The sequence below is a fragment of the Rossellomorea pakistanensis genome, from assembly GCF_016908495.1.
Taxonomy (GTDB): Bacteria; Bacillota; Bacilli; order Bacillales; family Bacillaceae_B; genus Rossellomorea; species Rossellomorea pakistanensis.
In genome coordinates this window covers 1556240-1607229 of sequence record NZ_JAFBDZ010000001.1, presented here as the reverse complement: position 1 = coordinate 1607229, position 50990 = coordinate 1556240, and the positions used below count along the sequence as shown (strand labels likewise).

Genomic DNA, 50990 nt, shown 5'->3' with positions numbered 1-50990 from the left:
CCCAGCTACCTCTGACAATTTTGTAATGCGAAACCCCTCCTTTGCCCATAGTCGAACTTCTTCTAAGACCATTAAGGCCGGTATTGGGTTTTTTTTAATAAATTCCGAAGCATTGCGACTTCAAGTTCTTTTTCGCCAAGTAGTTTCATGGCATGTTCATATTTAGCTTTTAGTTCTTCTTTAGTAGGTTCCGTAGAAAGGATGACTGAAGTGGGATCCTCCATTTGTTCCCGTACTTCATCCTCATACTCCTTGATCCACTTCGTCAAAGTGGTACGGGAGATTCCTGCGTGACGAGCTATAGACGAGTAGTTGCCGCTCTCAAGGGCCATTCGGACATAGTTTCTTTTGACTTCTTCCAGGGCCTCAATTTTCTTCTTTGGCATAGAGAATATCCCTCCCTAATTCCTGAATTTGTTTGGTTCTAGTGTACTGTTTCACCACAAAAGTGTCCAAAAGAATTAGGGGGTCGTAGAGTTTTTATGCATAAAATTAGATGCACGTGCATAAAATCAAAAAGTTGTGCATTTTGACATTAAGTCAAGGAAAATAACGGCTCTCCTTATGCATGGATTGAACTAGAATGAGTAACAGTACGAATTCTAAAGAAAAAACAAAGAATTAATGACAATTTCACCTGAAATTATCGCAAAAGAACAACATATTCATCAGGGTAATTCTTTTTTATGTAGTATAGGAGGAAAATATGCTGTCCGAATAGAGGGGAATCCTGAAAACAAACAATGGGAACGTTATTTATCTTATTTCTAAAATTAAAATGATCTGTCTAATAGTAAAAATATTGACTTATCAGACATCCCCTCTGTTAATTATCCCCATCCTTTTTATTGATAGAGCCCTGATGTGTAAACAGCTGTAATCGTTTTGGCGATTTCCTCGACAGATGCCGTTTGTTCTCCTCGAACGATTTCCCATAAATACATTTCATTTGCAAAAAACCATCCGCGTGCCGCTAGTTCATAGTTCAGGTCTTCCTTAGCAAGGCCGTTTTGATAAGAATAAAGAATGTCTTTAGAAATTCGTTGTATAAATTTTTCGCGAATCTCTTTCCATTTAGAGGATGCCGATGTGGAGAAACCGATGGCTTGTTCAAAAACCCGCATAATGCTGCGTTCTTTCTCCGCTAATTTTAAGAAAGAATAAGCTTGTTTTTCAATAATTTCTTTTGCTTCGTCTTTTGAATGAGGAGAAAAGGATGCTTCTGCTATTTGGTGGAATTTGTGCATGACATCTTCCATTAAAACAATTAAGATGGCATCCTTATTTTTAAAATGAACATAGGCTGTTCCATAGCCTGTATTCGCCTTTTTAATAATCTGGGATATTGTTGCTTTTTGAAAACCGTATTCGACAAATATGTCACGTCCAGCTGATAGAAGCTTTTCTCTCGTTTCAATGGACCGTAATTGTCTTGTTGACGGTTGATCACCTGCTTTTTTCATTTCAATCCATCCTTTTTCATCAAAGTAACATAATAGGTGTGTTCATTTTACTTTACCAATGATTCTCTATTTATAATCTAATATACCATACTCTTAAAACTGATATAATGTCATTGACATGATATCAGTTTTAAGAGTATAGTGAAATTAGCAATGATAAACAAGTATTGGAGGAGTTCCTATGATGAGTGAATATAAGTTTGACCCCTCTTATGAATATGCATGTCAAATGGATAAACAGGATAATCTAGCATCATTTCGTAAGGAATTTTATATTAATGAGGACACGATTTATCTCGATGGAAATTCACTTGGATTATTGTCTAAACGAGCGGAAATGACATTGGCGGAATTACTTGAATCCTGGAAGCGATACGGTATTGATGGATGGACAGAGGGGAAATACCCTTGGTATGACTTGTCTGAACGATTAGGAGGAATGATTAGCCCATTGATAGGGGGGGCCCCTGAAGAAGTAATCGTAACCGGTTCTACAACAACTAATCTTCATCAGATGGTCGCCACCTTTTATAATCCAACAGGAAAAAAGACGAAGATTCTTGCCGATGAACTAACATTCCCTTCCGATATTTACGCACTGCAAAGTCAAATTAGATTAAAAGGGTATGATCCTGATAGCCATTTAATCCAAGTAAAAAGTCGTGATGGGCGAAGTGTTGAAGAAGACGATATTATCGAAGCTATGACAGATGAAATAGCATTGATTGTGTTACCTAGTGTTCTCTACCGGAGTGGACAAATTCTTGATATGAAGCGGTTAACTACAGAAGCTCATAATCGTGGAATTGTAATCGGCTTCGATCTCTGTCATTCAATAGGAGCTATTTCTCATGATTTGACTGAGTGGGGTGTTGATTTTGCAGTATGGTGTAATTATAAATATTTAAATAGCGGACCTGGCGGTGTTGGTGGTATCTATGTCAATAAACAGCATTTTGGACGATTACCTGGGCTTGCAGGATGGTTTAGTTCTCGGAAAGATAAACAATTTGATATGGAGCATACATTAACGCCTGCAGATAATGCAGGGGCTTATCAAATTGGAACTCCACATGTATTAAGTATAGCTCCTTTAATAGGTTCCCTTGAAATTTTCTCTGAAGCTGGTATCGATGAGCTTAGAAAAAAATCATTGAATATCACACGATATATGATGGACCTGATCTCGCATGAACTAGACGGAATGGGCTTTACAATCGGAAATCCGATTGATGACAGCAGGCGGGGAGGTCATATTTATTTAGAGCATGCAGAAGCAGCACGCATTTGCAAAGCTTTAAAAGTAAATGGGGTAATTCCAGATTTCCGTTCACCAAACGGCATCCGTCTAGCACCAGTTGCCCTTTACAATACGTATGAAGAGGTATGGAAATCGATTCAAATTTTGAAAAAGATCATGAAAGAAGAGCAATATAAAAAGTTTGAGAATAAGCGTGGAGTAGTTGCTTAATCATGGAATGTTTGACTTAGATCAACTTCAAAGAATGAAAGGCAGTACAAAAAACCGCTAAAAAGGCGGTTTTTTTGTTTTGCTGTAGCATTTAAGGAATAGCCTTTTTCATAAATATTTTATGACGCTTCAATATAACTTTGACATTTACTTCTGACTAATCGTTATTAGAGCTGGGGGAGACATGATCACTGAAATGCCTTCCGCGACATTTTCTTCAAATATAACCTGAACTTTATTTTTCTCGGCAGTCACTTGTAACTGTTCACCGTACTTAGCCATACATTCTTGATTCGAAGAAACTACGTTGCAGCCTTTTTTTAAAGAATATTCAATATAAGTACGTGCAAGTTCAATTTCACCTATCGCTTCAATCATTACCTCAGGCTTTTTATTAATAAGCTCTTCAAAGTCTCTTGACACTATAACCCCTTTTTGCACAGATAAAATATGCCTATCATTTTTTATAATGATTCCTAAAATGGAGATGGTTCTATCGTTTAATAACTCAATATGCTCTTTTTCCTGGACCATTTCTTCCAATGCTCTTAACCCTGTTGACCCTAATCCTAAAAGCCCAACTTTCAATGAACTCAACTTACATATCCCCTTCCTATAGAGAGCACATTCCGCTTTGTAGTAATGATCTTAATTCAGACTAAAATGATAGTTCCCTTGAGATGGTGACCTGTGACCACTTATCAACGGTAGACTGCTCAACTCAAGAAGTTAAAGCTCTGTTTAAAATAGACTTTTTTCGGAAGAGTGAGTTGATGCCATATTATTATTAATTTGAACTTCCGTTTAACATTAAGCACAAAAAGTTTTAAGCAATTGGCTATCTGAGAGTTTCAAAAGCAGCCTAAAATAAAAGCAGCCCCTCTACCATGAGATAGAGAGGCTGCATACCGTATATGTCTCTTATCTCGCAAAGTAATACTTTGCAGGATTTAGCACCTTTTCAAACGATTGTTTGAAGGTTGCCGGGCTTCGCAGGGCCATTCCCTCCGCCTCTCTTGATAAGAACTATTCATTTTTTTTATATTGTAGCAGACAGAAATGGAATTAACAACTGAAAATTGTAAAAATTAAGTCAGGAAATTTACATGAATGAACTTTTGGATAAATGATCTTTTATTTTTAAAAAGCGCTTGGGAAAACTCCCAAGCGTTTTTTTATTTTAATGGTCCACCTTTTGTTTCAATCATTTCAGGAACATTGGAGAACTTGCGGAAGTTTTCACGGAACTTACCTGCTAATTCTTTTGCTTTAGTATCAAATGCTTCGTCATTAGCCCATGTTTTACGTGGTTGAAGGACTTCATCCGGAACGCCTGGAACATGAACTGGGATATTAAGACCAAAGATTTCATCTGTCAGTGTTTCTACGTTTGTTAGTTCACCTTCAAGGGCAGCTTGCACCATTGCACGAGTATAGGATAGTTTCATTCTATTACCAACACCGTATTCGCCACCAGTCCACCCTGTATTAACTAAGAATACTTGAGCATTGTGCTCATCAATTTTCTTTCCTAGCATTTCAGCATAAACGGTTGCTGGTAGTGGTAGGAAAGGAGAACCGAAACATGTTGAGAATGTCGCTTGTGGTGATGTTACTCCACGCTCTGTTCCAGCCAATTTAGATGTATACCCACTTAAGAAGTGATACATTGCTTGTTCTTTCGTTAATTTGCTGATAGGAGGTAGTACTCCAAAAGCGTCTGCTGTTAAGAAGACAATTGTATTAGGGTGCCCAGCAACACTTGGGTCTACAATATTATCGATTGCTTGAAGTGGGTAAGCTGCACGTGTATTTTCCGTTAAGCTATTATCTTCATAATCTGCTTCTCTTGTTTCACTATTCAACATTACATTTTCCAATACGGATCCGAAACGGATGGCATCAAAAATTTGTGGTTCCTTCTCACGAGTTAAGCCGATCGTCTTCGCATAGCAACCACCCTCGATATTAAATACTCCATTTGGAGACCAGCCATGCTCATCGTCACCGATTAAACGACGGTTTGGATCAGCTGACAAAGTGGTTTTACCTGTACCCGAAAGTCCGAAGAATAAAGCGACATCGCCTTCTTGCCCAACATTAGCAGAACAGTGCATAGAAAGTATATCAGCTTCAGGTAGCATGAAGTTCATTACAGAGAAAATCGATTTTTTCATTTCTCCTGCATATTCAGTTCCACCAATTAATACTGTTCTTCTCTCAAAGGAAACGATAATAAATGTTTCAGAATTCGTGCCATCAACTGCAGGGTCTGCTTTAAAATTTGGAGCGGAAATAACAGTGAATCCTGGGTTATGATCAAGTAATTCCTCATTATTAGGTCGAATGAATAATTGATGAGCAAAAAGGTTATGCCAAGCATATTCGTTGATTACTTGGATAGGCATGCGGTATTTTTGATCTGCACCTGCAAAACCTTTAAATACAAAAATCTCTTCTTTTTCTTTTAAGTAATTAATCACTTTAGTATATAATTTATCAAAAGCATCAACAGAAATCGGTTGATTAACAGATCCCCATTCAATCTTATCTTTCGTGGATGTTTCTTCTACTATAAATTTATCTTTCGGTGATCGACCTGTGTATTTTCCAGTTTCCGCACGCACAGCACCAGATGATGTTAGAACTCCTTCATTCCGATTGAGTACTTTCTCTACTAACTGAGGAACAGAAAGTTGAATTTGTGTATTTTCATTGTTAAGTAATTCTTTTAGTTCACTAGACATGCTCACTGAATTCATGTACGATAACCTTCCTTTTTCTATATTTGAAAGCGCTATGTTTTCTCAAGAAATAGTATAACACATTAAAATGATTAGTCTATACTATTAAATTATTTTTATGAGAATGTTTGATTTTTGTCACAAAATTGATTGTTAAACCTATCTTTTAATCGAAATTGTACCTTATATATAGGGAAAAACAAAATCATATAAAAAAATAGGGAAGGTTGTTTGTGAAATTGTAAATAATGGTGAAAAGCTGCTGCTGAAAAACGGTTGACACTCCTGACCCCTTACGTTATGATTGAACCTTGAAACGGATACTCTTATCCCGAGCTGGTGGAGGGACAGACCCTATGAAACCCAGCAACCTGCTTACTGTGGAAAATGCGGCAAGATGATTGGCCTTTATTTTTCAAGCGAAGGTGCTAAACTGAGGCAAGGTGTAATGCCTTGAACGATAAGAGTGAAAGGCGCGACTATGAATCAAAACCTTTCCTCTCTAAACAGGGAAGGTTTTTTTATTTGTGTTCGCCCTGACCCACTTGGTTCTTTAACGCTGATAAAATCTCAGTGTTTATTTCATACTACTAAGGGAAATGAGTACCGTGAATAGAACTTTTATTCCTAGGAGGAACATTGATGTCAAATAAACGTCGTCTTTTCACTTCAGAGTCTGTTACAGAAGGTCATCCTGACAAGATTTGTGACCAAATTTCTGACTCTATTTTAGATGCTATTCTAAAAAATGATCCAAATGCTCGTGTAGCTTGTGAAACTTCTGTTACTACGGGTCTTGTATTAGTTGCAGGAGAAATCACAACCAATACCTATGTAGATATCCCAAAAATTGTTCGCGAAACCATTCGTGAAATTGGCTATACACGTGCAAAATATGGTTTTGATGCTGAAACATGTGCGGTATTAACTTCTATTGATGAGCAATCAGCTGATATCGCTGCAGGTGTTGATCAGGCACTTGAAGCACGTGAAGGGCAAATGTCCGACGAAGAAATCGAAGCGATCGGTGCAGGTGACCAAGGATTAATGTTTGGATTTGCTTGTAACGAAACGAAAGAGCTTATGCCTTTACCGATTTCATTATCCCATAAAATTTCTCGCCGTCTAACAGAAGTACGTAAAGAAGAAATTCTTCCATACCTTCGTCCAGATGGTAAAACACAAGTAACGGTTGAATATGATGAAAATGATAAACCTGTTCGTATCGATACAATTGTTATTTCTACACAGCATCACCCAGAAATCAGTCTTGAACAAATTCAACGTAATTTAAAAGAACATGTGATTGACCCAGTGGTTCCTAAAGAACTAATTGATGAGAAAACGAAATACTTTATTAACCCAACAGGACGTTTTGTTATCGGTGGACCACAAGGGGATGCTGGTTTAACAGGCCGTAAGATTATCGTCGACACGTATGGCGGCTATGCTCGTCATGGCGGCGGTGCATTCTCTGGTAAAGATGCTACTAAAGTTGACCGTTCAGCAGCATATGCAGCTCGTTATGTAGCGAAAAATATCGTTGCTGCAGAACTTGCTGAGAAATGTGAAGTACAGCTTGCATATGCTATTGGTGTAGCACAGCCAGTATCGATTTCTATCGATACATTTGGAACAGGAAAGGTTTCTGAAGATGTATTAATAGAAGTAGTACGAAACAACTTTGACCTACGTCCAGCTGGCATTATCAAGATGCTTGATTTACGTCGTCCAATTTATAAACAAACGGCTGCATATGGACACTTTGGTCGTAATGATCTAGATCTTCCTTGGGAACGTACAGATAAAGCAGCAGTTCTTAAAGAACAAGCTGAGAAAAACTAATAGAAAAAAAGCTATCCGAGTGTGGACTGACGTTTTGAGTCAGCCCCCACTGAGCGGATAGCTTTTTTTTATAGACATATTAATAAGTAAGGGGTCTGTAAGATTGCTATAAATGCAATTACTATGATTTTCATGCAAAAGTGATCCGGTTTCGTGTAATTAATTTGATTTTTGTGCAATCATGATTTAGTTTCGTGCAATTTGACCTGTACGGGTATGATTACATGTTGTTTATTATGAACTAGCTCGCTGTTTCAGAGTCAACCTGAATTATTTCTGCGCAAGAATGAATGGTTTATGAGCCAAAAGAGTCCATTTATGAGTTGGGACTCCAAATTTATGAGCCATCTCTCCGTTTATGAGTTAGGACTCCAGGTTAATGAGCCAAGCTTGCCGATTATGAGTCACCCAAGTCATTCTTGCGCAGAAAGTGTGTGAATTATGTGTCATTATGAGCCCAACCACTAGTTTATAACGCTAATTAACCTTATATTATTCAAAGTACCCAACTATAGATGCACCACTGCCAAATTCATAAAACAATACATTTATAAGCCATCATACATCCATTAAAGCAGTTTATAAATTTGGAGCAAAAGTGAAATCTTATTTAATTCCTGACGACTTAAAAAGACGAATTAGTAAACAATAAGATGAGTAAATGGCTTATGTTAAGGGTAAAAGTCTATAGAAGTCTTTATTTAATGGGGTTTAATTGTTTATAGTATTGTCCTTTTTCAGCATACTCTCTTGAAATCCGCTTCATTTCGCTAATGTCATGGTCATTTACTTCTCGAATCACTTTTACAGGTCGTCCGAAAGCTAATGTATTCGGAGGAATGACTTTGCCTTGAGGCACTAGGCTGCCAGCTCCAATAAAGGCACCTTCGCCGATTTCTGCATTGTCTAAAATAGTAGAACCCATTCCGATTAGTGCATTCTTTCTTATCTTACAGCTATGTAGGATGCCCCCGTGACCAATCGTTACTTCGTCTTCAATTAGTAGTGTGTTATTGGGACTTTGATGTAGAATGGAATTATCTTGAATGTTCACTTTTTTGCCAATTTTGGTTGGTGCGACATCACCCCTGATTACAGTGTTAAACCAAATGCTTGATTCTTCGCCAATTTCTACATCACCTGAAATCGTTACAAAATCTGCAATATAAGCGCTTGGGGCAATTTGAGGTATTTTTCCTTTATATTCATATATCATATTTTTTCCCCCTTTAGAGATTTACCGCTATAATAAATCATATCAAACCGTATTATAGGATAGAAAGTATTTTAAGGAGGTTTAGCCATGTGGAAATGGGAAACAGATCAAGAAGCGAAAGCAGTAATTGTTATCGTTCATGGAGCAATGGAACATCACGGTCGTTATGGTTGGCTCATTGAAATGTGGCGTTCATCGGGCTATCATGTGATTATGGGAGACCTGCCTGGACAAGGGATGACATCTAGAAGTCAAAGAGGTCATATTGATTCATTCGATGAATATATCACAGAAGTAAAGGATTGGGTTCAAGCAGCCTATCAATTTGAATTACCTGTCTTTGTGATCGGACACAGTATGGGAGGACTTGTTACTGTGAGAATGCTTCAAGAGTCCCATATTAATGTTGCAGGTGTAGTGTTATCCTCACCATGTCTTGGTTTAGTCAAGCCGCCATCAAAAGCAGTCGAACTTTTATCGTATGGGCTAAATAAAATAGCTCCTATGGTTAAATTTCCATCAGGGTTGACGGTAGATATGGCTACAAGGAATGCAGATGTAAGAGAGATTGACAGCAATGATTCTCTTTATATTACCAAAGTATCAGTAAGATGGTATCGAGAGCTTATACAAGCTACGAAATTAGCCTTTGTTAATCTTGAAAAAATGCCGGATATCCCTCTTCTTGTTATGCAGGCTGGGGACGACCGAATCGTTAATAAAGTCATGGTGAAGAAATGGTTTAACGAACTGACTTTATCAGAAATGCACTACAAAGAATGGCCTAAATGTTATCATGAACTTTTTAATGAACCTGAACGCGATGATGTTTTCGAATATGCGAAATCATTTGTCGAAAGTAGAATGAAAGCGATTGGATATATTGTTTGAAGTTGAGGTGAAAGTCTAGTTATGTCTGTACCGACACATCCCTTTTCGTTAATGAATCAAGTATATAGAAAAGTATTTCCTATTGTTCATAGAGAATTAGCGTATTGGAAACAAAGGGCAGAACAAATTCCGAATAGAGAATTAAGAAAGCAAGCATTATCAAGTATTGAACATAAAGCCTTTCATTGTGAAGGAGGAAGTATCTTATCTCTACTTTCACTTTCCAAAAAAGACCAAGCTATCCGGTTTATCGTTGCCTATCAAACCATTAGTGATTATCTGGACAATCTATGTGACAGGAGCACATCACTTGATCCTGCTGACTTTTCTGCCCTTCATGAAGCAATGACAGACTCTTTGACAATTGGTGCAGAAACAAGAAATTATTATCGGTTGAGAGAAGATCAAGATGATGGCGGGTATTTATCAGATCTTGTGGGAACATGTCAATCAGTCTTAGGTGAGCTTGAAACCTATGAACATATCAAGTCATATCTATTAGAGCTTTGCCAATATTATAGTGATCTTCAAATACATAAGCATGTGCATGTAGATGAACGGATTGATCGATTAAAAAATTGGTACCAAAAGCATAAAGAAGGATTACCAGCAATGGATTGGTATGAATTTTCGGCATGTTCAGGCTCTACATTAGGAATTTTTTGTTTAGTTTCTTATGCCTTTAGAGACGATTTTCATCATAGTTATGCAAATATTATACGTGAAGGTTACTTCCCTTATATTCAGGGGCTCCATATCCTTCTCGATTACTTTATTGACCAAGAAGAAGATTTAGATGGCGGAGATTTAAACTTTTGCTTCTATTATGAAAGTGATGAGCAAATGAAGAAAAGGCTTTTTCACTTTTTAGAAAAAGCTGATGAATATACAGAAAAGCTTCCACACGCGAACTTTCATCGCCTAATCAATAAAGGGTTATTAGGTGTATACCTATCAGATGAGAAAGCTTGGAAGCAAAAAAAGGTGCACCAATTTAGTAAGCAGTTCATTGACCAAGCAGGCTGGGTGACAAAATTCTTCTACTTTAATGGGAAAATTTATCGAAAATGGCAGAAACGGAAGAGATCTTCTTAAAAAACCTATCTGTATAACAAGTATAAAAGGTCGATGAGAGTCATTTTGTTAATTGAATGTACCTCTCGATCTTTTTTTAGGCTTTTTTCTAAAAGATTGTTATTAAAAAACAACAATCTTTTAGAAAAAGCCTTTTTTTATTACATCTAAAAGTAATATTTATAGTAGTTTACACCTATTTAATAGTAGGTTTTAGGTCCTATTTATCATTTTATGTCAGAATAGAGGGATTTTTCTGAAAAGTACAGAATTACTAGCTTTGTAATCTTATTACTTAATAATGAAGGGGGAAATACGATTGAAAGCTAGTAAAGTATTATCAATGGCAATGGTTGCTGCTTTAACTGTAGGAGCCTTTGCAGTACCAACGTCAAGCAGTTCAGTACAACCAAATGTTTCGACAAATTCGGTATCGAAAGAAACTCATTCACATGGAAATGGACCTTTTGATTTAGCGATTGCAAACGAGGAAAAATTGATTGAGATGTTAAAAGAAAGCGGTAAGATCGCTAAAGACGCAAGTGGTGCTGAAGCAGAGAAAGTTTTGAAAAGCTTCTTGCATGAAAAAGCTGAAAGTGCGAGTAAGCTTGCAGAAGAAGAAGGAGAGCTTCATGATGAAAAAGAGAAGCTACAAAAACAGTTTAAAGAGAACCTGAAAAAAGGTAATGGCATTACAAATGGAAATGGTAAGAAAAAAGGTCATACAAAGAAAGATAAGCCTGAAAATGTTAAAGAAGAACAATATAATGGTGATGTGCGTGAAGACAAGGTATTAGTATTACTTGTTGAATTCCCAGACTTCCCTCACAATTCAATTAACCCTGAAGATACAGATATGTATTATGAAGATTACGTTAAAGAACATTATCAAGATATGGTGTTTGGTGAAAATGGTTACGTCGGGCCAAACGGAGAAAATATCATTTCAATGAAGCAGTATTATGAACAGCAATCAGGTGGTTCGTATACTGTTGATGGTGAAGTAGCGGGCTGGTATATGGCTAAAAATCCTGCTGCCTATTACGGTGGTAATGTCCCAGCTCCAGATGGTAGTGATGCAAATGCAAGAGCGTTAGTGAAAGAAGCATTAACGGCTGCAGCCGCAGATCCTGCTGTTGATCTTTCAGACTATGACATTGAAGATCGTTATGATTTAGATGGGGACGGTAATAAACGTGAAGCAGATGGGCTTGTCGATCATTTAATGGTCGTTCATTCAACAGTGGGTGAAGAAGCTGGCGGAGGATCTTTAGGTGGAGATGCTATCTGGTCACACCGTTGGAATCTTGGAGGGGTATTCCCTATTCCAGGATCTGAATCAGAATCACCTAATTGGGGCGGTTCAATGGCAGCGTTTGATTATACCATTGAGCCTGCAGATGGTGCTGTTGGAGTATTCGCACACGAATATGGACATGACTTAGGTCTTCCAGATGAGTATGACACACAATACAGTGGTGCAGGTGAGCCTGTAGCGTATTGGTCACTTATGGCAAGCGGAAGCTGGGCAGGGGATGTTCCTGGCGCGCAACCGACTGGTTTCAGTGCTTGGTCAAAAGAATTCCTTCAAGCCAATCATGGAGGAAATTGGTTTAAAGGCAGTGAAGTTAATTTTGAAGACATCGATAAAAATGGCTTAGAGTTTTTACTCGACCAAGGTAATACTAAAGGAACAAATTTAGATGGATTAAAAGTTAATCTTCCGGATAAAGAAACTGTTATTAACACGCCTTATAGCGGTGAATTTGAGTATTTCAGTGGAAGTGGGGATAATTTAGATAACTCCGCTGTCATGAATGTGGATTTAACGAATGCTTCAAGTGCTGAACTTAACTTTAAAGCTTGGTACGATATTGAAGTAGATTGGGATTATGGTTCTGTTCAAGTAAAACAGGGGGAAGAGTGGGTAGCTGTTCCTGGGAACATTACAACAGATACAGATCCACATGAACAAAATCCTGGTCATGGAATCACAGGTAAATCAGATGGCTGGGTAGATGCCAAATTTGATTTAAGTGCATATGCTGGCCAAAATGTTGAGGTGAAAATTAATTATTGGACTGATGTAGCCGCTACAAATCCTGGATTATATGTTGATGATATTCAAGTTCTTGCTGACGGAGAACAAGTATTGTTTGACGATGCTGAAGGGGAAGCAAAAGTATCCCTAGAAGGATTTACGAAAAATAATGGTGTAAACACTAGTAAACACTATTACCTACTTGAATGGAGAAATCATCAAGGAGTAGATGAAGGGTTAGCAAATCTTCGTCGTGGAAATAGCTTAATGTCCTATGATCCAGGTCTCGTTGTTTGGTATGTAGATAATACTTATAGTGAAAACTGGACAGGGATTCACCCAGGAAATGGATTCCTTGGCGTAGTGGACGCAGACCAAGGTAAACTTTCTTGGAGTGATGGTTCTGTTGCATCTACACGTTATCAAGTTCATGATGCAGCATTTAGTTTAGAAAAATCAGAGAAAATGTTCTTGGATTATTCTGAATTGCTAGGCATTACAATGAAGGATAACAAAACAAACAATCATCCATTATTTGATGACAGTAAAAACTATCGTAATGATCAGCTTCCAGATGCAGGACGCAATGTTCCTAACTATGGACTGAAGTTCCGGGTGACAGGTGAAAGCCCTGATCGATCCGTAGGAAAAGTTTTGATTTATAAAAAATAAGCAGCAAAGGCTGACTCCTAACATCACAATGATGTGGGGTCAGTTTTTTTATATTTGATTACTTTTATCCTAAAAACGGAATATAAATCTAGTATATTTGTATCATTTGATGAAAATTAAGGAAGTTTTAGTATTTTTTGAAAGGAGTTTCAGAAAATTCATAGAATGTTAAATATTTAGTCAGGTTATGCATAACTTTGTCTAAATTTGTCGCATGGGGGAGAGGTTAGTGAAGAAGAGAAAATTAGCATCAACAGCGTTAGCAGCAGTAATGGGACTTAGCACCCTTACTATGGGGGCATTTACGCCAACAGCTAATGCCGAAGTAGTAAAGAAGGCAGAAACAGCACTTGAAGAAGTGAAGCATTCTCACAAAGGTGGTCCATTTGACTTGGCCATTGCCAATGATGAAAGGCTCATCGAGATGCTCAAAAAGGAAGGTAAGATTGATAAAAATGCTGATCCTGAAGAAGAAAGGGAAGTTCTTCAGAAATACCTAGAAGAAAAACAAAAGCTTGCTTCAGCTCAGCCTGAAGGAGAGCTCACAGAGGAAGTAAAAGACAAACATAAGAAAATCAAAGATGAGCATGATGACGATGAGATGGATGATGATAAAAAGAAAAAGCATAAACATCATAGAGGGTTGGAGCCTGTAAAAGAAGAGAAATGGACAGGTAATCAACGTGTAGATAACGTGCTTGTATTACTTATCAAGTATCCAGATTTTGCACCAACAGACATTAATCCAGAAGATACGGATATGTTTTATGAACAATATCCAAAAGAACACTACTACGATATGATTTTCGGTGAAAAAGGATATGAAGGTCCAAATGGTGAAAATTTAATATCTGTAAAACAATATTATGAAAAGCAGTCTGGTGGAAGCTACTCCATTGATGGAGCAGTTGGAGGTTGGTACGAAGCAAAACATCCAGCCGCATACTATGGTGGAAATGATCCTGCTCCAGACGGTAGTGATAAGAATGCACGCGGCCTTGTAAAGGAAGCGTTAACAGCGGCAGCTCAAGATCCTAACCTTGATTTAAGTAACTTTGACCAAGAAGACCGTTATGACTTTGATGGTGATGGAAACTTCCGCGAACCAGATGGAATGGTTGACCACTTAATGGTTGTTCACTCTAGTGTTGGGGAAGAAGCAGGCGGTGGATCCTTAGGCGGTGACGCGATTTGGTCACATCGTTGGAATTTAGGTAATGTCTTTGCTATTCCTGGTACTGAAACGGATGTTCCTTATTGGGATGGGGCGATGTCTGCTTATGATTACACAATTGAACCAGCAGATGGAGCAGCTGGAGTATTTGCACATGAATATGGTCATGATTTAGAGCTTCCAGACGAATACGATACACAGTATTCAGGTCAGGGTGAGCCTGTTGCCTATTGGTCGATTATGTCTAGTGGTAGCTGGGCTGGTAAAGTTCCAGGAACAGAACCAACTGGTTTCAGTCCATGGGCGAAAGAATTTTTACAATCTTATGTAGGTGGGAATTGGTTAACTGGTTCAACGTTTAATCTAGAAGATATTGATGAAGATGGTAAAGAATTACTGTTAGATCAGGCAAATACGAAAGGAACAAACAATGATGCTGTTCGTATCAATTTACCTGATAAAGCGACAGTGGTGAATACTCCATTTAGTGGGCAGTACGAGTACTTTAGTGGAAAAGGCAATGATTTAAATAATTCAATGGTAACAAGCCTGGATTTATCTAATGCAACTGCAGCAGAATTATCTTTTAAGACGTGGTATGAAATTGAAAAGGATTGGGACTACGCTTCTGTTCAAGTAAAAGAATCGGGTTCTGAGGAATGGGTTACAGTTCAAGGTAATATTACAACTGATACTAATCCAAACAAACAAAACCCGGGCTATGGTATTACTGGATCTTCTAATGGAAAATGGGTAGATGGCAGTTTTAATTTATCAGCTTATGCTGGAAAGAAAATTGAATTAAAGCTGAATTACTGGACAGACGTTGCTGCGACAATGCCTGGATTCTATGTAGATGATGTTTCTGTAACAGTTGATGGGACTCAGGTGCTAGTGGACGATGCAGAGGCTCAATCGAAATTTACTCTTGAAGGATTTACAAAAGATGAAGGGAAATTCTTCTCTGAACATTACTATTTACTAGAATGGCGTAACCATGCAGGTGTTGACAAAGGACTTGCCCATATCAAACGTGGGGACAGCTTAATGTCTTACGATGAAGGTTTACTTGTTTGGTATGTAGACGATTCTTATGACAATAACTGGACTGGTACTCACCCAGGTGATGGATTCCTCGGGGTTGTTGATGCTGACCAAAGGACACTTGAATGGAGTGATGGTACAGTTGCAGCGACACGCTATCAAATCCATGATGCAGCATTCAATCACAAACGTGGAGATAGAATGTTCCTAGATTATTCTGATATAAATGGATTAACATTGAAAGACAGGCATGTAAGATCGATAGAAGAGTTTAAGGATTCTCGAGATTATAGCAATGAAGGTATTCCAGATGCTGGAAGGAATATACTGGAATATGGACTAGAAGTTGAAGTTGAAAAAACAAGCCGTGATCAAAGTGTTGCTCAAATTGAAATCTCAAGAGAAGATCATTCTGATGACGATCGTGAAGACGACGATGATGAAGATCGTGATGAAGGCGAAGAAGACGAAGATTAATGGTATAAAAGTTTGATGTAGTATATATTAAACCCAACTACTTTTTTTTAGTCGTTGGGTTTTTCCCATCATACGAAAAGGAGGTATGTACCATGAACTGGAAAGTCCTTTTACCACTCTTCATTGTTATTGTAGGGATTGGATTTTGGATTATGTATGATTCGTCTGTTCAATCTGGAGAAGAAGTTAATAAAGAAAAGACAAAAGTTGAAAATAAAGTGGGACAAGAAACAAGTAAAGGAGAGATTAACGAGGAGGAATCTGTTATGAAGTCTATAGTAAATGATGAGAAGCTGATCGAACAACTAAAAGAAAAAGGAGTTATACCAAAGGATGCAACGAGAGGAGAAATAGAGGAGATTTTAAAGGAATACTTGAGAGATAAGAAAATCCACCCTACTACAGAGGATGTGAAAAAAAAGAAGGAATATATTAATCAATTAAAGGAAGAGATTAAGAATAAAGGCTTAAATAGTATTGATGGAAATTAGAGAGGCATGGTGTAGGTAACGCGTTCACTTAGGGGTGCGAGAAAGAGAAAAAAACCGGATTACTTCACCAGTATTTCAGGAAAATTCAAATATGTTTTTTTCAAGAGTATAGAGGGGATTTGACTTACTTTCTTGGTTGATTTATACCCATATACTTACGAACGATCGTTCTTCTGCTTTTTAAATGGTTTTGTCCATCTTTGGCTTTATGAAGGACCTTGCATTTTCTCATCTATATGGCTTAGACCTTCATCGGTTTAACGAAAAGTCCTTTTCCTTACAATTATAAATATACTTAATTTGACAGACTTAAATTCACAATAACTTTAATGCACTCTTAATAATATCTTGTAAATTTATAGCTGAAAAAAATAAAAATCCTGAAAATTCACCATCAAGCATGTTATTGGACATTCCTTTAGTGAGAGAAGATAATAATAGTCAAAGTTATAAAGGAGATGTCCAAATGAGTTTAAAATTAAGTGTGTTAGATCAATCTCCCATAGCAGAAGGTTCAAGTCCTGAAAAGGCTTTACAATATACAATCCAGCTTGCTAAGCATGTGGAGCAATTAGGATTCAACCGGTTCTGGGTTTCAGAACATCATGATACTTCTAGTTTGGCAGGATCTTCTCCGGAGGTTCTGATTGCCACACTTGCAGCGAAGACGAATTCCATTAGAGTAGGATCAGGAGGCGTCATGCTTCCGCATTATAGTCCATATAAAGTAGCAGAAAATTTTAGAGTGTTAGAGGGGCTTAACCCAGGACGGATTGACCTTGGTTTAGGAAGAGCACCTGGTGGTATGCCAATCGCGACAATGGCTTTACACGATGGAAAGCCAAGGGATGTGAATCGATATCCAGATCAAATCGATGACTTGAAAGGGTATCTAACCGATTCACTTCCAGTTGATCATCCATATAACGGATTAAAAGCAACACCTCTCATTCAGTCTATGCCGGAAATGTGGTTATTAGGTTCAAGTCCATCTAGTGCTATGCTTGCTGCAGAAAAAGGCCTTCCATACACGTTTGCCCAATTTATTAATGGGGAAGGCGGTCCACAGTATATGGAGCATTACCGAAATAATTTTATCCCATCGGATTTGTATACACATCCTGAAAGTATGGTAGCTGTATTTGTCATCTGTGCAGAAACGGATGAAGAAGCTGAACGTGTTGCCTCAAGTATTGATTTATCTATACTCATGATTGAACAAGGAATGCGTTCAACTGGAACACCAAGTCCCGAAACAGCTGCAGCTTATACCTACAGTCCATTCGAATTAGCAAGGATAAAGGAAAATCGAAAACGGATGGTTGTGGGGAACCCTAAAAAGGTAAAGGAACAGCTACATTCATTAAGTGAGCAATACCAAACGGAAGAAATGATGCTCGTTACCATTACTTATGATTTTGAAGATAAATTAAAATCGTTCCAGCTAGTAGCTGACGAAATTTTAATATAAATTTACGAGTAGTTTTTAGGGTGCATTCTATATTTAGATGAAAAGACAAAATGATAAAGCAGTGGATTTTCACTTGGTGAATTTCCGCTGCTTTATGAATTTTTTAAAAGGAAGATTCATTTGAAATAAATGTCTTATTACCAGACTTTCGTGTTGATTCCTGAACAATGAAGACTGCAGCAATAACTAACGTAATGCCAAGGTATTGCCAAAGGTTTAACTTTTCATGGAAAATGAAAAAACTTAATAATGCGGCAACAACTGGTTCAATGGTAGCAATGATAGACGCTCGACTTGATTCCAATGATTGTAATCCTTTCGTGTACAGAATGAATGCAAGCATTGTGGAGAAAAAGCCCAGACCTATTATGCAAAGCCACACTTCAATTGTTGAGAATAAATGTAAATTCACCCATAATCCGCTTAAAGGAGTAATGGCAAAGGCAGCAAAAATAAATGTATAGACAGTGACGGTTAATGTGTCATACTTTCTAAGGGCGAATTTCCCAAAAATACTGTATAAGGCGTAAAATAGTCCTGAACCAAGTCCAAGTATTAATCCATATAAAGAGACTGACTCTTTACTATTTGGTAAGATGCCAATCACAAAGGAACAGCCGGCAAAGGTGATGATTAAGGCAAGGACTTTTCGTGTCGTAAGTGCTTCTTTAAATAGTATTCTTGAGAATATGGTGACAAAAGCAGGTGCCGTATACAGAAGAATAGCAGCAATTGAGATGGAGGTCTCTTCCATTGCACTAAATAAACACCAATTAAAAAGGACAATACTAAAAATACCTGTTCCTATGAAGTATTTACTATCCGATAGTTGGATTTTTAGGAGATGTCGATTTTTAAAAATGATATAGAATAGCAGGAAAAAGGATGCGGATAGTACACGTATTGTTACAACCTGTGTCGGTGTAAAACCAAGTTCATAAAGAAAGGTTACAAATATTCCGATAATCCCCCATAAAGAAGCGCCTGCAGCAATATACAGGGCTGCCATTTTTTTATCTGCCATTGTCCTCCTCCATTCTTTGGAACTGCCTATGTAATTTTCTGCACAGGGTTTTACCTTTTTTCAAGTGCAATAATGAATGGTGGATTATTGATCCCGTTCATGAACTGATATCTAAGAACATGTACATAATGTTGATCAAGGTTTTCAACATATCGAAGGAGATAATCTCTTTCAACTGCTCCCTCACGATGACCATGATAAATGACTAAAATCATGATTCCTTCAGGTGCTAGCATTTCTAACAATTGGTTTATAGCTAATATGGTGGTTTTAGGCCGAGTAACAATGTCTTTATCTCCACCGGGAAGATAACCGAGATTGAAGATTGCGCCAGTTACTTTCCCATGATGAACGGGAGGAATCACATTCATTACCGTTTCATGTCCTTGTTTAAACAATGTAACGCGATTAGCTAATTCATGTGTTTCAAGTCGGTCTTTTGTATTTTGAATCGCTTCCTCTTGAATATCAAACCCATATACCCTGCCATGCTCTCCTACAAGTTGTGCAAGAAACAAGGTATCATGTCCATTCCCTAATGTCGCATCTACAACAATATCCCCAGGAGAAACAGCGTTCTTTAGTAAACTCCTTGCAAATGGTAGTACTCTTTCTAATTTCATTTTACCTTCACTTCCGCTTTGTAAAATTTTCCTTGAAAACTATTGCGTCTCTTTAATTCATTGTCAATGCTATTTAACACTGACCATTTATTAACACTCCACATCGGTCCGACCATTAAATCAATCGGTCCATCGCCTGTTATTCTGTGAACAATCATTTCTTTAGGAAGGACTTCTAATTGGTCACACACAAGATTGACATACTCTTCAAGAGAAAGGAATTCTACCATTCCTTTTTCATATTGCTTCACCATTGGTGTTCCTTTTAAAAGATGAAGTAAATGAATTTTAATTCCTTGCACATCAAGCTTTGCTACCTCTTTTGCCGTTTCCATCATCATATTGTAATCTTCTTGGGGAAGTCCGTTAATAATATGGGAACATACTCGTATCCCATGTTTTCTTAGTTTATTAACCCCATCTACATAACATTCAAAATCATGGGCACGATTTATTAGATGAGCTGTTTTTTCATGGACCGTTTGTAACCCAAGCTCGACCCAAAGGTATGTGCGTTTATTTAACTCGGCAAGGTATTCGATGACATCATCTGGTAAACAATCTGGTCTAGTGGCAATCGAGATTCCAACGACATCCTTCTGCTTTAAAACCGTCTCATATTTCTCGCGTAGTTCTTCAACGGGTGCATGTGTATTCGTGAATGCCTGGAAATAGGCCATATACTTTCCATCTTTCCATTTTAGGTGCATTCTTTCTTTGATATCATTAAATTGTTTTTCCAATGGATCGATACGTTTTCCCGCAAAATCACCCGAGCCAGCTACACTACAAAAAGTACATCCACCATGTGCAACCGTTCCGTCTCGATTTGGACAATCAAATCCCCCATCTAAAGCGACTTTGAAAACTTTATGTCCAAAGTGGTTGCGTAAGTGATAATTCCATGTATGGTAACGTTTATGATCTGAAGCAAATGGAAATGGGTTTGTCTGAGTCAAGACAAACACCTCCTAAATTAAGGTCTGAAACAATAGCTTTTTTGAATATATGAATTTTAACATGAACCGACTTTTCTATCCAATTGTAATCATTAACAATCTAAAGGTGTACTTTTCCATTAGTGAAACATTGTTTTTTGACAAAAACTAAACGTGAAGCCAAAGCTTCATCTTGATGTAGGAGGAATCGTATGGCAACAAGAAGATCGATAGACGAATGCATACAAAGATGTGAAGATGCTATCCGAAATGCGGAGAAACAGTATAAAGAGGGAAGCAAACAAGATCATTACCATGATGTAGAATATTCAGCTGCTATGATGCAGCTTGAGGAAGCTACTAATGAAGTAATGCAATTGGCGAATAGTGCTAATTCTCAGCAAAGAGAACAGCTTCACCGTATGAGATTACAGGTGCAGAAGTTTCAAAATGAAATGATTTTGTTAGATCATGACCCTTCTGTTGTAGGAGGAAAACTACATTGAAAAAACGATCGAAACAAAATAACCCAGAGCAAAAAACAAGAAATGCATCCCGGAACCTTGATACAGAATTCGGTGAAGAGTATAACCCAGTAAAAAAATCAAAGAAAAATTATGCCAAACAAGGACAGCAGGTTAAATCAAAGCAGCATGTGGAAAAGCCTGATTAAATCGTTCTCTTTTGAATTCATTACCAAGCACCGTGGTAGTTCGGTGCTTGGTTTTTTTTAAAAGGCTCTTTTCTAAAAGTTTGTTGCTTTTATCAACATTGAAAACGCAGAGTGGATTGGAGCGGAAGGCACTTGACTCCTGCGGGATGCAGAGGAAAAGTCGAGACCCCGCAGACGGAACGTCAAGGAGGCTTGACTTCCTCCCCGCGGAAAGGAACGGTCAACGGTATTCCCCCTAAAACAACAATCTCTACGAAAAGAGTCTTTTAAAAAACAATATTCCTCATAAATCCAATGACACGAAGAGGCCCTCATTTTCACTATAAAAAATAATGCCTTGTAAATTATTTATAAATTCTTCCTTTTACCTATTGCTAAACTCTCGAAAAAACAATAGAATTTATTTTTGTTTTCGAAATATATCGGGAGAGGAAGCGAATAGCATGCCTAAGTCACTTTGGCTTTTAGTCATAGGTATGATAGTAAATGTAACAGGTGGATCTTTCTTATGGCCCCTCAATACAATCTATATTAATAACTATTTAGACAAATCGTTATCGGTTGCTGGGATCGTTTTAATGCTAAACGCGGGAGCAAGTGTTTTGGGAAATTTAATTGGCGGAAGCCTTTTTGATCGTTTTGGAGGATATCGTTCCATCTTATTTGGAATATCGATTACGTTATTAGCTCTGGTTGGAATGAATATCTGGAACGGCTGGCCTCATTATGTCGTGTTTTTAACGATTGTTGGCTTTGGCTCCGGAATTGTTTTTCCCTCTATGTATGCTATGGCTGGTTCAGTTTGGCCAGAAGGTGGAAGAAAAGCGTTTAACTACATTTACGTTGCTCAAAATGTCGGTGTTGCGATTGGAGCTGCCTTAGGTGGATTTGTTGCATCTTTTTCGTTTCAATACATTTTTCTTGCTAATTTAGCTATGTATATTGTGTTCTTTTTTATCGCCTATTTTGGATATCGTTCCATCTCCATTCAAACAGCTAAACAAACATCATTACTTAATGAGAAAACCTTCATCAAGAACAAAAATAAATTTACAGCCCTTATCTTGATTTGCACCGCTTATATTTTTTGCTGGGTAGGGTATGTCCAATGGCAATCGACCATTGCAAGTTACACACAGGAAATTAACATAAGTTTAAATCAGTACAGTTTGCTTTGGACGATAAATGGTGCGCTCATTGTTTTAGCTCAGCCGCTCTTATCAAGAGCTATAAAACGCTTTGAAAATAACTTGAAAGTTCAAATTTTAATTGGTACCGTCATCTTTATGATTTCTTTTGCCGTAGCAGCAAGAGCAGAGGCTTTTCAATTATTTGCCATTGCCATGATTATTATGACGATTGGTGAAATGCTTATTTGGCCAGCAGTACCGACGATTGCGAACCAATTAGCTCCTAAGGGACGGGAAGGTTTTTACCAAGGAATAGTGAATAGTACGGCAACAGGTGGAAGGATGATCGGTCCTTTTCTTGGAGGAGTACTCGTTGATTTATTCGGAATGCCGACGCTTTTCTACAGCTTGATTGGATTATTTATCATTTCTTTTATTATTACGATGATTTACGATCGTTCTTTAAAGGAGAAAAAGAATATTCCTATATCGGTATCATCATAAATTCAAATCGACTGTTACAGTAACTAACTGTGCAGTCTTTTTTTATTTGATTTATCAAATTCGTGCAATAAATGAATACCGATGCAATTAAAGCGAGTTTAAATGAAAGAAAAACCTGGTAACTGAAAGGAATTTATCGGATAAGGAGAATAATCTGTCCGTGTTCTTTAATAATTTGTCCATAACTCCCAATATTTTGTCCGAACTCCCGAATATATTGACCGTTCGACAAAATAAGACAATTTTCTGCGACTGAAGAACCATCTATTTTATGAAGGAAAAATAGCAAAATTGCGAAAAAATAATGCGAAAATGTTAATATAAAAGAAAAACCGTGGTGGTGATAAGATGAACAGTCTTCTATCGAAAGTATCGATTGAAATGGTTGAGAAAATACTTGAAATTGCCTATGAATGGCTTGTTGTGGTGGATAATGAGGGCTATATCATCTATATAAACGTAAATTATTGTCGATTTCTTGAAGTAGATAGGAGAGAGGCGATCGGGAAACATGTAACGGAAGTAATCGAGAACACCCGAATGCACCTTGTAGCAAGCTCTGGAAAAGAGGAAGTAGCAGACCTTCAATATATTCGCGGGAATTATATGATTGCCAATCGGATTCCTATTGTTGTTGAGGATCAAGTTATCGGTGCCCTTGGAACAGTTATTTTCCGTGATACAAGCGAATGGATGCAAATGAGCACACATGTTAAGAACATGATGTCCAAAATTCAAAGCTATATCCAAGACATCAACAATGGTGTAAAGTACACCCTTGAAGATATATTGGGAGGAGCCCTTCCAATACAGGAATTAAAAGAAAAAGTAAAAATGATTGCTCCTAGTGATATTTCGGTTCTCATTCGAGGCGAAAGTGGGACAGGCAAAGAATTATTTGCTCACAGTATCCATCAGTTAAGCGAGCGCAGTCAGCAGCCGTTTATAAAAGTAAACTGTGCAGCCATCCCTGAGCATCTTCTAGAATCCGAGCTATTTGGATATGAAGAAGGAGCTTTTACTGGTGCTAAAAAAGGAGGCAAAAAAGGGAAGTTCCAGCTAGCGAATGGTGGAACACTCTTTCTCGACGAAATTGGAGATATGCCTTTAAATATGCAAGCCAAATTATTACGAACCCTTCAAGAAGGGGAAGTTGAACCAATTGGAGGAACGAAGACGGATTCAGTTGATGTAAGAATCATCGCTGCTACCAACCGGCCGCTTGAGAAAATGATGGAGGAAAAACGATTCCGGGAAGATTTATATTATCGAATAAATGTCGTACCATTTCAAATACCGCCATTACGAGATCGCCATGCTGATATCCAACTATTAGCTCAGCATTTTATAGAAAAGTCATCATCAAAATCAGGAAAACGGATGATTGGCTTTGAACAAGACGTACTTGACTTATTCTGTTCTTATAGCTGGCCAGGGAATATCAGAGAATTAGAAAATGTCATTGAAGCTTCCACCTATTTATCCAATTCGAAGTTGATTACCCGAGAATCACTCCCTGAATATATCCAAAGTACAAGTATCTATAAAGTTGGTTCAAAGAGTTTAAAAGAAATTTTAGAAGAAACGGAGAAGAAAATAGTGGCCCAAAGCCTTCAGCAATTTAGTGATAAGCGTTCAGCTGCAAAAGCTCTAGGGATTAGTAAATCAAGTATGTATGAAAAATTAAATAAATATGACCTTTTATAAGTCCAGATATCCGGAAAGGAGTCCAGATATCTGGACTTACTTTATTTCGTTTGATTTCTGAACATTCTGTTAACGAAAATTAATTCTGTATAGAAAATTCCAGATTTCTGGACTGAACATTCTAAAAGTCATTTATGTAAAGCGTTTTCATTATTGGCATACATCTTGCAAATATAAACGAGGAAGATGTGATTACTCTACACCAAAAGGGGGAAAAGAAATGTCATTAAGTATGATCGGTTTAATAGGGGGGCTCGTTCTACTTATTTATTTAACAATGAAAGGAATGAACATCTTAATTGTAGGGCCTATTTCAGCCCTTTTTGTAGCAGTCTTTAGCGGAATGCCACTTTTTCCACAGCTAGTCGGAGAAGGGGAAGCAAACTTAGTAGGAAATTATATGTCTGGTTTCACTGGATTTGTTGCTGCATGGTATTTGATGTTTTTACTTGGTGCTGTTTTTGGGAAAGTAATGGAAGACAGTGGAGCAGCCGATAGCGTGTCGCGATTTGTTGTCGATAAGCTTGGGATGAAATATGCTGTATTAGCGATTGTTGCTGCATGTGCGGTTTTAACCTACGGAGGAGTCAGCCTATTCGTTGTTGCTTTCTCTGTTTATCCAATGGCCGTTAGTTTGTTCAAACAAGCTGATTTGCCACGGCGGTTTATTCCGGCTGCGTTAGCTTTTGGATCGGTAACATTTACAATGACATCTGCGGGTTCACCTGAGATTCAAAACTGGATTCCAATTGATTATTTGAATACAAGCCCGTATGCTGGCTGGGAAGTTAGTATAATTGTTGCGATCTTTATGGCGGTCTTTGGATACTGGTGGTTAAAACGAATGATTACAAAAGCGCTAAATAAAGGTGAGCGATTCGAGGCAAGAAAGACGGATCCCATTTTGGATGAATCTAAACCACTGCCAAATCCATTTACAGGACTTATTCCGTTAGTTGTCGTACTCATTCTCTCGTTTATTTTCCATGATTCATTAAAGCAATCCGCTTTAATTATCGCTTTACTAGGAGGAATCATCACGGCATATATTTTAAATAGGAAATATTTTAAAGGATTTTGGAATGCTGTTTCTGAAGGAACAATTGGTGCTCTAATAGCGATAGGGAATACGGCAGCGGTAGTTGGCTTTGGAGGAGTAGCGAAAGCTGTACCAGCCTTTGAGACAGCAGTAAATGTCATGACAAGCATCCCTGGATCACCACTTATTGGCGGTGCAATTGCCGTGAGTGTCATCGCTGGGATGACAGGCTCTGCGTCAGGAGGTCAAGCGATTGCCTTACCAATATTAGCACCGCATTATGTAGATGCTGGGGTCAATCCGGAAGCATTACACAGGGTTGTCGCCATATCTTCAGGAGCCTTGGATTCTCTCCCTCATAACGGATATGTTGTAACGACAATCCGCTCGATATGTGGTGAAAGTCATCAGCAGGCATATGGTGCAGTGGGAGCTGTTACCGTCATTGTTCCATTACTTGGTTTAACGATTGCAATTCTCTTATTTTCAATTGGACTTGGTATATAGAAAGGAGATTTTAAGGAGATGGTGAACGATAAAGTTGTCTTCGTTACAGGAGCAGCACAGGGGATTGGATTTGAATTGGCAAAGGAATTTGCCCATAACGGAGCAAAAGTAGTCCTAACCGATCTCAATGAGGAGAAAGTAAAGGAATCTGCACAAACTTTAAAACAGGAAGGTTGTGCAGCTATAGGTTTGAAATGTGATGTGACCTCAGAGGAAGCAATCAAAGCGGCTATTGTTCAAACGCTGGAGAAGTTTTCTCGTTTAGATGTTTTAATCAATAATGCCGGCTTACAGCATGTTTCTTATATTGAAGAATTTCCGACTGAGAAATATGAACTTTTACTCAAAGTAATGCTAACGGCTCCATTTATTGCAATCAAATATGTACTCCCCCAGATGAAGCAGCAAAGATTTGGCCGTATTATTAATATGGCATCCATTAATGGATTAGTTGGTTTTGCAGGAAAAGCAGCCTATAACAGTGCGAAGCATGGTGTGATTGGACTTACGAAGGTAGCGGCACTAGAGGCAGCAGAGCACGGAATTACTGTCAACGCAGTTTGTCCAGGTTATGTGGATACACCTCTTGTAAGAAATCAGTTAACGGACATTGCGAAGACAAGAAATGTACCTTTAGAGAATGTGTTAGAGGATGTTATATATCCGCTGGTCCCGCAAAAAAGACTACTTCAAGTGAAAGAAATAGCTGATTACACCATGTTTTTATCCAGTGAAAAAGCGGGTGGAGTGACAGGGCAAGCTATTGTAATTGATGGTGGTTATACAGTGCAATAAACGGAAAATCAAGTAACTCCTAAGAAAATAACCCGATAAATGACAAAATTTTTATTGTTTTTAACAACTGGGCTTGAAACTCCGTATAAAATTGAATAAAATAGTGTATACAATAGATGTATACTTAAAGACTTTGATAAGGAATAGTAATGATCAACTTCCGTTGAAGAGAGTTGACGGGTGGTGAAAGTCAACCGGAAGCATCATGAACTCGCCCTTTGAGTTGCAAGTGTGAAAAACGTAATACTTGCCGTTTTCCGCGTTAAGGATGATTGAAGTGAGTGGCGTGTACACTAAGCTGGGTGGTACCGCGGGAGATTATTCATAATAGCTCTCGTCCCAATATTTTTTATATTGGGGCGGGAGCTTTTTGATTTTTTACTACTTAAAAGGAGGTTAGAGCCGTGAGCTTTAATCATAAAGAAATTGAAACCAAGTGGCAGCAATACTGGGGAGAGAAAAAAACATTCCAGACGACCACTGAACTAAATAAACCAAAATTTTACGCACTTGATATGTTTCCGTATCCATCTGGTGCTGGCCTTCACGTAGGACATCCAGAAGGCTATACTGCAACAGATATTCTGTCTAGAATGAAACGTATGCAAGGATATAATGTCCTTCACCCAATGGGATGGGATGCTTTTGGTCTGCCTGCTGAGCAATATGCTCTTGATACAGGAAATGATCCAGCTGAATTTACAAAGCAAAACATTGATAACTTCCGACGCCAAATTAAAGCACTAGGTTTTTCTTATGATTGGGATCGTGAAGTCAATACAACAGATCCTCATTACTATAAGTGGACACAATGGATTTTTACAAAGCTTTATGAAAAAGGGCTAGCTTATGTGGACGAAGTGGCTGTGAATTGGTGCCCTGCACTAGGAACCGTATTAGCGAATGAAGAAGTGATTGATGGAAAAAGTGAGCGAGGCGGTCATCCTGTTGAACGCCGTCCAATGAAGCAATGGATGCTTAAAATCACGGCCTATGCTGATCGTCTACTGGAAGATCTTGAAGAGGTAGATTGGCCAGAAAGTATTAAAGATATGCAGCGCAATTGGATTGGACGCTCAGAAGGAGCAGAGGTTACGTTCAAGATTGATGGGACGGCCGAAAGCTTCCAGGCATTCACTACTCGTCCAGATACACTTTTCGGTGCAACATATGCAGTACTTGCGCCAGAGCATCCTTTTGTTGACAAAATTACTACAAGTGAGCAAAAACCACAGGTTGAAGCCTATATTAATAAGGTGAAATCAAAGAGTGACCTTGAAAGAACAGACCTTGCAAAAGATAAGTCAGGGGTCTTCACAGGTGCTTATGCGATTAACTCCATTAATCAAGAAAAAATGCCTATCTGGATTGCTGACTATGTCCTTATGAGCTATGGTACAGGAGCTATTATGGCAGTGCCAGCTCACGATGAAAGAGACTATGAATTTGCACAGAAATTCGATCTGTCAATTAAAGAAGTCGTTGCAGGTGGAGATATTGAAAAAGAAGCGTACACAGGAGATGGAAAGCATATTAATTCCGGCTTCCTTAACGGACTAGGAAAGGAAGAAGCAATAGGGAAAGCCATTGAATGGCTGGAAAATAAAGGGGTTGGAACGAAAAAAGTAACGTATCGCCTTCGTGATTGGCTATTTAGTCGCCAACGTTATTGGGGTGAACCAATTCCTGTCATTCATTGGGAAGATGGAACGACAACAACTGTTCCAGTTGAAGAGCTTCCACTTACACTTCCAAAAACAACGGAAATCAGACCATCTGGTACAGGAGAATCACCACTTGCAAATATTAGTGAGTGGGTAAATGTTGAAGATCCTAAAACAGGAATGAAAGGTCGCCGTGAAACAAATACAATGCCACAGTGGGCAGGAAGCTGTTGGTACTATCTACGATTTATCGATCCGGATAATGAGAAAGAGCTTGCTAGTCAGGAATCACTAAACCATTGGCTCCCAGTTGATATGTATATCGGTGGAGCAGAGCATGCGGTTCTTCACCTTCTTTACGCTCGTTTCTGGCATAAATTCCTTTATGACATTGGCGTTGTCCCAACAAAAGAGCCATTCCAAAAGCTATTTAACCAAGGAATGATTCTAGGGGAAAACAATGAGAAAATGAGTAAATCAAAAGGGAATGTCGTAAACCCTGACGAAATCGTAGAAAGCCACGGTGCTGACACCCTTCGTCTTTATGAGATGTTCATGGGTCCACTTGAAGCATCGATTGCATGGAGCACAAATGGATTAGACGGAGCTAGACGTTTTCTAGATCGTGTGTGGCGACTGCTTATCGCAGACGATGGGGCACTTAGTGATAAAGTAACAGAATCTGAAAATAAAGATTTAGAGAAAACGTATCATCAAACCGTACAAAAAGTGACGGAAAACTATGAAGACCTTCGTTTCAATACTGGAATCTCTCAGCTAATGGTATTCATTAATGATGCCTATAAAGCGGAATCTCTTCCAAAAGAGTATGTAGAAGGCTTTGTGAAAATGCTTGCCCCAATTGCTCCACATATAGCTGAAGAGTTATGGTCAAAACTTGGGCATGAAGGAACAATCTCTTATGAAACTTGGCCAACTTACGATGAAGCTAAGCTTGTAGACAACGAAGTGGAAATCGTATTCCAAGTTAACGGAAAGGTTCGTGCTAAGCTGACAGTGGCAAAAGATCTTTCTAAGGATGAACTTGAGAAATTTGCTATGGGAGATGCAAAAGTGCAGGAGCACATTGGAGGAAAATCGGTTCGAAAAGTGATTGCCGTTCCTGGTAAGCTTGTTAATATCGTAGCAAACTAATTGATTGCCACTCAATGACCTACTGATGAAGTTTCACAATTACTTAAAGAAGGCCAAGGAAGTTATCTAGCTAGGCCTTCTTTTTTTGTAGCTGTGGACGGCTTTGATATAATCAAAGAATGAAACCTTGAAAGGATGAAGAGAATTGGATTCAATTAAAACCATTACAACGGATGAGTTAATGAAAAAACTTGAACAAGGTGAAGAGCTCTATTTAGTAGATGTCCGTGAGGACGAAGAAGTGGCAGAAGGGATGATACCATCTGCAAAGCACGTGAAAATGGGGGATATTCCTGAATCCGTTTCACAATTTGAGAAAGATAAAGAATATGTTTTCATTTGTCGTTCAGGTAGAAGAAGCGAAAACGTGTGTCATTTCATGAATGACCAAGGATTCAAAGTGGTCAATATGGAAGGCGGCATGCTTGAGTGGGCTGGTAAAACTGAGCCGAAGAAATAATTTAATTTGATTGGGCTGTCTCAATAGGGGTCCGTCACTACCATGCTTATCTATATTTAGAAGATTAGTTTTTTCTCTAGATTTAAGTTGTGGTTGCTGACACCTTAGTTTTTGGGACAGTTCGTTTTTTTTTATTTCTTATGTCTGAAAATTAAAATAATTGTCAAAGCTAGATAGAAAAAAGTAGGGGATGAGGAACAATGCTTCAAGTCAAAATGTTCGATTATGAACATGAAAAAGACCTAGAAAAACAAATGAATCATTTTTTAAGAGACATAGAAGAAAATAAGATTATGGATATTAAATACCATGTTGCAGCAATGGCGGAGGATGATCAAATATACTGTTTTTCTGCGATGGTTGTATATCGGAAGTAGGATGGGTAGTTACCGATTGGTTAGAATTAAGTTATTTTGTATTTTTCTATGAACTTTTAAGGGCTATTATTGCCGTTTGAAGTAATTCAAGACATTAATGACTCTAGAGTGTATTTTTTCTTTAAATAGATAGGGATTTTAATTCCTTAGGCTCTAGATAGAGGTATCAGAGGTTATTTTATTCTCAACTTTGTGGTGTTTATCGATTTCTCGACAACATATGATAAATTTTGAAACGAGGGCACTTTAACCATTTCCAAAAAATAAAAAAAGGAACGCCGCCAAAGACAGTTCCTATTTTTTATTCTTAGCGTATTCTGCAGCATTCGTTCCTGCAAGCCTTCCGGTCACAAAGGCGGAGGTAATATTGTAGCCCCCTGTGTATCCATGAATATCAAGAACTTCTCCACTAAAATAGAGTCCTTCTTTTTTCTTCGATGCCATTGTCTTTGGCTCAATCTCCTTAACAGAGATACCACCACCTGTGACGAATGCTTTATCAATTGAGAGTGTTCCATTAACTGTAAACTGAAAGGATTTCATCAGTTTACTCAAGGCTCTTTTCTTTTCAGTTGAAATCGTTATTCCTTGTGCATCGGAATCAATTTCTGCTCTTTCCAATAGGAAGAGTAAATAGCGTTCTGGTACCCAGCCTTTTAAAATGTTCTTAACAGATTTCTTTCCTTCCTCTTTTAAGGCAGTATTGATCTCACGAAAGAGCATTTCCTCATTTTTTTGCGGGAAGGCATCGATGTTCATTAGGACATGTGTCAGCTTCCATTTCTTCATTGCCTTCACAACAAATTGACTGCACCGTAATACGGCAGGACCTGAGATTCCAAGATGAGTAAAGATCATATCCATTTTATGTGTAACAAGTGGCTTCCCTTTAGGATTCAAAACACTCAAATTTACATCTCTAAGGGATAATCCTTGCAACTGTTTTTCCTTAATAAAAGCTTCATCAGAGGTAAGCGGAACCTCGGTTGGGAAAAGGTCTGTTATCGTGTGACCTGCTTTTTTAGCCCAAGGATAGCCGTCCCCTGTAGACCCTGTATGCGGAACAGATTTTCCTCCAACTGCAATGACAACTGCATTTGTCGAAACTTCCTCGTCATTTTCGAGGATGATGGCTTTCACTGCAGTTTCTGTATACAGAACGTCTTTGACGGGTGTGTTGGTCCGAACGTCTACGTTAAGTTCACTTAATCTTGTAAGTAAAGCATCGACAACACTCTGTGCTTTATCACTTACAGGGAACATTCGTCCGTGATCTTCTTCTTTTAATTCAACACCAAGGTTTTCAAAGAATGAGATGATATTCTCGTTATTAAATACTGAAAAGGCGCTGTATAAAAAGCGACCGTTGCCAGGTATATGTTTAATGATTTCGTCTATTGGCAATCGGTTGGTGACATTGCACCGACCACCGCCTGAAATGGCTAATTTTCTCCCCAGTTTGTTTCCTTTATCAATAAGAAGGACCCTTGCTCCATTTTCGCCAGCTGCAATTGCAGCCATTAATCCGGATGGGCCGCCTCCAATCACAATTACGTCATATTTTTTCATTCCGACACCAACTTTGTCTAACAGATTTTCTTGTATTATTGTAAGGTTCTTCTTATAAGAAAACAATCTTGAAAGTTCATATACTTATTATATTACTTAGCTTAACAAGCCTAAATGTGACTTAACGTTCACAAAAACTTAACTCTTAAATCCTCTGTTTACACGCTACCGTATTATTTCTTGTCTTTCATCTTACAGAGTAGTAAACTACTGATAGTGTGTTTAAGTGAGTGTTTTTAATTTAAGTAGGTAGGGATTTTATGTCTTCGAAATTAATAAGAGGTACGTTTATATTAACGCTAGGTGCGTTTATTTCTAAATTTCTTGGTTTGTTTTATGTAATCCCTTTTTATGAAATCATAGGTGGGAAAGAGCAAGCTGCTCTTTATAATTATGGATATGTTCCGTATACAATATTCCTTACGATTGCAACAGCTGGAGTACCGATGGCTGTTTCAAAATTTATCGCAAAATATAATGCAATAGAAGAGTATGGTGTGGGAAGGAAGTTGTTTAGATCCGGGTTATTGTTTATGACAATTACCGGGGTACTTTCCTTTATTATTATGTACGCCTTTGCTCCTTTTTTTGCTCAAGTATCAATTCCAGATGACGAACAGGTTATATCTGTTGCTCAGGTAACAACGGTTATTCGAGCAGTTTCATTTGCCCTTATTATTATTCCTTTCATGAGTTTGATACGTGGGTTTTTCCAAGGGCACAAGTCAATGGGACCGACTGCTATTTCACAAGTAATCGAACAAATTGTAAGGATTGTCTTTCTATTAGCTGGAGTTTACCTAGTTCTTCATGTACTAGATGGAACAGTCACGACTGCGATTAGTGTAGCGACATTTGCCGCTTTTATAGGTGGAATAGCAAGCTTAGGTGTACTAGGTTGGTATTGGTTTAAACGAAAGCCACATCTTGATGAGCTTCTTGAACAAGATAAAGGTAATGCAAATGTTTCGTTGAAGAAAATCTATAAAGAAATTATTATCTATTCGATTCCTTTTATATTTGTAGGTCTAGCGAATCCATTGTTTCAATTAGTCGATCAAATTACCTTCAATAGAGCGATGGCTGCGATTAATTTAGCAAAGGAAGCGGATGGTGCATTTGCAGTCCTAAATTTCACTACCCACAAAATCGTCATTATCCCTGTTTCACTTGCAACGGCTTTTGCTATGACCGTTGTGCCACTTGTAACCGAATCGTTTATGAATAATGATAAAAGTATTATGAAACGTCAAATTGACCAAACGTTACAAGTGCTTTTGTTCTTAACGATTCCAGCAGCCGTGGGAATAGCGATTTTAGCTGAGCCAGCCTATACATTTTTCTATGAGTATGATCCGCTAGGTACTTCGATTTTAAGGTCATATGCCCCTGTGGCGATATTATTTGCTTTATATGCTGTTACGGCTGCTATTCTGCAAGGGATTAATGAGCAAAAGTTTACCATTTTCAGCTTGTTAGTCGGATTACTAGTAAAGTTATCTCTCAATATTCCACTCATTAAATTAATGGAAACACAAGGTGCTGTATTAGCGACGGCACTAGGATATGGAATAGCGATTCTTATTAATTTATGGGTAATAAAAAGATATGCAGAATATAATTTCAATATGGTTGTTAGAAGGGTCACTTTGATGCTAGTCTTTAATATCATAATGGGGTTATTTGTATATATGGTGTACAAATTGCTTACTTTATTTCTTAGCACCAATGAAGGGAAAATTGAAGCTATTCTCATTGTATTGATTTGTGGACTAGTTGGTGTACTTGTTTACTTCTACTTAGGCTTAAGAAGTAAATTAGCGGATCGATTGTTTGGAGATCGAATGAAAAAGCTTAGAAGAAAGCTTAAGCTTGGGTAAGTGCCATTAATAAATGAGAAATTAAATAAAAGGGGCTGTTCCATAGGGGTAGGGAACCACCATGATATCTATATACGGAAGAACTTTTGAGGGTTTCTACTACGTAACGAAGTCGTGGTTCCTAACACCATGGTTTTAGGGACAGCCTCTTTTATCTTATCGTGAATAGGGTCAGTAGCCGTACGGTCTTTCTAAACGTTCTACCCGACGTTCTAAACGATCGACTCGACGATCCAGACGTTGAAACTGCCTCTCCAGTCGATCAACTCGATTTTCAATAGATTCGTAGCCATTCCCAGGAGGCTGAAATGGCGGAAGCGGAATTGGAAAATAATATACGCCCTGTCCTTGCTGACGATAATACATGGTAACACCTCTCTCATTCCATTAATTTCTCAGGATAGCCTATGATTGAAAATTGAACTGGATTGGGTAGAAGCCTATATAAAAGGAGTTATAAATATGCGGATGGATAAATTACTCTCAAACATGGGGTTTGGGAGCAGGAAAGAAGTAAAGATCCTTTTAAAAAGTGGCGGAGTCAAAGTAAACGGCAATGTGATAAAGGATGCTAAACAGCATGTAGATCCAATAGTCGATTACATAGACGTACATGGCGAAAAGGTAGAATATCGTGAGTTTATTTATCTGATGATGAACAAGCCGAAAGGTCTACTATCAGCAACTGAAGATAGTCATTATGAGACCGTCATTGATATTTTAGAAATTGAGGACCAGGTATTTAACCCCTTCCCAGTAGGACGTTTGGACAAAGATACAGAAGGATTACTCCTCATAACGAATGATGGGCAGCTTTCTCACCAATTGTTATCTCCCAAAAAACATGTTCCTAAAAAATATTTTGCGGTAATCGATCAAGAAGTTTCAGCTGAGGATGTAAAGGCATTTGCGGAAGGGGTTATCCTTGATGACGGGTATCAAACAAAACCTGGTGAGCTCATTATTTTATCATCTGGTTCGGAATCTGAAATTGAATTAACGATTACAGAAGGAAAATTTCATCAAGTGAAAAGGATGTTTGAAGCAGTTGGAAAAAAAGTTGTCTATTTAAAGAGAATTTCAATGGGGACTTTACACCTCGATGAAACCCTTGAATTAGGAGAATACCGTGAATTAACTGATGAAGAGCTTGAACAACTGAAAGCACCTTCAACTTAATTGGTTCTCTGACTCTAATTAATACATAAAAAAAGACCCTAAGTAATATTTTGGTATTATAAGTAAAATCACTTGAAATTAAAAGGACCACACATATTAGATATCTAATATGTGTGGTATAAATAAGTATTAAGAACCTGTATTAATTTAAACAGGATTTTTCTTATTATGTTCTTGTCAGTGTTGTAAAACTCTTCGCTTATTCCCTTTCTGGAATTGGTGAGAGGGTCATTTTCTTAGCAAGCCCTTAAAAGCCTCTAAGGACTATCCTGTTTTTTTCTATTTACGCCAAAAATTCGTATATTCAGCTTTATCCTGAATATTAAATTCAATCATTTTCTCAAGCAATTTATAATTTACCGGCTTATTCCAGGGAATACGAAACAAGCCTTTGGTAGCGCTGTAGCCAGCTTGTACAATGTCATCGGCAAAGTGCGCAATGCCTACTTCTTCGGGTGAAACGCTCAAGTGATGCTTCGCTATGGAAAAGCCGATGATAAATGTACCGTGATCGGAAAACATTGGCGTATTCCACTTGATTTGCGATTCCAAATTTGGGAATTTATTAGCAACCCACATTAAAATTTCTTCCGTTCGGTCGCGGTGGTCGGGGTTATCGATCCCTGCTAAATATTTTGAAAAAACTTCCATGTTATTCCCTCCTAAAATTAAAATTTTGTCGTTCAGAGAAGTTCCTCTAACCCATTCGTGAAAACGCCTCGCAGAACTGCTCAGACATACTCTTAACAACACCTATTCTCTAACTAGATATATTAGTCAAGAAGATATAAATCGCAAATTAGAGGCTCGTATCGCCAGCGGTAAAAGCGTGATTTGATCAAACTCCTTTTTCAAAACACACTCTTTCTTTTGTTCGTTTATCAAGGATATTAATTTAAACGATTGTTTTTTTAGATAGCCCTATATATATTTACATGCAAAAGAGCAGAATTAACCCATGATAAGTACCAGGAATTTAGAATCAAGAGTGCTGTCTCCCATGAGTTGTCCGGAACCACTATGATTGTCCAAATAAAGAAGAATTCTTAAGGGTTTCTTCTTTATACTGAAATTGTGGTTCCGGACACTTATGTTTTGGGATAGCCCTGTTGATCTAAAATGTGGTTCCCAATCCTTGGATCAACCCTGCATAATCAGTTGCTTAATAAGCTACTATTACAATGGTTTAAACAACAATTAACCATTGTAGTAGTACCCGTTGCAGATTTATTTTTATGTAATTATGATATCTTCACTTTCTTCTTCGTTGTTGTCCAATGGCCCCTACTCGGACTTTGTACTAAATCATTATAAGCTAACACATTCAAGTCTCGTTGAATGGTACGAGGAGTAATGCCAAACTCTTCTACAAGATCCTGTGTCGATACAGTGCCGTTTTCCTTTATAAACATGTAGACAGATTTGATTCGAGTTAGCATTCGATTTGTTGAAGGTTTCAAAAAACCACTCCCTCATCTTATTTCCAAAGGCAAAGATTACGGACCAACTAATACAAATGTACGTTTATGGTATCCCCATAGACAACCCCTTTAAATGATTAAGATGTACGGACAATTATATTCTACCCTCTTCTTAAAAAAAATTCTAGGAAAAAGACCAAATTTACAAAAAATTAAAGTGAGAGTAAAAATAATGATTTACTCCTATTGTATGTTTAAAATAATTTGTTATGAATATTTTCAAAGATGTTCGGTTGTTAGTCGATTTTACCTAGGTCAATAAACATATCTATGTTTTTCTTATTATATGTGATGGCGCGTAATATTTAGTATCGTATCAGACCCGAATTAATTTACAGTTTAGCGATGCTTGAAGAAGGGTGCAGTCAGCAATTATGATAGAATAGACTTGCATATTGATTTAAGGAGTAATGATAATATGACAATCAATTGGATGGAAGAAGTCGAAAAGCGTAAAGAAGATCTATTAAGTGACTTACAAGCATTCTTACAGATTAAAAGTGTATTAGATGAGGAAAACACTAGTGAGCGTGCTCCATTAGGGGAAGGTGTAAGGCAGGCATTAGACTACCTATTAGAACTTGGAAAAAAAGATGGTTTTCAACCAAAGGACGTTGATGGTTACGCTGGTCATTTAGAATTTGGTAAAGGTGAAGACTTGATTGGGATCTTATGTCATGTAGATGTCGTTCCAGAAGGGGATGGATGGAGTGTAGACCCTTTTGGAGGAGAAATCAAGGATGGAAAGATTTATGCAAGGGGAGCCATTGATGATAAAGGTCCAACAATAGCAGCCTATTATGCAATGAAAATAGTGAAAGAATTAGGGCTTCCTCTAGAAAAAAGAGTTCGTATGATCATTGGTACCGATGAAGAAAGTGATTGGAGATGTGTGGAGCATTATTTTAAAAATGAGGAAATGCCAACGATGGGATTTGCTCCTGATGCCGATTTCCCAATCATTTATGCTGAAAAGGGGATCGCGGATTTTGATTTGGTCAGTACGAAAAAAATAATGAACGAACAATCTCCAGTAGCTAAAGTAGTAGGCTTTCAATCGGGCAGAAGATACAATATGGTCCCTGACTTTGCCAAAGGAGAGCTAAGTGTAAGGGAAGGACATACCAAACTAATTCAGCTATTTGAAGAATTCATTAAAAAACAAAAGCTTGAGGGAAGATACTATGTTGCAAATGGAATTGTAATATTTGAGCTTGAGGGGGTTTCCTCTCATGGGATGGAACCTAATAATGGAAAAAACGCTGGACTTTATTTATCAAAATTTTTAACTTCCATTTGTATCGACGATCAAGCAAAATCCTACTTTTCACTAGTTGTCGATTACTTCTTCGCTGATTCCCGTGGTAATAGTCTAGGTGTTGCCTATAAAGATGATATTACAGGTGAATTAACCATCAATGTCGGAAAACTGTCCTATGATCATGAAAACGGGGGAATGCTTGGTTTAAATATGAGGTATCCTGTAACCTTCGAATTAAAGGGAGCTATGGAGAAAGTAACATCTCTTGTCGAAGAAAAAGGGTTCCAAGTACAGAATTTTTCGGATTCCTCCCCTCATCATGTGAGTGCTGATAATCCTCTCGTAAAAACTTTACAGAAAGTTTATGAAGAGCAAACAGGTGAAGAAGCTGGTTTAATCAGTATTGGTGGTGGGACATATGCACGCTCTCTTTCATCAGGTGTCGCATTTGGAGCGCTATTTCCAGGGAGGGAAGATATCGCTCACCAAAAAGATGAATATATGTATATTGAAGACTTGCTGAAGGCTACAGCTATATATGCACAAGCTATTTTCGAACTAGCGAAACGTAAGTAATAAAGGATCAAAATGAATCATTCTAAAAAGTGAGGGAAGAAAAATGGAGAAAGTTCTGTTTAATGGGGAAATGAAAAATCGTGATCAGATTACAATTGATATCGAGGACAGAGGTTATCAATTTGGTGATGGGATTTACGAAGTCATTCGAATTTACAATGGAAATATGTTTACTGCAAATGAGCATTTAACAAGGCTATATGAAAGTGCTGAGAAAATTCAAATGGCCGTTCCCTTTGAATTTGAAGAGTTAAAAAGTAAGCTTACTGAACTTGTGAAAGAAAATGGTCTCATTGATGGAATCATTTATCTCCAACTAACAAGAGGTACATCTCTAAGACAGCATCACTTTCCAAGTGAGCCAGTCGAACCTACTTTTGTTGCATACACAAGAGATTTCGCTAGGCCACTAAATAAAATGGAAAAGGGAGTATCGGCTAAGTTAGTGGAAGACATTAGATGGCTCCGTTGCGATATTAAAAGCCTTAATCTTTTAGGAAATTTATTAGCAAAACAAGAAGCAGCTGCAGTTGGCGGTTTTGAAGCCATTCAACATAGAGGAGAAACGGTGACAGAAGGTTCTTCTTCTAACGTGTTTATCATAAAGGAAGGAGAGCTATTTACTCATCCGGCAACAAACTTGATTTTAAATGGAATTACTCGACGATGCATTCTTGATATTTGCCATCAAAACGGGATTAAAGTTAATGAAAAAGAATTTACTGTTAATGAGTTGATGGAAGCAGATGAAGTCTTTATTGCAAGTACAACTTCTGAAGTCATGCCAATTGTTAAAATTGATGAAGTAGAGATTTCAAATGGGAAACCTGGGGAACTAACCAAAACACTTCAACAACATTTTAATCAACTTATTACTAGGAATGGGGAAAAGCTTAATTGTTAGAATTAGAAGAGAGTCAGGGTTCATGCCCTGGTTCTCGTTTTTTTATGGCAGAATCGACTTCATGAATGATCTCCTCTTTATGAAAAAAAGGGAGAAAGAAAAAATTTGGACAGGGCGACCTTTCATCCTTTAGATCAAGGCTCCTCCGTTTTTCGAGTGTCCAGCTCAGCGCCAAGACCTTTGATATATAAGTCAGGCCATCAAATGGAAGGGGAAAAACGCCCTTCCTTGATAGTTCGCCTAACGCTTGTCTTGGGCCTAGAGGAAGTGGGTCAGAAAGGCGTTCCCACAGGACGTGGCTTTTTAACCTCTAAACGAGGCCACCGCCTTTCTTGTTAATTTTTAAAAAGGTCGCTTGATAGATATCGTTCGCCAGTATCACAGGCAATGCATATAACCGCATCGTCTGGTGATAACCTCTTTGCTACTTGGATGGCAGCGTAGCAAGCAGCCCCTGAGGATGGGCCAACAAGGATTCCTTCTTCGCTTGCCATTCTTCGGGCTGTTTCATACGCTTCTTCGTCTTCTATTTTGTGAATTTCATTGTAAACATGTTGATTTAGTATCTCCGGGATAAATCCTGGACTTGTCCCCACTAATTTATGCTTCCCTGGTTTCCCTCCTGAAAGAACGGGTGATCCCGCTGGTTCTACCACATGAATTTCAAGATCGGGATAGTGTTCTTTTAAGACTTCACCTGTCCCCGTGATGGTACCGCCAGTTCCAGCGGTTGATACGAATGCAGAGAGTGGCTTCCCAATTTGGTTTATTCCTTCAATAATTTCGATAGCAGTCGTTTTCCGATGTGCGTTAGGGTTCGCATTATTTTCAAATTGCATTGGCATGAAGCTATTTGGAATTTCTTTTGTGAGTTGTTTAGCTTTTTCAATTGCTCCTGGCATTTTTCCATCACCAGGTGTCAGGACAACTTCTGCTCCATATGCTTTTAAGAGGTTGATTCTTTCTTGGGTCATCGTATCTGGCATCACAAGGATAGAACGATATCCTCTAGCAGCTGCATTCATCGCAAGTCCAATTCCCGTATTTCCGCTTGTAGGTTCAATAATAGTAGATCCCTCTGTTAATAACCCCGCTTTTTCAGCCTCTAAGATCATGTTAAAAGCAGCACGGTCTTTTACACTTTTGCTAGGGTTATAAAACTCTAATTTCACATAAACATCTGCACCTTCTGCTGGGTTCAATCTGTTTAATTTAACAAGAGGTGTATCTCCAATCAACTCCGCAATATTTTGAACAACTTTCATCAAATCGTCCTTTCATCAATCATTATTCTATCCTCAATAGTACTAATTCTTATAAATCTTATCAAATATATCGATATTTAATGGGTTGTTTTAATAAAATGGGAAAAGGTTAATGATTATGAAGATGATTTCTTTATTATTCTAGTAGGATACATATTATAATGAGGAATAATTTGCTAAAATATGAATCAGAAGTGAGGTTATCTTTTATGAATCCGCATTATTTTTACGCACTCCGAATTCCTAACAAGGTGAAACATGTATTAAATGAATGGATCCAGGAATTAAAACCTTCTTTTCCTTTCCAAAAGTGGGTGCATCCTGAGGATTACCATATCACTCTTGCGTTTTTAGGAAATGCAACGGCCGTTCAGTTACAAAATACTGAAAACATCATAAAGAAAACCGTTTCTACTATTAACCCTTTTGAAATGAAAACAGATCGGCTTGGAACTTTTGGGCAGGAGAGGAACCCAAGAATCTTTTGGGCAAATTCCAGTATCCCAAGTTCTTTAGTTGAACTTCGCAATACTATATATAAGGCATGTGAGAGTCAGGGATTTCTATTAGATCAACGTCCGTTTACACCCCATATCACTGTAGCAAGAAAATGGAGTGGAAAAGAAGCGTTTCAAGGAGAATTACTAAACCACTTTAATCTTGAGAAAGCGATTAAATGGCAAGGAAATGAAGTGGTTCTCTATCAAACACATTTAGATCGGGTTCCTAAGTATGAAGTCAAAAGCTCAATAGTGTTAACTTAGATGAGGCTGTTATTTACCAAGATGACCATAGGAAAAAACTCACTATTTTTATTTGTACATATGTGGTTTCAATCCTCTTTTAGAACAGCCTCTATTTCTTTATGGTAAATTCCATTATTAGATAGAAAATTAGCTTGTGAGGAGAGCGGAAATGGCCCAATTGATTAAATTGCAGGACTATGCATCAAGATACGGGAGCGATCTATATCGTTATCCTTCCCAATTTGTTCGTTTAAAAAAGCAACAGTGGGAAAAACTTAAGGGACAATGGGAAAACGGTGAGGCATCATCGAAAGAATCATTAAATGAAAACAATGAAATAAAAGCTATAAAACAACCATTAGTAGGAAAGCTAAAAGGGCTTTTTATGAGAGATTCCATGCTGGAGGATCAAATGAATAATCCTTCAAATTTCTATGATAATGAAGCGGAAGAAATAGATTTTACTATTACAATGAACAGCATTCCTGCCACAATAAATGATTTAAAAATGGTTTTTCTTGATCAGCTTTATCCCTTCCAACTAAAGTGGGCAAGTTCTACTTTAACAGAAAAGTCTTATGTTGATCAAAGTTTCATTCAGGATGAGCGATTGAGGTATTTATTACAGCGGTTTCCTGATAATATATTGGTTCTTTATTTTCCAATTTTTTATATAAAAAAGGCGCCTGTTGAAATGGAGCTTATTTTGATTTCTCCTACAGATGTATGGTGTTTAGCTTTTCTTGAAGAAGTGGATCAAACCGTTTATCTTGGCTCACAGGAGCGGTTTTGGATCAAGAAATGGGGAGAAAAAGAAGGAAAGGTCCTTAATCCGATGATATCTTTAAGAAGGATGGAAAATATTATTTCTCAAATTTTCCTTAAGCAGAATATTGAAATCCCACTTAAGAAAGGAATCATAAGCCGTAACGGATTTATTGATTTTCCCTTAGCCCCCCATGATCTTCAATTACTTGATAAAAGGAGATATGATGAATGGTTCGGGCAAATGAGAAGTTTGTCTTCCCCCATAAAGAAAGTTCAGTTGAAAGCGGCACAAAGTTTATTAGAGTACTGTCAAACGACATCCTTTAAGCGATTTTTGTGGGAAGATCAACAGGACATTGAGTTTATGAACAAGAAGGAAATTGATTGAAATTGAGAACGGTTTATATTGTCAACCTATCTGCTAAAAATAATTATTCCCTTTTCATTTAGAAAAGAATAAAGAGGCGATTACAAAGAAATGAAGAAGTTTATTATACGAATACACCTGAAGAAGCAAGTAAGAAAATAACAGAACTTGCAGAACAATATAAACATGACTCCCTTTATATTATTGGAGTCGGAGGAGATGGGACAATCAATAAAGTGATTGAGGCATCACAAGATTATGAAAATATCTCGATTGGGTATGTTCCTGCAGGGAGTGGAAATGATTTTGCTAGAGGGTTTAAATGGTCTACTAATCCGATAAAGTGCATAGAGAAAATCAAAAGATGTCAGTATAGCTCGCCTTTAGTAGAATATTTTGATTCGGGAATTTACAAGCTCTGTGAGTACCAAAATGGGTCTTTTGTGAATAATATAGGAGCAGGGTTTGATGCTCTAGTTGCTCAAAAGTCAAATGCATCTAAGATAAAAAAATTATTAAACCGATTTTCTTTAGGGAAAACTTATTTATGCCATTTATATAAAAAAAGGAAGCCTTCGTTTACAAACCTCAGGCCGTATATCTGAAAATTGATGACATTGAGTATGTATATGAAAATACATGGTTTATTACCTGTTCAAATCAACCGTACTACGGTGGCGGAATGATTATTTCCCCAGAGGCAAAACCCGATGATGGGAAGCTAAACTTAACGATTGTTTATAATCTTTCTAGGTATAAATTGCTGCTTGTTTTTCTATCTGTATTTTTTTGGTAAACATACACAGTTTAAAGACGTTCAAACCTTATCGGGGAAGGACATCGTCATTCATACAAAGGATCACATGTTAGTGCACGCTGACGGTGATAACGTCGGCAGGCTCCATCAGCATAACTCGTTACATATAACCATTAAAAGTGAAAGCTGGAAGATGTATAGAGAGCAAACGAGTCATGATGAAATGAGTAAGCATTTAAGAAAAGTGAATGAAAACCTAAAGAGAGGGTGACTTTCATAAATGCTTTCAATTAAACGAGAATTTTATGCCTATCTTGATCGCTTAGATCTTATTACTATCTTGTTACCGTATTCCTATAATAATGGTCATTCATCTTTCTTTAAGTTGGTCCATGGAGAGCAGGAATGGAGTCTTCCTATTTTAGAAACGATCACGCTTCATAACCAAAAAAAATATGTTTGTAAAAGTGAGTATTCTCCTGAATTCGGAAAAAGTTTCCTAGTGAAAGATGAAAAGGGGCACACAACCGATCTTCAAATTGGAGCGGTTATTCGAACTCAGGAGTTTGATGAGATGTTTTATTATCCAGGTGATGATTTAGGAGCGATAATACACCAAAATGAAACCCGTTTTAAAGTATGGGCACCAACAGCTACAAAGGTATCGTTAAAACTTAAAAACCCAAAAACAAATGAGGTTTCAAAAATTCCACTAGCTCGACACGAAAAAGGTGTTTGGTCGACAACTGTGCTGGAAAATGTAGAAGGACACTACTATACCTATTTAGTTTGTGTGAATTTGCAATGGCAAGAGACGATCGATCCGTATGCAAGGTCCGTCACGATGAATAGTGAATGGGGTTGTGTCATAGATTCTGCCAATGCAAAAGTAGACCTTCATCCACTACCTTCGTTACCTTCTCCAACAGATGCAATCATTTATGAACTCCATGTACGAGATTTTTCGATTCACAAAGAGAGTGGAATGAAGCATAAAGGAAAATATTTAGCTTTTACTGAAAAAAATTCAGAGCCTTTAAAAGGGAAAAGTACTGGGATGAATTATCTAAAAGAGTTAGGAATAACCCATGTAGAATTATTGCCCGTTAATGATTTTGCAGGAGTATTAGATGAGAACCCAAATAAACAATATAATTGGGGATATAATCCCCTTTATTTTCAATCCCCAGAAGGCAGTTACTCAACAAATCCAGCTGATCCTTATAAACGAATAATGGAATTAAAGCAACTGATTTCCTCTCTTCATCAAGAAGGATTAAGGGTGATTTTAGACGTAGTCTTCAATCATGTATATATTCGAGAAGAATCTTCTTTTGAGAAATTGGTCCCTGGTTATTTTTTTAGACATGATGTTAATGGATTACCATCTAACGGAACTGGGGTAGGAAATGATTTCGGCTCTGAACGATTAATGGCGAGAAAATTTATCGTTGATTCCATTGAATACTGGTTAACGGAATATGGTATTGATGGGTTTCGATTTGATTTAATGGGGATACTTGATGTTGAAACAATGAATGAAGTAAAACGAAAAGTTGAAGAAATCAAACCTCAAGCCATCATTATCGGTGAAGGTTGGGATTTGAATACTCCATTACCACCAGAATTAAAAGCCAATATTAAGAATGCATCAAAGCTAAAGGGGATTGGCCAATTTAATGACCGCTTTCGAGATTGGATAAAGGGCAGTACATTCAATTTATATGACCGAGGTTTCGCCCTTGGGCATGGACAGATGGAACATAAAGCAGGCTATGTGTTAATGGGAAGCATTGGTTTAAAAAAGGATGAAAAAGGAATATTTCTCGCCCCGACACAATCAGTCAACTATGTAGAGTCTCATGACAATTATACGCTTTGGGATAAAACCCTTGCTTGTATCGAAGAAGAGAATTGGGGTAGAAAGCATCATAAGCTTGCAACCGCTATGGTTTTAATGGCGCAAGGAATTCCTTTCTTACATGCTGGTCAGGAATTTTTCCGCACGAAAAAAGGAGTCGAAAATAGCTATAATGCACCAGATGATATTAATCAACTTGATTGGGAGAAGAGGGTCATTCACCACGAAAATATCGAATATATAAAAGGTCTTATTTCGATTAGAAAGTCACATGGGGCCCTTCGTTTCTCAATCCCTGATTTCATTCATAAGCATTTGCAATTCGGTTCTCCAATGGAAAAATTAGTTACTCTTCATTATAAAAATGTAAAAGAGTTTGGTTCATGGAATGAACTATTCCTTCTTTGTTATGCTGGAAATGATGCTACTAGTATTAGCTTACCAAGTGGTAGCCAATTTGGGGTCCTTGCGGATGGAGAGCGGGCAAATGTAAACCCAATGTATTACACTGAAGGTAATTCTTTGAAAGTTGAACCGGTTTCCCTCTATATATGCGTGAGGTAAAGGTTTGAATGAATACTTGACGAAACATAGTAAATGACGATAAACTTTTAAAAAGATGGCTATTGAACTTCATTTGCCCAATAGCTGTCTTTTTTCGTTTTTATAAAAGATACCGAAAAAAATTGTAAAGATAATAGATGTATCATTGAATGGTTTATCGTGACAGGTGAAAAACATTTACATTGAAACCAATAGAAGGTGACTAATGTTGGAACACTTATTTGATCAAGGGTGGGAAATCTCACCGGCAGGAGGCGCGACAGGAGAAGCGTTTTTTGCAAGGCATCAAGAGAAAAAGCTATTTCTTAAACGAAATTCATCACCTTTTCTCGCGGTTCTTTCAGCTGAAGGAATTGTTCCGAAGCTAGTATGGACTAAAAGGCTGGAAAACGGAGATGTCATTACAGCACAGCATTGGCTAAATGGTCGAGAGCTGAAGCCTGTAGAAATGACACAACAAGAGGTTGCAAAGCTTTTGAAGAAAATTCATTCTTCTAAGCCTTTGTTGACAATGCTTGAACGTTTGGGAAAAGAGCGTTTTCAGCCAGAGCATATGCTAACAGAAATAGAGACTGGGTTAGATTATGATGTCCTATCTCTTCCAATCGTTAGACATGGGCTTTCATTTTTACAGAATGAAATAGAAAATATTAGACATTATGAATATGTGGTATGCCATGGGGACGTCAATCATAACAACTGGTTGTTATCAGACAACAACCAGTTATATTTAATTGATTGGGATGGGGCCATGATAGGGGATCCTGCAATAGATATAGGACTGCTGCTATATTGGTATATCCCTGAAGAAGATTGGGAGAATTGGTTATTACAATATGGAATACCATTAACTGATCATTTAAGATTGCGAATGAAATGGTATGTTGTTTCCCAAACGTTGATGTTCATTCAATGGCATAAAGGAAAGGCTCGCTTTCATGAAATGAATCATTGGATCGAATATTTACATTCCATCCTATAAAGAATTATTAGGTATACATGTTCATATTATCCACCCATTGAGACAAATTCTGCTGATTTGATAAGATATGATCATCAAGGCTATTAGAATTAATTCCATGCTGACTATATTGATAAATCTCTTCTAAAACCGGCTTTATATTTTCCTGAATATTAGAATTTACCATTAAAGACTTTACTAATCTTTCTAACTGTTCGCACTCTGAAATCGATCCGCAACAATCGGTTTGATGATTGCTTAAAATATCGGTTAAAAGTTGTACTTGATCCTGATGATTGAGTGGCATAATTTACACCCTTTCAAATAGATTAAAAAAAGGAAGTCACTTTAGTTTGTGACTTCCTTTTTTCTTTATTCATGGTGAAGTTTTTTCTAAGCTCGTTTTTCAAAAGAATAACCCATTAAACACTATCTGCCTCTTTGATAAAAAGAGTAGGGGTGTTGCGTGAAAGAGAACGTCATGGTATTGTTTTGTCGATAAGAAAAAAATGAGGTGTCAAAATGCGTCTAAGACATAAACCATGGGCAGGCGAAAAATTAGGACAATATCCACAATATGCCATTGCTGACCCTGAAACACATAAAGGGAATTGGGCTGAGGTCTTTGGAAATCCAAATCCCATTCATATAGAGGTCGGAACAGGGAAAGGTCAATTTGTAACAGAAATGGCCAGAGCGAACCCAGATATTAATTACATTGGAATTGAATTATATGACAGTGTCATTATAACAGCTTTAGATCGCTTAATCGAAGCTGAATTACCCAATGTAAAATTATTAAATGTTAATGCCAAAGATTTAAAAGAGTATTTTGAAAAAGGAGACGTAGATCGAGTTTATTTAAACTTCTCAGATCCATGGCCAAAGAACCGTCATGAGAAACGTCGTCTTACTTACAAAGATTTCTTAAAACTATATGAAGAGATTCTGGTTGACGAAGGAGAAATTCATTTTAAAACCGATAATCAAGGTTTATTTGAATACTCATTACAAAGCTTTTCTCACTATGGCCTATTATTGACTTATTTAAGTCTTGACCTTCACAAAAGCGAATTCGAAGGAAATATTATGACTGAATATGAAGAGAAATTCTCAGCAAAAGGACAAAGGATCTACCGATGTGAGGTAAAATATCGGAGCTAGTTAAGAATAACCGTCTTGTGGCGGTTTTTTCTATTTTAGCTCCTGGCTTTTCATTGAATTTTATTGTCAGATCATGGTTAACTTTCAACTATTCCCCTTTTATTTTCAACTTTCTCCTGTTTATCGATCTCTACAATGTTTGACAAGAACGAGTGCTTTCATCAGACGATATATGATCTCACCGAAATGCATTCTATTTTGGAATTATTTGTAACGATTTTATGGATATATCATTGGAATTGAATTTCCCAAATGGCTTTCTATTGGTCGTGAGAATGTTGATTTGATAAAATAAAAGGGACAGCATTCAAAGGGGAGGGGTAAGAATGGAAACGGTAAAGATCGGTGAACAAACACTCACTTGGTTAAAAGGCGGTGTCACACATATGGATGGGGGAGCAATGTTTGGAGTTGTTCCAAAACCACTATGGTCAAAGAAGTACCCTCACAACGAGAGTAATCAAATTGAGCTCAGAACAGACCCCATTTACCTGAATCTTCAAGGGAAGAATATTCTCATTGAATCGGGTATAGGGAATGGTAAATTCTCCGATAAGCAGAAAAGGAATTATGGAGTATTAGAAGAATCAGAAATGGAAAGTTCTTTAAAACAAATAGGTTTAACAACCAGTGACATTGACATTATTCTGATGACACATATGCATTTTGATCATGCATGTGGATTAACTACTTTTGAAAATAATAAATGGAAGTCTGTATTTCCAAATGCAGTAATCTATACATCACAAACTGAATGGGATGAAATGAGAGCTCCGAATATCCGTTCTAGAAATACATATTGGAAAGAAAATTGGGAGGCAATTGAACACCAGGTCCAGCCCTTCAAAGAGGAAATCGAAGTTCTGGATGGATTAAAAATGATTCATACTGGTGGACATAGTAATGGACATTCTATTATTGTCTATGAAAATGGCGAGGATCATTATATTCATATGGCAGACCTGATGCCAACTCATGCCCACAAAAATCCATTATGGGTACTTGCTTATGATGACTATCCAATGGATTCTATTGATGCCAAACAGCAGTGGATTTCAAAAGCTATAGAAGAAAATTACTGGTTTATTTTTTATCATGATGCCAAATATCGTGCACTTAAATGGGATAAAGAAGGAGAAATTGTATCTTCTGTGTTACGGGAAAAATAATTCAAAAACCAACCTCATTGACTTTTATTGAGGTTGGTATTTTTGAAAAAATGAAAGTAATAATGTTACCTTCCTATAAAAGATAGACATCCAAAACAGATCCAGTATAGGCATCTGCAATAAATTCAAATTGCTGTAATTGACCATTTTGACTACGTGAAATTCCGCCACGATAGATTTTTGTTTTAATCGCATGCTTTTGATAGTCTTCTGCTTTCATATGAATCCAAGATCCATCAATCGTTCCTTCCCTTTTAAATCCCTTTTTTACATGGTTTAGAACCTTTTCAGCTGAAATATATGTACGAGAAGTAACGGTATCTTTCACTAGGTAACCTCCAATAAATCCAACCCCAGCACCAAATAATAAGGATTTCCAGTTCAACATCAGACGCCTCCTTTATGTTTATATTTTCAGTATACTCTCCTTAGAAGAGAATTTCACTTTATCAGGAAAAGAAAGGTTACAGTGGCAAGTCGTATGAAATTTCTGTAAAATAGAATAAGAAGAAGCTTCAGAATACATATAAAGGGGTTATTTTATGAATCATGAAACTTTAGAGTTATTTAAAACGTTAACGGAACTACCTGGTGCACCAGGTAATGAACATGCAGTTCGTAAATTTATGAAAGAACAGCTTGCAAAATATTCTGATGAAGTTGTCCAAGATGGATTAGGCGGCGTTTTCGGAGTGAAAATAGGTAAAGAAAATGGTCCTACGGTAATGGTGGCTGGACATATGGATGAAGTGGGCTTCATGGTTACTAGTATTACTGATAACGGAATGCTTCGTTTCCAAACATTAGGAGGCTGGTGGAGTCAAGTGCTACTTGCACAGCGAGTCCAAATTATTACAGATAGTGGGCCGGTTATCGGTGTTATTGGCTCGATTCCACCACACTTATTAGGCGAAGACCAAAGAAAACGTCCAATGGATATTAAAAACATGCTGATTGACATTGGAGCAGACGATAAAGAAGATGTTGAAAGAATTGGAATCAAACCTGGACAGCAAATCGTTCCTATTTGTCCATTTACACCTATGGCTAATGAAAAGAAAATCTTGGCAAAGGCGTGGGACAACCGTTATGGATGTGGATTATCCATTGAATTATTAAAAGAATTGGAAAAAGTAGAACATCAAAACGTTGTTTATTCAGGGGCGACTGTCCAAGAGGAAGTTGGTCTTCGAGGGGCACAAACTGCCGCTAACATGATTAAACCAGATATTTTCTTCGCTTTGGATGCAAGTCCAGCAAATGACATGTCTGGTGACAAAAAAGAATTTGGTCAATTAGGGAAAGGGGCGTTGCTTCGAATTCTTGATCGTTCAATGGTTACACATAAAGGGATGAAAGAGTTTATTCTTGATACAGCAGAGTCCAATAATATTCCATATCAATATTTTGTCTCGCAAGGTGGAACAGATGCAGGACGCGTACATATATCAAACGAAGGAATCCCGAGTGGGGTAATTGGTATTTGCTCTCGTTACATCCACACTCATGCATCCATGATCCATATTGATGATTATGCTGCTGCTAAGGAATTAATCACGAAGCTTGTGAAGAATTGTGATCAAACAACAATTGATTCTATTAGAGATAACGGATAATCATTTATAAAACATTGATAAAATGCTAAAGTTATTTTTGTGGGTGGCCTAAATGGTCACCCTTTTCATTGTCTGTAATTCAAGAATTGGAGGGTCCATCAATGCTCGTTGCAATTGGAACGAAAAATCCTGCGAAAGTGAAGGCGGTAAAAGACGGTTTTGCACAAGAGAACGCACATTTTATATTTAAGTCTTACAAAACGGAATCCGATGTTAGCGAACAACCATTTTC

At 37.6% G+C, this 50990-nt stretch carries 47 protein-coding genes, 2 riboswitches and 1 other annotated feature (1 of these 50 cut by a window edge); of the genes, 32 read left to right on the top strand and 15 right to left on the bottom strand.

The features are described 5' to 3' along the window. Positions 1 to 71: 71 nt before the first annotated feature. Positions 72 to 386: a helix-turn-helix domain-containing protein gene (locus JOC86_RS07800; protein WP_205169863.1), complete on the bottom strand. Its 315-nt coding sequence runs from the start codon at positions 384 to 386 to the stop codon at positions 72 to 74. A 459-nt stretch (positions 387 to 845) separates the two neighbouring features. Next, on the bottom strand, positions 846 to 1463 hold the full coding sequence (locus tag JOC86_RS07795) for a TetR/AcrR family transcriptional regulator (RefSeq protein ID WP_205169861.1): 618 nt from the start codon (positions 1461 to 1463) through the stop codon (positions 846 to 848). A gap of 184 nt (positions 1464 to 1647) precedes the next feature. Here JOC86_RS07795 and kynU point away from each other — a divergent pair, with 184 nt between their 5' ends. Continuing rightward, a complete protein-coding gene (kynU, locus tag JOC86_RS07790) occupies positions 1648 to 2934 on the top strand; it encodes a kynureninase (protein ID WP_205169858.1) in 1287 nt (428 codons plus the stop codon). Positions 2935 to 3081: 147 nt separating this feature from the next. On the opposite strand, the gene JOC86_RS07785 is transcribed toward kynU, so the two are convergent. Together JOC86_RS07785 and pckA are read right to left on the bottom strand one after the other, a co-directional pair. Beyond that, complete coding sequence (locus JOC86_RS07785; RefSeq protein ID WP_205169855.1) at positions 3082 to 3531, bottom strand: hypothetical protein; 450 nt, start codon at positions 3529 to 3531, stop codon at positions 3082 to 3084. A gap of 321 nt (positions 3532 to 3852) precedes the next feature. After that, positions 3853 to 3960: riboswitch (SAM riboswitch) on the bottom strand. A 149-nt stretch (positions 3961 to 4109) separates the two neighbouring features. Beyond that, positions 4110 to 5696: a phosphoenolpyruvate carboxykinase (ATP) gene (pckA, locus tag JOC86_RS07780; RefSeq protein WP_205169852.1), complete on the bottom strand. Its 1587-nt coding sequence runs from the start codon at positions 5694 to 5696 to the stop codon at positions 4110 to 4112. A gap of 305 nt (positions 5697 to 6001) precedes the next feature. Continuing rightward, positions 6002 to 6145, top strand: a riboswitch (SAM riboswitch). 175 nt (positions 6146 to 6320) lie between these two features. Between pckA and metK the strand changes: the two genes are divergently transcribed. Beyond that, entirely contained in the window at positions 6321 to 7523 is a 1203-nt protein-coding gene (gene metK / locus JOC86_RS07775) for a methionine adenosyltransferase (RefSeq protein WP_205169849.1), read from the top strand. A 697-nt stretch (positions 7524 to 8220) separates the two neighbouring features. Here the strand turns inward: metK and JOC86_RS07770 are convergent. After that, positions 8221 to 8739, bottom strand: coding sequence for a gamma carbonic anhydrase (locus JOC86_RS07770; protein WP_205169847.1), 519 nt, complete (start codon positions 8737 to 8739; stop codon positions 8221 to 8223). A gap of 87 nt (positions 8740 to 8826) precedes the next feature. Between JOC86_RS07770 and JOC86_RS07765 the strand changes: the two genes are divergently transcribed. The 6 genes from JOC86_RS07765 to JOC86_RS07740 all read left to right on the top strand — a co-directional run bounded on the left by JOC86_RS07765 (position 8827) and on the right by JOC86_RS07740 (position 18074). Continuing rightward, positions 8827 to 9630: an alpha/beta fold hydrolase gene (locus tag JOC86_RS07765; protein WP_205169844.1), complete on the top strand. Its 804-nt coding sequence runs from the start codon at positions 8827 to 8829 to the stop codon at positions 9628 to 9630. Between the two features lie 21 nt (positions 9631 to 9651). After that, positions 9652 to 10725 carry a tetraprenyl-beta-curcumene synthase family protein gene (locus tag JOC86_RS07760; RefSeq protein WP_205169842.1) on the top strand — a complete coding sequence of 358 codons (1074 nt, stop codon included), beginning with the start codon at positions 9652 to 9654 and terminating at the stop codon, positions 10723 to 10725. A gap of 280 nt (positions 10726 to 11005) precedes the next feature. Beyond that, positions 11006 to 13417, top strand: a complete 2412-nt coding sequence (locus tag JOC86_RS07755) for an immune inhibitor A domain-containing protein (RefSeq protein ID WP_205169840.1) — start codon at positions 11006 to 11008, stop codon at positions 13415 to 13417. A 229-nt stretch (positions 13418 to 13646) separates the two neighbouring features. Further along, positions 13647 to 16112 (top strand): immune inhibitor A domain-containing protein, encoded by a 2466-nt coding sequence (locus JOC86_RS07750; protein WP_205169829.1) that lies wholly within the window; start codon positions 13647 to 13649, stop codon positions 16110 to 16112. Positions 16113 to 16204: 92 nt separating this feature from the next. Further along, positions 16205 to 16603, top strand: a complete 399-nt coding sequence (locus tag JOC86_RS07745; RefSeq protein WP_205169815.1) for a hypothetical protein — start codon at positions 16205 to 16207, stop codon at positions 16601 to 16603. A gap of 466 nt (positions 16604 to 17069) precedes the next feature. Further along, positions 17070 to 18074 (top strand): LLM class flavin-dependent oxidoreductase, encoded by a 1005-nt coding sequence (locus JOC86_RS07740; protein ID WP_205169812.1) that lies wholly within the window; start codon positions 17070 to 17072, stop codon positions 18072 to 18074. A 103-nt stretch (positions 18075 to 18177) separates the two neighbouring features. Here the strand turns inward: JOC86_RS07740 and JOC86_RS07735 are convergent, their stop codons facing one another. The 3 genes from JOC86_RS07735 to mnmL are packed head-to-tail and all read right to left on the bottom strand — an operon-like array spanning position 18178 to position 20680. After that, complete coding sequence (locus JOC86_RS07735; protein ID WP_205169809.1) at positions 18178 to 19098, bottom strand: DMT family transporter; 921 nt, start codon at positions 19096 to 19098, stop codon at positions 18178 to 18180. A gap of 50 nt (positions 19099 to 19148) precedes the next feature. Then, positions 19149 to 19721: a tRNA 5-(aminomethyl)-2-thiouridylate-methyltransferase MnmM gene (gene mnmM / locus JOC86_RS07730; RefSeq protein WP_205169806.1), complete on the bottom strand. Its 573-nt coding sequence runs from the start codon at positions 19719 to 19721 to the stop codon at positions 19149 to 19151. After that, positions 19718 to 20680 (bottom strand): tRNA modification radical SAM protein MnmL/YtqA, encoded by a 963-nt coding sequence (mnmL, locus tag JOC86_RS07725; protein WP_205169803.1) that lies wholly within the window; start codon positions 20678 to 20680, stop codon positions 19718 to 19720. The genes mnmM and mnmL overlap by 4 nt, the downstream gene beginning before the upstream one ends. Before the next feature lie 191 nt (positions 20681 to 20871). Between mnmL and JOC86_RS07720 the strand changes: the two genes are divergently transcribed. From JOC86_RS07720 to JOC86_RS07680, 9 genes are all read left to right on the top strand, one after another. Next, positions 20872 to 21165, top strand: a complete 294-nt coding sequence (locus JOC86_RS07720) for a YtzC family protein (RefSeq protein WP_205169800.1) — start codon at positions 20872 to 20874, stop codon at positions 21163 to 21165. Beyond that, the gene (locus JOC86_RS07715) at positions 21162 to 21332 is read left to right on the top strand and encodes a glycogen biosynthesis protein GlgD (protein WP_205169797.1); all 171 of its coding nucleotides are present in this window, start codon (positions 21162 to 21164) and stop codon (positions 21330 to 21332) included. The genes JOC86_RS07720 and JOC86_RS07715 overlap by 4 nt, the downstream gene beginning before the upstream one ends. A gap of 443 nt (positions 21333 to 21775) precedes the next feature. Further along, complete coding sequence (locus JOC86_RS07710) at positions 21776 to 22966, top strand: MDR family MFS transporter (protein WP_205169794.1); 1191 nt, start codon at positions 21776 to 21778, stop codon at positions 22964 to 22966. Positions 22967 to 23314: 348 nt separating this feature from the next. Further along, complete coding sequence (locus tag JOC86_RS07705) at positions 23315 to 24673, top strand: sigma-54 interaction domain-containing protein (protein WP_205169791.1); 1359 nt, start codon at positions 23315 to 23317, stop codon at positions 24671 to 24673. A 220-nt stretch (positions 24674 to 24893) separates the two neighbouring features. Continuing rightward, positions 24894 to 26219 (top strand): GntP family permease, encoded by a 1326-nt coding sequence (locus JOC86_RS07700; RefSeq protein WP_338021724.1) that lies wholly within the window; start codon positions 24894 to 24896, stop codon positions 26217 to 26219. 18 nt (positions 26220 to 26237) lie between these two features. Beyond that, complete coding sequence (locus tag JOC86_RS07695) at positions 26238 to 27014, top strand: 3-hydroxybutyrate dehydrogenase (protein WP_205169788.1); 777 nt, start codon at positions 26238 to 26240, stop codon at positions 27012 to 27014. A gap of 124 nt (positions 27015 to 27138) precedes the next feature. Further along, positions 27139 to 27359, top strand: a binding site (T-box leader). Between the two features lie 59 nt (positions 27360 to 27418). Next, positions 27419 to 29833 (top strand): leucine--tRNA ligase, encoded by a 2415-nt coding sequence (leuS, locus tag JOC86_RS07690; RefSeq protein ID WP_205169784.1) that lies wholly within the window; start codon positions 27419 to 27421, stop codon positions 29831 to 29833. 145 nt (positions 29834 to 29978) lie between these two features. Then, a complete protein-coding gene (locus JOC86_RS07685; protein WP_205169781.1) occupies positions 29979 to 30293 on the top strand; it encodes a rhodanese-like domain-containing protein in 315 nt (104 codons plus the stop codon). A 200-nt stretch (positions 30294 to 30493) separates the two neighbouring features. Continuing rightward, a complete protein-coding gene (locus JOC86_RS07680; RefSeq protein WP_205169778.1) occupies positions 30494 to 30670 on the top strand; it encodes a sporulation protein Cse60 in 177 nt (58 codons plus the stop codon). Positions 30671 to 30964: 294 nt separating this feature from the next. Here JOC86_RS07680 and JOC86_RS07675 read toward each other — a convergent pair whose 3' ends face one another. Beyond that, a complete protein-coding gene (locus tag JOC86_RS07675) occupies positions 30965 to 32239 on the bottom strand; it encodes a BaiN/RdsA family NAD(P)/FAD-dependent oxidoreductase (protein WP_205169775.1) in 1275 nt (424 codons plus the stop codon). 260 nt (positions 32240 to 32499) lie between these two features. On the opposite strand from JOC86_RS07675, the gene JOC86_RS07670 reads away from it, so the two are divergent. Continuing rightward, complete coding sequence (locus JOC86_RS07670) at positions 32500 to 34119, top strand: putative polysaccharide biosynthesis protein (RefSeq protein ID WP_205169772.1); 1620 nt, start codon at positions 32500 to 32502, stop codon at positions 34117 to 34119. A 171-nt stretch (positions 34120 to 34290) separates the two neighbouring features. Here JOC86_RS07670 and JOC86_RS07665 read toward each other — a convergent pair whose 3' ends face one another. Next, positions 34291 to 34485, bottom strand: coding sequence for a hypothetical protein (locus JOC86_RS07665; protein ID WP_205170256.1), 195 nt, complete (start codon positions 34483 to 34485; stop codon positions 34291 to 34293). A gap of 96 nt (positions 34486 to 34581) precedes the next feature. On the opposite strand from JOC86_RS07665, the gene JOC86_RS07660 reads away from it, so the two are divergent. Continuing rightward, a complete protein-coding gene (locus JOC86_RS07660) occupies positions 34582 to 35298 on the top strand; it encodes a pseudouridine synthase (RefSeq protein WP_205170237.1) in 717 nt (238 codons plus the stop codon). A 279-nt stretch (positions 35299 to 35577) separates the two neighbouring features. On the opposite strand, the gene JOC86_RS07655 is transcribed toward JOC86_RS07660, so the two are convergent. After that, the gene (locus JOC86_RS07655) at positions 35578 to 35949 is read right to left on the bottom strand and encodes an iron chaperone (RefSeq protein ID WP_205169769.1); all 372 of its coding nucleotides are present in this window, start codon (positions 35947 to 35949) and stop codon (positions 35578 to 35580) included. A gap of 590 nt (positions 35950 to 36539) precedes the next feature. Continuing rightward, a complete protein-coding gene (locus JOC86_RS07650) occupies positions 36540 to 36758 on the bottom strand; it encodes a DeoR family transcriptional regulator (RefSeq protein ID WP_205169766.1) in 219 nt (72 codons plus the stop codon). 439 nt (positions 36759 to 37197) lie between these two features. Here JOC86_RS07650 and pepV point away from each other — a divergent pair, with 439 nt between their 5' ends. Next, on the top strand, positions 37198 to 38616 hold the full coding sequence (gene pepV, locus JOC86_RS07645) for a dipeptidase PepV (RefSeq protein ID WP_205169763.1): 1419 nt from the start codon (positions 37198 to 37200) through the stop codon (positions 38614 to 38616). 43 nt (positions 38617 to 38659) lie between these two features. Further along, on the top strand, positions 38660 to 39520 hold the full coding sequence (gene dat / locus JOC86_RS07640; RefSeq protein ID WP_205169747.1) for a D-amino-acid transaminase: 861 nt from the start codon (positions 38660 to 38662) through the stop codon (positions 39518 to 39520). Between the two features lie 335 nt (positions 39521 to 39855). Here dat and cysK read toward each other — a convergent pair whose 3' ends face one another. Further along, on the bottom strand, positions 39856 to 40785 hold the full coding sequence (gene cysK, locus JOC86_RS07635) for a cysteine synthase A (RefSeq protein ID WP_205169744.1): 930 nt from the start codon (positions 40783 to 40785) through the stop codon (positions 39856 to 39858). Positions 40786 to 40958: 173 nt separating this feature from the next. Between cysK and thpR the strand changes: the two genes are divergently transcribed. The 7 genes from thpR (at position 40959) to JOC86_RS07605 (ending at position 46830) form a co-directional block, all read left to right on the top strand. After that, a complete protein-coding gene (thpR, locus tag JOC86_RS07630; RefSeq protein ID WP_205169741.1) occupies positions 40959 to 41549 on the top strand; it encodes an RNA 2',3'-cyclic phosphodiesterase in 591 nt (196 codons plus the stop codon). 151 nt (positions 41550 to 41700) lie between these two features. Continuing rightward, positions 41701 to 42687, top strand: a complete 987-nt coding sequence (locus JOC86_RS07625) for an NERD domain-containing protein (RefSeq protein WP_205169738.1) — start codon at positions 41701 to 41703, stop codon at positions 42685 to 42687. Between the two features lie 68 nt (positions 42688 to 42755). Beyond that, positions 42756 to 43271, top strand: a complete 516-nt coding sequence (locus JOC86_RS07620) for a diacylglycerol kinase family protein (RefSeq protein ID WP_205170234.1) — start codon at positions 42756 to 42758, stop codon at positions 43269 to 43271. Then, positions 43268 to 43462: a diacylglycerol kinase family protein gene (locus JOC86_RS25285; RefSeq protein ID WP_419096035.1), complete on the top strand. Its 195-nt coding sequence runs from the start codon at positions 43268 to 43270 to the stop codon at positions 43460 to 43462. Before JOC86_RS07620 ends, JOC86_RS25285 begins: the two co-directional genes overlap by 4 nt. A 67-nt stretch (positions 43463 to 43529) precedes the next feature. Next, complete coding sequence (locus tag JOC86_RS07615) at positions 43530 to 43694, top strand: hypothetical protein (protein WP_205169734.1); 165 nt, start codon at positions 43530 to 43532, stop codon at positions 43692 to 43694. A gap of 9 nt (positions 43695 to 43703) precedes the next feature. Continuing rightward, positions 43704 to 45848 (top strand): type I pullulanase, encoded by a 2145-nt coding sequence (pulA, locus tag JOC86_RS07610; protein ID WP_205169731.1) that lies wholly within the window; start codon positions 43704 to 43706, stop codon positions 45846 to 45848. A gap of 205 nt (positions 45849 to 46053) precedes the next feature. After that, positions 46054 to 46830 (top strand): phosphotransferase family protein, encoded by a 777-nt coding sequence (locus JOC86_RS07605; protein WP_205169728.1) that lies wholly within the window; start codon positions 46054 to 46056, stop codon positions 46828 to 46830. A 7-nt stretch (positions 46831 to 46837) separates the two neighbouring features. On the opposite strand, the gene JOC86_RS07600 is transcribed toward JOC86_RS07605, so the two are convergent. After that, on the bottom strand, positions 46838 to 47116 hold the full coding sequence (locus JOC86_RS07600; protein WP_205169725.1) for a YtzH-like family protein: 279 nt from the start codon (positions 47114 to 47116) through the stop codon (positions 46838 to 46840). Between the two features lie 215 nt (positions 47117 to 47331). Between JOC86_RS07600 and trmB the strand changes: the two genes are divergently transcribed. Beyond that, complete coding sequence (gene trmB, locus JOC86_RS07595; RefSeq protein ID WP_205169722.1) at positions 47332 to 47973, top strand: tRNA (guanosine(46)-N7)-methyltransferase TrmB; 642 nt, start codon at positions 47332 to 47334, stop codon at positions 47971 to 47973. Positions 47974 to 48299: 326 nt separating this feature from the next. Then, positions 48300 to 49142, top strand: coding sequence for a YtnP family quorum-quenching lactonase (locus JOC86_RS07590; protein ID WP_205169719.1), 843 nt, complete (start codon positions 48300 to 48302; stop codon positions 49140 to 49142). A 73-nt stretch (positions 49143 to 49215) separates the two neighbouring features. Here the strand turns inward: JOC86_RS07590 and JOC86_RS07585 are convergent, their stop codons facing one another. After that, entirely contained in the window at positions 49216 to 49530 is a 315-nt protein-coding gene (locus JOC86_RS07585) for a hypothetical protein (RefSeq protein WP_338021723.1), read from the bottom strand. A 154-nt stretch (positions 49531 to 49684) separates the two neighbouring features. On the opposite strand from JOC86_RS07585, the gene JOC86_RS07580 reads away from it, so the two are divergent. Together JOC86_RS07580 and JOC86_RS07575 are read left to right on the top strand one after the other, a co-directional pair. After that, a complete protein-coding gene (locus tag JOC86_RS07580) occupies positions 49685 to 50758 on the top strand; it encodes a M42 family metallopeptidase (RefSeq protein ID WP_205169717.1) in 1074 nt (357 codons plus the stop codon). Between the two features lie 101 nt (positions 50759 to 50859). Then, positions 50860 to 50990: the beginning of a DUF84 family protein gene (locus JOC86_RS07575; protein ID WP_205169714.1), read on the top strand. The gene runs 391 nt beyond the window's last position; 131 of the gene's 522 nt are visible here — the first part of the coding sequence; its start codon is at positions 50860 to 50862; its stop codon lies beyond the right edge, outside the window.

Bases quoted from the DNA above. Each gene is read 5' to 3' on its own strand.
- JOC86_RS07735 (WP_205169809.1), bottom strand. From the start codon at position 19,098: ATGGCAGATAAAAAAATGGCAGCCCTGTATATTGCTGCAGGCGCTTCT.
- JOC86_RS07660 (WP_205170237.1), top strand. From the start codon at position 34,582: ATGCGGATGGATAAATTACTCTCAAACATGGGGTTTGGGAGCAGGAAA.
- dat (WP_205169747.1), top strand. From the start codon at position 38,660: ATGGAGAAAGTTCTGTTTAATGGGGAAATGAAAAATCGTGATCAGATT.
- JOC86_RS07765 (WP_205169844.1), top strand. From the start codon at position 8,827: ATGTGGAAATGGGAAACAGATCAAGAAGCGAAAGCAGTAATTGTTATC.
- JOC86_RS07770 (WP_205169847.1), bottom strand. From the start codon at position 8,739: ATGATATATGAATATAAAGGAAAAATACCTCAAATTGCCCCAAGCGCT.
- trmB (WP_205169722.1), top strand. From the start codon at position 47,332: ATGCGTCTAAGACATAAACCATGGGCAGGCGAAAAATTAGGACAATAT.
- JOC86_RS07670 (WP_205169772.1), top strand. From the start codon at position 32,500: ATGTCTTCGAAATTAATAAGAGGTACGTTTATATTAACGCTAGGTGCG.
- JOC86_RS07740 (WP_205169812.1), top strand. From the start codon at position 17,070: ATGAGTTTAAAATTAAGTGTGTTAGATCAATCTCCCATAGCAGAAGGT.
- JOC86_RS07590 (WP_205169719.1), top strand. From the start codon at position 48,300: ATGGAAACGGTAAAGATCGGTGAACAAACACTCACTTGGTTAAAAGGC.
- JOC86_RS07710 (WP_205169794.1), top strand. From the start codon at position 21,776: ATGCCTAAGTCACTTTGGCTTTTAGTCATAGGTATGATAGTAAATGTA.
- JOC86_RS07665 (WP_205170256.1), bottom strand. From the start codon at position 34,485: ATGTATTATCGTCAGCAAGGACAGGGCGTATATTATTTTCCAATTCCG.
- JOC86_RS07705 (WP_205169791.1), top strand. From the start codon at position 23,315: ATGAACAGTCTTCTATCGAAAGTATCGATTGAAATGGTTGAGAAAATA.
- pepV (WP_205169763.1), top strand. From the start codon at position 37,198: ATGACAATCAATTGGATGGAAGAAGTCGAAAAGCGTAAAGAAGATCTA.
- cysK (WP_205169744.1), bottom strand. From the start codon at position 40,785: ATGAAAGTTGTTCAAAATATTGCGGAGTTGATTGGAGATACACCTCTT.
- JOC86_RS07720 (WP_205169800.1), top strand. From the start codon at position 20,872: ATGGCAACAAGAAGATCGATAGACGAATGCATACAAAGATGTGAAGAT.
- JOC86_RS07755 (WP_205169840.1), top strand. From the start codon at position 11,006: ATGAAGGGGGAAATACGATTGAAAGCTAGTAAAGTATTATCAATGGCA.
- pckA (WP_205169852.1), bottom strand. From the start codon at position 5,696: ATGAATTCAGTGAGCATGTCTAGTGAACTAAAAGAATTACTTAACAAT.
- kynU (WP_205169858.1), top strand. From the start codon at position 1,648: ATGAGTGAATATAAGTTTGACCCCTCTTATGAATATGCATGTCAAATG.
- JOC86_RS07800 (WP_205169863.1), bottom strand. From the start codon at position 386: ATGCCAAAGAAGAAAATTGAGGCCCTGGAAGAAGTCAAAAGAAACTAT.
- JOC86_RS07745 (WP_205169815.1), top strand. From the start codon at position 16,205: ATGAACTGGAAAGTCCTTTTACCACTCTTCATTGTTATTGTAGGGATT.
- pulA (WP_205169731.1), top strand. From the start codon at position 43,704: ATGCTTTCAATTAAACGAGAATTTTATGCCTATCTTGATCGCTTAGAT.
- metK (WP_205169849.1), top strand. From the start codon at position 6,321: ATGTCAAATAAACGTCGTCTTTTCACTTCAGAGTCTGTTACAGAAGGT.
- JOC86_RS07680 (WP_205169778.1), top strand. From the start codon at position 30,494: ATGCTTCAAGTCAAAATGTTCGATTATGAACATGAAAAAGACCTAGAA.
- JOC86_RS07615 (WP_205169734.1), top strand. From the start codon at position 43,530: ATGTTAGTGCACGCTGACGGTGATAACGTCGGCAGGCTCCATCAGCAT.
- JOC86_RS07675 (WP_205169775.1), bottom strand. From the start codon at position 32,239: ATGAAAAAATATGACGTAATTGTGATTGGAGGCGGCCCATCCGGATTA.
- JOC86_RS07625 (WP_205169738.1), top strand. From the start codon at position 41,701: ATGGCCCAATTGATTAAATTGCAGGACTATGCATCAAGATACGGGAGC.
- JOC86_RS07600 (WP_205169725.1), bottom strand. From the start codon at position 47,116: ATGCCACTCAATCATCAGGATCAAGTACAACTTTTAACCGATATTTTA.
- JOC86_RS07580 (WP_205169717.1), top strand. From the start codon at position 49,685: ATGAATCATGAAACTTTAGAGTTATTTAAAACGTTAACGGAACTACCT.
- JOC86_RS07760 (WP_205169842.1), top strand. From the start codon at position 9,652: ATGTCTGTACCGACACATCCCTTTTCGTTAATGAATCAAGTATATAGA.
- JOC86_RS07695 (WP_205169788.1), top strand. From the start codon at position 26,238: ATGGTGAACGATAAAGTTGTCTTCGTTACAGGAGCAGCACAGGGGATT.
- JOC86_RS07795 (WP_205169861.1), bottom strand. From the start codon at position 1,463: ATGAAAAAAGCAGGTGATCAACCGTCAACAAGACAATTACGGTCCATT.
- JOC86_RS07585 (WP_338021723.1), bottom strand. From the start codon at position 49,530: ATGTTGAACTGGAAATCCTTATTATTTGGTGCTGGGGTTGGATTTATT.
- JOC86_RS07655 (WP_205169769.1), bottom strand. From the start codon at position 35,949: ATGGAAGTTTTTTCAAAATATTTAGCAGGGATCGATAACCCCGACCAC.
- JOC86_RS07700 (WP_338021724.1), top strand. From the start codon at position 24,894: ATGTCATTAAGTATGATCGGTTTAATAGGGGGGCTCGTTCTACTTATT.
- JOC86_RS07605 (WP_205169728.1), top strand. From the start codon at position 46,054: ATGTTGGAACACTTATTTGATCAAGGGTGGGAAATCTCACCGGCAGGA.
- mnmM (WP_205169806.1), bottom strand. From the start codon at position 19,721: ATGAAATTAGAAAGAGTACTACCATTTGCAAGGAGTTTACTAAAGAAC.